General features: G+C 54.5%; 50 protein-coding genes (2 of these 50 cut by a window edge). 4 read left to right on the forward strand and 46 right to left on the reverse strand.

Features of this window, described 5'->3' with window-relative positions:
• From BLW59_RS04160 to BLW59_RS04215, 12 genes are all read right to left on the reverse strand, one after another.
• A protein-coding gene (locus BLW59_RS04160; RefSeq protein ID WP_074696456.1) for an ABC transporter ATP-binding protein crosses the window boundary here: on the reverse strand, positions 1-323 show its beginning. 466 nt of this gene lie to the left of the window's left edge; the window shows 323 of its 789 coding nt (coding positions 1-323); it begins with the start codon at positions 321-323; its stop codon lies off the left edge, out of view.
• On the reverse strand, positions 316-1,290 hold the full coding sequence (locus BLW59_RS04165) for a branched-chain amino acid ABC transporter permease (RefSeq protein WP_029541137.1): 975 nt from the start codon (positions 1,288-1,290) through the stop codon (positions 316-318). Before BLW59_RS04165 ends, BLW59_RS04160 begins: the two co-directional genes overlap by 8 nt.
• A gap of 30 nt (positions 1,291-1,320) precedes the next feature.
• On the reverse strand, positions 1,321-2,208 hold the full coding sequence (locus BLW59_RS04170; protein ID WP_029541138.1) for a branched-chain amino acid ABC transporter permease: 888 nt from the start codon (positions 2,206-2,208) through the stop codon (positions 1,321-1,323).
• A gap of 130 nt (positions 2,209-2,338) precedes the next feature.
• On the reverse strand, positions 2,339-3,514 hold the full coding sequence (locus BLW59_RS04175; protein WP_074696458.1) for an ABC transporter substrate-binding protein: 1,176 nt from the start codon (positions 3,512-3,514) through the stop codon (positions 2,339-2,341).
• 304 nt (positions 3,515-3,818) lie between these two features.
• Positions 3,819-4,352 carry a 2-oxoacid:acceptor oxidoreductase family protein gene (locus BLW59_RS04180; RefSeq protein ID WP_029541141.1) on the reverse strand — a complete coding sequence of 178 codons (534 nt, stop codon included), beginning with the start codon at positions 4,350-4,352 and terminating at the stop codon, positions 3,819-3,821.
• Positions 4,349-5,203, reverse strand: a complete 855-nt coding sequence (locus tag BLW59_RS04185) for a thiamine pyrophosphate-dependent enzyme (protein WP_413778176.1) — start codon at positions 5,201-5,203, stop codon at positions 4,349-4,351. The genes BLW59_RS04180 and BLW59_RS04185 overlap by 4 nt, the downstream gene beginning before the upstream one ends.
• Positions 5,200-6,351, reverse strand: coding sequence for a 2-oxoacid:acceptor oxidoreductase subunit alpha (locus BLW59_RS04190; protein ID WP_074696460.1), 1,152 nt, complete (start codon positions 6,349-6,351; stop codon positions 5,200-5,202). Before BLW59_RS04190 ends, BLW59_RS04185 begins: the two co-directional genes overlap by 4 nt.
• Positions 6,348-6,563, reverse strand: coding sequence for a 4Fe-4S dicluster domain-containing protein (locus BLW59_RS04195; RefSeq protein WP_029541144.1), 216 nt, complete (start codon positions 6,561-6,563; stop codon positions 6,348-6,350). The genes BLW59_RS04190 and BLW59_RS04195 overlap by 4 nt, the downstream gene beginning before the upstream one ends.
• A 205-nt stretch (positions 6,564-6,768) precedes the next feature.
• Entirely contained in the window at positions 6,769-8,616 is a 1,848-nt protein-coding gene (locus BLW59_RS04200) for a hypothetical protein (RefSeq protein WP_074696463.1), read from the reverse strand.
• Positions 8,617-8,627: 11 nt separating this feature from the next.
• Positions 8,628-9,065, reverse strand: coding sequence for an ATP-binding protein (locus BLW59_RS04205; RefSeq protein ID WP_051650060.1), 438 nt, complete (start codon positions 9,063-9,065; stop codon positions 8,628-8,630).
• Complete coding sequence (locus BLW59_RS04210) at positions 9,062-9,382, reverse strand: STAS domain-containing protein (protein WP_029541147.1); 321 nt, start codon at positions 9,380-9,382, stop codon at positions 9,062-9,064. The genes BLW59_RS04205 and BLW59_RS04210 overlap by 4 nt, the downstream gene beginning before the upstream one ends.
• Before the next feature lie 31 nt (positions 9,383-9,413).
• On the reverse strand, positions 9,414-11,576 hold the full coding sequence (locus BLW59_RS04215; protein ID WP_074696465.1) for a SpoIIE family protein phosphatase: 2,163 nt from the start codon (positions 11,574-11,576) through the stop codon (positions 9,414-9,416).
• A gap of 204 nt (positions 11,577-11,780) precedes the next feature.
• Between BLW59_RS04215 and BLW59_RS04220 the strand changes: the two genes are divergently transcribed.
• A complete protein-coding gene (locus tag BLW59_RS04220; RefSeq protein WP_074696467.1) occupies positions 11,781-12,965 on the forward strand; it encodes an iron-containing alcohol dehydrogenase in 1,185 nt (394 codons plus the stop codon).
• Between the two features lie 57 nt (positions 12,966-13,022).
• On the opposite strand, the gene BLW59_RS04225 is transcribed toward BLW59_RS04220, so the two are convergent.
• Positions 13,023-14,219 (reverse strand): hypothetical protein, encoded by a 1,197-nt coding sequence (locus BLW59_RS04225; RefSeq protein ID WP_074696469.1) that lies wholly within the window; start codon positions 14,217-14,219, stop codon positions 13,023-13,025.
• Positions 14,220-14,283: 64 nt separating this feature from the next.
• Entirely contained in the window at positions 14,284-16,197 is a 1,914-nt protein-coding gene (locus BLW59_RS04230; protein WP_074696471.1) for a fructose-1,6-bisphosphatase, read from the reverse strand.
• Positions 16,198-16,348: 151 nt separating this feature from the next.
• On the opposite strand from BLW59_RS04230, the gene BLW59_RS04235 reads away from it, so the two are divergent.
• A complete protein-coding gene (locus BLW59_RS04235; RefSeq protein ID WP_029541156.1) occupies positions 16,349-16,678 on the forward strand; it encodes a PTS lactose/cellobiose transporter subunit IIA in 330 nt (109 codons plus the stop codon).
• Between the two features lie 45 nt (positions 16,679-16,723).
• Here BLW59_RS04235 and BLW59_RS04240 read toward each other — a convergent pair whose 3' ends face one another.
• Positions 16,724-17,173 carry a metal-dependent hydrolase gene (locus BLW59_RS04240; protein WP_074696473.1) on the reverse strand — a complete coding sequence of 150 codons (450 nt, stop codon included), beginning with the start codon at positions 17,171-17,173 and terminating at the stop codon, positions 16,724-16,726.
• Between the two features lie 99 nt (positions 17,174-17,272).
• Positions 17,273-18,901, reverse strand: a complete 1,629-nt coding sequence (gene hcp, locus BLW59_RS04245) for a hydroxylamine reductase (protein WP_074696475.1) — start codon at positions 18,899-18,901, stop codon at positions 17,273-17,275.
• A gap of 183 nt (positions 18,902-19,084) precedes the next feature.
• Between hcp and BLW59_RS04250 the strand changes: the two genes are divergently transcribed.
• Positions 19,085-20,182 (forward strand): hypothetical protein, encoded by a 1,098-nt coding sequence (locus BLW59_RS04250; protein ID WP_074696477.1) that lies wholly within the window; start codon positions 19,085-19,087, stop codon positions 20,180-20,182.
• Between the two features lie 240 nt (positions 20,183-20,422).
• A complete protein-coding gene (locus BLW59_RS04255; RefSeq protein WP_081348382.1) occupies positions 20,423-20,908 on the forward strand; it encodes a PTS sugar transporter subunit IIA in 486 nt (161 codons plus the stop codon).
• A 55-nt stretch (positions 20,909-20,963) separates the two neighbouring features.
• Here the strand turns inward: BLW59_RS04255 and rnfB are convergent, their stop codons facing one another.
• From rnfB to BLW59_RS04405, 30 genes are all read right to left on the reverse strand, one after another.
• Positions 20,964-21,797: an RnfABCDGE type electron transport complex subunit B gene (gene rnfB, locus BLW59_RS04260; protein ID WP_074696482.1), complete on the reverse strand. Its 834-nt coding sequence runs from the start codon at positions 21,795-21,797 to the stop codon at positions 20,964-20,966.
• A gap of 233 nt (positions 21,798-22,030) precedes the next feature.
• Entirely contained in the window at positions 22,031-22,606 is a 576-nt protein-coding gene (locus BLW59_RS04265) for an electron transport complex protein RnfA (protein WP_029541166.1), read from the reverse strand.
• The gene (gene rsxE / locus BLW59_RS04270) at positions 22,606-23,265 is read right to left on the reverse strand and encodes an electron transport complex subunit RsxE (RefSeq protein ID WP_318258313.1); all 660 of its coding nucleotides are present in this window, start codon (positions 23,263-23,265) and stop codon (positions 22,606-22,608) included. Before rsxE ends, BLW59_RS04265 begins: the two co-directional genes overlap by 1 nt.
• A gap of 2 nt (positions 23,266-23,267) precedes the next feature.
• Complete coding sequence (locus tag BLW59_RS04275) at positions 23,268-23,819, reverse strand: RnfABCDGE type electron transport complex subunit G (protein WP_074696484.1); 552 nt, start codon at positions 23,817-23,819, stop codon at positions 23,268-23,270.
• The gene (locus BLW59_RS04280) at positions 23,819-24,883 is read right to left on the reverse strand and encodes an RnfABCDGE type electron transport complex subunit D (protein WP_074696486.1); all 1,065 of its coding nucleotides are present in this window, start codon (positions 24,881-24,883) and stop codon (positions 23,819-23,821) included. The genes BLW59_RS04275 and BLW59_RS04280 overlap by 1 nt, the downstream gene beginning before the upstream one ends.
• The gene (gene rsxC / locus BLW59_RS04285; protein WP_074696585.1) at positions 24,880-26,235 is read right to left on the reverse strand and encodes an electron transport complex subunit RsxC; all 1,356 of its coding nucleotides are present in this window, start codon (positions 26,233-26,235) and stop codon (positions 24,880-24,882) included. Before rsxC ends, BLW59_RS04280 begins: the two co-directional genes overlap by 4 nt.
• Positions 26,236-26,441: 206 nt before the next feature.
• Positions 26,442-26,858, reverse strand: coding sequence for a SoxR reducing system RseC family protein (locus BLW59_RS04290; protein WP_074696488.1), 417 nt, complete (start codon positions 26,856-26,858; stop codon positions 26,442-26,444).
• A 166-nt stretch (positions 26,859-27,024) separates the two neighbouring features.
• Positions 27,025-27,387: a GtrA family protein gene (locus BLW59_RS04295; protein WP_074696587.1), complete on the reverse strand. Its 363-nt coding sequence runs from the start codon at positions 27,385-27,387 to the stop codon at positions 27,025-27,027.
• An 89-nt stretch (positions 27,388-27,476) separates the two neighbouring features.
• A complete protein-coding gene (locus BLW59_RS04300) occupies positions 27,477-28,454 on the reverse strand; it encodes a glycosyltransferase family 2 protein (RefSeq protein ID WP_074696490.1) in 978 nt (325 codons plus the stop codon).
• A gap of 52 nt (positions 28,455-28,506) precedes the next feature.
• Entirely contained in the window at positions 28,507-29,805 is a 1,299-nt protein-coding gene (gene mtaB, locus BLW59_RS04305) for a tRNA (N(6)-L-threonylcarbamoyladenosine(37)-C(2))-methylthiotransferase MtaB (RefSeq protein WP_081348375.1), read from the reverse strand.
• Between the two features lie 247 nt (positions 29,806-30,052).
• The gene (locus tag BLW59_RS04310; protein WP_074696494.1) at positions 30,053-30,790 is read right to left on the reverse strand and encodes a 16S rRNA (uracil(1498)-N(3))-methyltransferase; all 738 of its coding nucleotides are present in this window, start codon (positions 30,788-30,790) and stop codon (positions 30,053-30,055) included.
• On the reverse strand, positions 30,787-31,731 hold the full coding sequence (gene prmA, locus BLW59_RS04315; protein WP_029541179.1) for a 50S ribosomal protein L11 methyltransferase: 945 nt from the start codon (positions 31,729-31,731) through the stop codon (positions 30,787-30,789). The genes BLW59_RS04310 and prmA overlap by 4 nt, the downstream gene beginning before the upstream one ends.
• A gap of 52 nt (positions 31,732-31,783) precedes the next feature.
• Complete coding sequence (dnaJ, locus tag BLW59_RS04320; protein WP_074696496.1) at positions 31,784-32,950, reverse strand: molecular chaperone DnaJ; 1,167 nt, start codon at positions 32,948-32,950, stop codon at positions 31,784-31,786.
• A gap of 220 nt (positions 32,951-33,170) precedes the next feature.
• Positions 33,171-35,033: a molecular chaperone DnaK gene (dnaK, locus tag BLW59_RS04325; protein ID WP_029541185.1), complete on the reverse strand. Its 1,863-nt coding sequence runs from the start codon at positions 35,031-35,033 to the stop codon at positions 33,171-33,173.
• 43 nt (positions 35,034-35,076) lie between these two features.
• Complete coding sequence (gene grpE, locus BLW59_RS04330) at positions 35,077-35,709, reverse strand: nucleotide exchange factor GrpE (protein WP_318258314.1); 633 nt, start codon at positions 35,707-35,709, stop codon at positions 35,077-35,079.
• Positions 35,710-35,741: 32 nt separating this feature from the next.
• Complete coding sequence (gene hrcA, locus BLW59_RS04335; RefSeq protein WP_139283541.1) at positions 35,742-36,776, reverse strand: heat-inducible transcriptional repressor HrcA; 1,035 nt, start codon at positions 36,774-36,776, stop codon at positions 35,742-35,744.
• 217 nt (positions 36,777-36,993) lie between these two features.
• On the reverse strand, positions 36,994-38,031 hold the full coding sequence (locus BLW59_RS04340) for a CDC27 family protein (protein WP_074696500.1): 1,038 nt from the start codon (positions 38,029-38,031) through the stop codon (positions 36,994-36,996).
• A gap of 106 nt (positions 38,032-38,137) precedes the next feature.
• Complete coding sequence (locus tag BLW59_RS04345) at positions 38,138-41,542, reverse strand: hypothetical protein (protein ID WP_074696502.1); 3,405 nt, start codon at positions 41,540-41,542, stop codon at positions 38,138-38,140.
• Positions 41,543-41,589: 47 nt separating this feature from the next.
• Complete coding sequence (locus tag BLW59_RS04350) at positions 41,590-42,804, reverse strand: autotransporter strand-loop-strand O-heptosyltransferase (RefSeq protein ID WP_074696504.1); 1,215 nt, start codon at positions 42,802-42,804, stop codon at positions 41,590-41,592.
• 44 nt (positions 42,805-42,848) lie between these two features.
• Positions 42,849-44,024, reverse strand: coding sequence for a DUF5672 family protein (locus BLW59_RS04355; RefSeq protein WP_074696506.1), 1,176 nt, complete (start codon positions 44,022-44,024; stop codon positions 42,849-42,851).
• A gap of 30 nt (positions 44,025-44,054) precedes the next feature.
• Positions 44,055-45,305 carry a flagellin lysine-N-methylase gene (gene fliB / locus BLW59_RS04360; protein ID WP_139283542.1) on the reverse strand — a complete coding sequence of 417 codons (1,251 nt, stop codon included), beginning with the start codon at positions 45,303-45,305 and terminating at the stop codon, positions 44,055-44,057.
• 12 nt (positions 45,306-45,317) lie between these two features.
• A complete protein-coding gene (aepY, locus tag BLW59_RS04365; RefSeq protein WP_074696510.1) occupies positions 45,318-46,454 on the reverse strand; it encodes a phosphonopyruvate decarboxylase in 1,137 nt (378 codons plus the stop codon).
• A complete protein-coding gene (locus tag BLW59_RS04370) occupies positions 46,444-47,577 on the reverse strand; it encodes a phosphonoacetaldehyde reductase (protein ID WP_074696512.1) in 1,134 nt (377 codons plus the stop codon). Before BLW59_RS04370 ends, aepY begins: the two co-directional genes overlap by 11 nt.
• A gap of 9 nt (positions 47,578-47,586) precedes the next feature.
• Positions 47,587-48,897 carry a phosphoenolpyruvate mutase gene (aepX, locus tag BLW59_RS17945; RefSeq protein ID WP_074696514.1) on the reverse strand — a complete coding sequence of 437 codons (1,311 nt, stop codon included), beginning with the start codon at positions 48,895-48,897 and terminating at the stop codon, positions 47,587-47,589.
• Positions 48,882-49,607, reverse strand: a complete 726-nt coding sequence (locus BLW59_RS17950; protein WP_074696516.1) for an NTP transferase domain-containing protein — start codon at positions 49,605-49,607, stop codon at positions 48,882-48,884. Before BLW59_RS17950 ends, aepX begins: the two co-directional genes overlap by 16 nt.
• A gap of 18 nt (positions 49,608-49,625) precedes the next feature.
• Positions 49,626-51,746 (reverse strand): sulfatase-like hydrolase/transferase, encoded by a 2,121-nt coding sequence (locus BLW59_RS04385; protein WP_074696518.1) that lies wholly within the window; start codon positions 51,744-51,746, stop codon positions 49,626-49,628.
• A gap of 55 nt (positions 51,747-51,801) precedes the next feature.
• Positions 51,802-53,838, reverse strand: a complete 2,037-nt coding sequence (locus BLW59_RS04390; RefSeq protein WP_081348377.1) for a sulfatase-like hydrolase/transferase — start codon at positions 53,836-53,838, stop codon at positions 51,802-51,804.
• 42 nt (positions 53,839-53,880) lie between these two features.
• Entirely contained in the window at positions 53,881-55,125 is a 1,245-nt protein-coding gene (locus tag BLW59_RS04395) for an autotransporter strand-loop-strand O-heptosyltransferase (protein WP_074696520.1), read from the reverse strand.
• A gap of 25 nt (positions 55,126-55,150) precedes the next feature.
• The gene (locus BLW59_RS04400) at positions 55,151-57,223 is read right to left on the reverse strand and encodes a sulfatase-like hydrolase/transferase (RefSeq protein WP_074696522.1); all 2,073 of its coding nucleotides are present in this window, start codon (positions 57,221-57,223) and stop codon (positions 55,151-55,153) included.
• A 94-nt stretch (positions 57,224-57,317) separates the two neighbouring features.
• Positions 57,318-57,671: the end of a glycosyltransferase family 2 protein gene (locus tag BLW59_RS04405; RefSeq protein ID WP_074696524.1), read on the reverse strand. Its footprint extends 1,389 nt past the window's final position; 354 of the gene's 1,743 nt are visible here — the last part of the coding sequence; its start codon lies beyond the right edge, outside the window; the stop codon is at positions 57,318-57,320.

A 57,671-nucleotide genomic window follows, 5' to 3' on the forward strand; every position in this document is an offset into this window, starting at 1 on the left:
TTCACGTTGTCCAGCACCGTCAGCTCAGAGAAAAGGCGGATATTCTGGAAGGTGCGGGCAATGCCCCGCTGGGTGATCTGATAGGGCTTCAAGCCCACAATGCTCTTGCCCCCGAAGGTAATCTCACCCGTAGTAGGCTGATATACTCCCGTAAAGAGGTTGAAAGCCGTGGTCTTGCCTGCGCCATTGGGACCTATCAGCCCCACCAGCTCTCCCTTGTTGATATAGAAATTGAAATCAGAAACTGCTTTCAGTCCTCCGAAAACCTCGGACACATCCTTGGCCTCCAGCAGGACCTTGCTCTCCTTCTTTTCCTCAGCCATCTGTCCTGCCTCCTTCCTGCTTTTCCTTGGGCCGTCCGAAAATCCTGTTCAAAGGCCGCATGCTGGTGATCTCCATGTAGCCAAACAGGCCCTGGGGACGGTAGAACATGAGGAAAATCAAAGCCAGGGCATAGATGATCATGCGGAACTCAGGCCAGCTGGCCAGAGCCGCCGACAGGAAAGTCACCACGAAAGCCCCGGCAATGCTGCCCGTAATGGAGCCCATGCCCCCCATGACCACCATGATGAGGTAGTTGAAGGAAGCCATGAAGGTGAAGGAATTGGGGCTGATGAGGTAGAAGCAGTGGGCGAAAAGTCCCCCGGCGATGCCTGCAAAGCCCGCGCCGATGGAGAAAGCCAGCACCTTGTACTTGGTGGTGTTGATGCCCATGGACTCAGCCGCAATCTCGTTTTCGCGGATAGCCAGGCAGGCCCGGCCATGGGTGGAGTTGACAAAGTTCTTGATGAAGAACAGGGCAATCACCGTGAGCCAGAAGACCCAGGCGAAATTCGTATGATGAGGAATGCCCTTGAAGCCTGCAGCGCCCCCCACATACTCGATATTCATGATGACAATGCGGATGATTTCCCCCAAGCCCAGAGTGGCGATAGCCAGATAGTCGCCGTTCAGGCGCAGAGTAGGTATGCCAATGAGGAACCCCAGGAAAGCCGCCGCCAGGCCACCTGCCAGCAGGGCCACCACGAAAGGAGCGTGGAAATTGGTAGTGAGCACCACACCCACATAGGCACCCACCGCCATGAAGCCGGCATGGCCCAGAGAGAACTGCCCGGTATAGCCGTTGATGAGATTGAGGCTCACCGCCATGATGATATTGATGCCGATGATCAGCACATTGAGCTGCCAGAAGGAGCTCAGCACCTTGCCGGAGATCAGCCCCTGCAGCAGGGCGAAGAGCACAATGGCAAAGCCCAGGAGGACAGCATCATTTTTTCTCAAGTATTTCATGCCTTTGAACTTATCCATGCTGCCACCTCCTCAGACCTTTTCCTTGGTATTCTTGCCGAAGATGCCCGTAGGACGCACCAGCAGCACGATAATCAGGATGGCGAAAGCCGCCGCATCACGGAAGGTGGAGGAAATAAAGCCTGAAACGAAGGCTTCCACCACTCCCAGGATAATGCCGCCCACCACCGCGCCAGGCAGGATGCCGATGCCTCCAAGCACCGCTGCCACGAAGGCCTTGAGGCCGGGCATGATGCCCATCAGCGGGTCAATGGAGTTGTAATAGATGCCCACCAATACGCCAGCCACCGCTGCCAGAGCGGAGCCGATGCCAAAGGTGATGGAAATGATGCGGTCGGAGTTGATGCCCATGAGCTGGGCCGTTTCCGTATCAAAGGAAGCCGCCCGCATGGCCTTGCCCGTATTGGTGAATTTGACGATATAGGTGAGTATCACCATGAGTACGAAAGTGATGCCCAGAATCAGCATCTGCTGGCCATTGATGACCAGTCCGCCGATATTGATGGCCACGCTGTCCATCACCGCAGGGAAGGTGCGAGGAGTAGGAGAGACAAAATACATGCTGGCGTACTCCAGGAAGAAAGACACGCCAATGGCCGTGATGAGCACCGACAGGCGTGGAGCATGGCGGAGAGGCTTGTAAGCCAGCTTTTCCACCAGCATGCCCAAAAGAGCCGTAGTCACCAGGGATACCAGCAGGGCAGGCACAATGGAGAGCCCTGCCTGGGTAATAGCGAAGAAACCGATATAGGCGCCCACCATGTAGATATCACCGTGGGCGAAGTTGATGAGCTTGATGATACCATAGATCATGGTATAGCCCAGCGCTATCAGCGCATAGATGCTGCCCAGCGAAATGCCGTTGACCAGCTGCTGCAGGACTTGCTGCCCCATTTCCATAACAAAAACCTCCATGCGGCTCCCTTCCATTCCTTGGTAAAGAGCCGTCATACTATAAAAGGGGCCGCCACCAGCGGCCCCTTTGCCTTGCTATCAGGGCCCAAACATGGGCCTTCTTATGCAGATAGGATTACTCCGGCATGATCTTAGCCACCATCACGCGGCCGCCGTCCTTGTTCTGGAGGATAACTGCCTGCTTGATGGGGTTGTGGGTCTTGGGATCCATGGTGATGATGCCCGTGCCCACCTGCAAATCCTTGGTCTCCTCAATGGCCTGGCGAATCTTCTCGGAATCATCGCTGCCGGCACGCTTGATGGCATCTGCCAGGAGCTTGCCTGCGTCATAGCCCAGAGCTGCAAACACATTGGGAGCATGGCCGTATTTCTTCTCGAAAGCCTCCAGGAAGCCCTTCACGGACTCATCCTTGTCGGAGTAGTGGGTGCTGAAGTAGGTGTTGTTCAGAGCGTCCACACCGGCGATATCTGCCACCTTGGAATCATCCCAGCCGTCAGTGCCCAGGATGGGAGAAGTGATGCCCAGCTCGCGGGCCTGCTTCACAATCTTGCCAACCTCTTCATAGTAAGCGGGAACGAAGACCACATCAGCATTAGCCGTCTTGATGCTGGTCAGCGTAGCCTTGAAATCCTGATCCTTGGCCAGGAAAGCTTCTTCCATCAGCACCTTGCCGCCAGCCTTCTCGAATTCCTCCTTGAAGACCTTGCCCAGGCTCTTGGAGTAGTCGGAGCTGTTGTCCACATAGATGACTGCCGTCTTGGCCTTCAGGTTCTCAGAAGCGAACTTGGCCATGACCGTGCCCTGCTGGGGGTCGATGAAGCAGCTGCGGAAGATGAAGGGCTTCACCTGTCCGTTTTCCACGGTAACATCCGGGCTGGTAGCATCAGGGGCGATAACGGGAACCTTGTTGTCCGTAGCCACCTGGGACTCGGCGATGACGTTAGCCGTCACAGCCGGGCCAACCAGCACCTTTACACCATCATCAGAGATGAGCTTGGTAGCTGCATTCACAGCCTCGGCAGCCTCAGACTTGTTATCTGCGGAAATCACCTTCAGCTTCTTGCCGTTGACACCGCCTGCCGCATTGATTTCATCAATAGCCAGGTTCAGGCCGTCCAGGGTAGCCTGGCCGTAATTGGCCACGTTGCCCGTCATCTCGAAGTTGGCGCCAATCTTGATCTCGTCGCTGCTGGCAGCATTATCTCCGCCGCAGCCTGCCAGCACCCCGCCCATAAGCATGGTGCCTGCCAGTAAAGACATGAGCTTTGCTGTCTTCTTGGAAAAATACATATAAATCCCTCCCTAACGTATCCTCTCGTTCCTGTCTCCCAACAGTGGAACTGTAACGATGTTACATATTATATAACACCTTTACATCTTTTGCAAATACTTTGTCCTTGTAAAAAAGAATCATGTATACAAAAGACATCATTTGCACCGTAATCCCACTTTTATGCAAATTTCCCTGAGGAGACTTTACCTTATGAAAGTAAGTATTCTCCCCCACCCACGGAAATCCTTCCCACGGGGACAAAAAATGTATTGCTGCAAAAGACAAAACCGCCTGCACTAAGGCAAGCGGTCAGTCAATTTTTCATGCTAATTTATCCGCAGCATCCCAGCCCACCTGCAGGGCGTGCATGTTCTGCTCTACGGTGTGTTTGGGCACTCTGTGGGCCACTGACTCCTTGATGGTGTCAAAGGAGACAATGTCCGTGAGGCGCACCAGGGCTCCCAAAGCTACGATATTGGCGAAGAGAGGCTTTCCCACTTCCTCCACCGCCAACTTGGTGATGGGAATGCGGACAGTCTTGGGGAAGTCAGGGGGATTGGGCACCAGCTGCTCGTCCAGCACCAGAAGGCCCCCGGGAACGATGTCCTCATAGTATTTGTCAGCGGCCTTCTGGGTCATGGCCAGCACCAGGTCCGGGTGGATGACATGGGGGTGATAGATGGTCTCCGTGTCTATGATGACCTCGGACTTGGAGGCACCGCCTCTGGCCTCAGGGCCGTAGGACTGGGACTGGGCTGCTTCCTTGCCCTCGGCTACCGCAGCTTCCGCCAAAATGATGGCGGCGGTGATGACACCCTGGCCGCCGGAGCCGGATAATCTAAGCTGTTTCCTCATTTCCCTGCACCTCCTGCCCTCTCAATGACCTGATCGTAAGCCGCATCGTAATCCAACTCGCTGCCGGAGCTCTCGTAAAGCAGGCCGATGGGGAACTTGCCCTGACCAATGGCCTCGCCCTTCTTGACATCCTCCAGCTTGTCCCAGGCAGCCTTCATGACTGAGTGGTCACGCATCCACTTCAACATATCCGCCGGACTCTTGAACTTGTTGCGGCGTCCGAAAGCCGTGGGGCACTGCACCATAGCTTCAATGAAAGAGAAGCCCTTGTTGTCAAAGCCCTTGGCAATCATATCCGTCAAATGCTGCACATGGAAGGCGGTGGAGCGGGCCACATAAGTGGCACCGGCAGCCTCAGCCAGGGCGCAGGCATCGAAAGTCCTGTCCACGGAACCGTACGGTGCAGTGGTGGCCTTGCCTCCCATAGGCGTCATGGGGGAAGCCTGGCCTCCCGTCATGCCGTAAATATTGTTGTTGAACAGCACCACCGTCAGGTCCACGTTCCTGCGGCAACCGTGGATGAAGTGATTGCCGCCGATGGCTGTGCAGTCCCCGTCACCGGTGATGACCACCACATTCAGCTCCGGGCGGGCAAGCTTGATGCCCGTGGCAAAGGGGATAGCCCTGCCGTGAGCCGTGTGGATGGTGTCAAAATCCATATAGCCGGAAGCTCTGGAGGAGCATCCGATACCCGACACAATCACCGTATTGTCCTGGGTCAGGCCCTTTTTCTCAATGGCCTGGACAATGGCCTTCATGACAATGCCATTGCCGCAGCCGGGGCACCAAAGGTGCGGAAGGCGGTTCTGGCGGAAATATTTCTCATAGCTTCTCTCAAGCTCTGCCATCATGCTCTGCCCCCTTCCACATCGCTGACCATCTTCTCAATCTCAGCCTCAATCTCCACCGGCTCAAAGGACTTCATATTGTACTTGCCGCAGAGCAACACCGGGCACTGGCCCTTGGCAGCCCGGCGCACCTCGTGCACCACCTGGCCGTAGTTCAGTTCGGCCACCAGGATGCCCTTGACCTTCCCTGCCAGTTCCTCAATGATTTTGTCAGCAAAGGGCCAGATGGTAATGAGGCGGACCAGCCCCACCTTCATGCCCTGCTCACGCATATTCTTCACAGACTCATAAGCCGTGCGGGCAGTGCCGCCGAAAGCCACCACTGCATATTCCGTATCCTCCATGAAATAGCTTTCCGTATGGATGATTTCCTCAGCCACCCTGTCAATCTTTTCATGGAGCCGCTTGATGGCCTTTTCCGTCACCGTGGGGCTGCCTACAGGGAAGCCCGTATCGTCATGAATGAGGCCAGTCACATGGATGTGATAGCCCTCGCCGAAGTTGGCCACATTGGGTACCAGGTCCTCATCCGGCTCGAAGGGCTGATAGCCCTCGGCACGGGTCTTCTTGGGGCTCCTGCGGGGATAAACCTCCACCTTCTCCGGCAGTTCCACCCTTTCTCTGAGGTGGCCCACCATCTCATCCATCAGCAGGATGACGGGAGTGCGGAAGCGCTCGGCGTAGTTCACCGCCTGCACAGTCAGGTCAAAGGTCTCCCGCACACTCCAGGGGCACAGGGAAATCATGGGATGGTCTCCGTGGGTGCCCCAGCGCACCTGCATCACATCCCCCTGGGAAGGCGCCGTAGGCTGGCCCGTGGAGGGACCCACCCGCTGCACATCCACCAGCACGCAGGGAATCTCCGCGCAGGCGGCATAACCGATTAGTTCCTGCTTCAAGGAAAAGCCCGGGCCACTGGTGGCATCCATGACCTTGTCACCAGCCATGGCAGCTCCCAGGATGGCACCCATGGAAGCAATCTCGTCCTCCATCTGCACGAACTTGCCGCCGTGCTGGGGCAGCAGCTTGGCCATGGCCTCAGCAATTTCCGTAGACGGGGTAATGGGATAACCCGCGAAGAATCTGACCCCTGCCGCAATAGCACCTTCAGCGCAGGCCTCGTTGCCCTGCATCAATCTTGCCTTAGTCATGCCCTCGCCCCCTTTACCTCTGCAAGTTTATCCACAAAAATTGCATAATCCGGGCAACGCAGCTCGCACTGGCCGCAGCCTATGCAGGCCTCCCCGTTCACTACCTGTATCTTGCCCAGCTCGCTGACCTCCAGCACCTGCTTGGGGCAGAACTCGGCGCAAATGCCGCAGCCCTTGCACCTGGCCTCTTTCACCGTAATCTCAGATTGCATGGCCATCCCTCCCAAAAACACACATTTACACATCGCAGTATAATATTTTTGTATACAAGCTATAATCCATCAGCAATATGCTTTACATAATAACAGATATCTGTATAAAAATCCAGTAGTTTTGTTTATTTTTGTGCAACAAAAGAGAAAGCATAGCCGTGATGCACGGCCATGCCTGTCTTTCTTGTCATAATAAAACATATTTTTAACTACTAACCCAACGGCGCTGATATTTTTCCATTTCTCCCAAGACATGCAAGGTAATGTGCTTGCGGAAAGAATTACTCCCCAGGGCCAGATCCATTAACTGAGGCAGCGGTACGATAAGAATCCTGGCCTTTTCGCTAAGCACCTCTCCCATGACGCTGGACTTGCACCGCTCCATCATCACTGTCTCATTAAGGATTTTCCCTTCTTTGGCTACATCCAGCATGCTATACCAGCCAGAGCCGGGATCCATAAGTCTGGCCACCCTGCCTTCCAAAAGGAAGAACATCTGACCATAATCATGGTTCATCATGATCTGGTCATTCTCAAAATACGTACGCAATTTCGCAGCCCTGGCCACCTGATAGAGCTTCTCTTCCAAAATACCCTGAAAAAATGGCAGTTCCTTGAGATAAGCCATGATATTCCGCTCCGAAAGAGACTCGGGACTCTCTTCCCTGCTTTCCAGCCGTATTCTGAGGCCCTGCCCAAAGGAAGCAACCTGCCTGTCCATTTGCAGCAGCATGGTGTGCAGGGTCACGATGTAGCGCCTGCAAAGCTCCCCCAACCCCTTCTCGCTTATGCTGTAGCGGTTGTAGAGAATCGAAAGAGAAATGCTGCCTTCCACATACTGGAAATAAATGCCCAATGGAAGTCCCTGAGCATCCCATGACTGCTCATAAACCTGAGTACCAGCGAAAGTGCCCTCTGCACTGGCATAATCTACCCCCATCCCTGTGAAAGCATGGAAATTCAGGAAGTGGTCAAAAAGACCTCGCCGCTCCCCCAGCAGTGTTTCCAGCCCGTTGCGCTCAAAACAGCTGAAGGGACTGGAGAGAGAAAGCTGCTTGGCAAGCCTTGAAGCCGCACTGTCTAACGTCTCCTTGGGAGGGCATTTCAGACGCACGGGTATCATACCCAGGTTGCCTCCCGCCCCCTTTTTCCCTTCGTTGGAAAGCAGCAGAAAATAAGTGTCCCCGGTGTGATTCTCATACTGCAGAAAAAGACCCCAGGCCATATACAAAAGCCCCATCATGCGGTAGATATCTCCCCCGGTACTCTTCAACAGATGCGCCGTTTCAGAAGGGATTACCACCCGATAGGCACTCTGGGAAAAGCTATCCGTATCGGGCTTGAATCCCGGCAGGACAGGCTTCATGGGCAGATTGTCCAGCACTTTTTGCCAGTATCCCATAATTGTCCCGGTAAGTTCTTTGTTTTCCTGCCGCAAAGCTGCTGGCGTAAACTGGTTCCTGTTTTCACGATACTCATAGCCCTGGGATTCCACAATGATCTTCGCCATATCCAAATGGCTCATGACCAATCCCAACCCCGTCACTACCACTGCAAATTCATTTGACGAGGTTCTAACCACCATAAAGCGCACCAACGGTTCCCGGGTCAACGAGAACGGTCTGCGCCTTTCTGCCTCAGACAGTTTCATCAAGGCAGCATCCAATTCCTCACTGCCCAAGCCCTGTTGGGCAATATTGCGGTAGATAATCTCAGGCTGTACTCGTCGCAACTTGAAGATCAATTTTACCCACTTGCCCTGCAACTCGCAGTAATTGCACCTGAGATTCTTGTCAGTTTCAAAAGCAGAAAAGACTACCCGATTGAAATGAAGAGGTGAAATATTTCCCTGCACCTTGTAGATGCGCTGCAAGGAAAAATATGGGGAAATAAAGCCCCTGGGATCAAAGAAAGTCTTCTCCTCATCATCCAGCTGCTCCACCGCTTCAATATCTGCCGCCAGCACAGTGGTACCAATGCCGCATGCTTTGCGAAGTGCCTCCTTCTCTTCCTTCGACATGCCCTCGGTGGCTGTTTCAAAAGGATTTTTCATAGAGCATCCTCCTATATAGCCAAGGCGAATCTCAAGGTCAGATGATTGCAGTACAGCCCCTCTTCCAGTCCGTAATGATAGCAGATATCTGCAAAAACCCGGCGCATAAAGGCGATGCCCAGTCCCCCTATCTCCGTTTCCTCCAAAGATTGGGGCCTGTTTTCCAGCGCATCTTCCTTGAGCAAGGGATTGAATGGCTTGCCACTGTCCTTTATTTCCAGCACCAACTCTTCATTTTCCTGATAAACTTTCAGCCAGACCTTCCCCTCTTCACCCGGTTCGTAGGCATAAGAAATGACATTTATCACGGCTTCCTCAAAACCCAGCTGCAACTTAAGCTGCCGCTTCATGGGCATTTCTGCTTCCTCGGCACAGGACAGCACATAAGCGAGCATTTCCTCGTAACTTGACTGCCTAGCGGGGAAATCTTTCCATTCTTCCCTATTCACGGCAGTGCCTCCAAATCCTCATACTGTTCAAAGAAAGCATCTATACCGGACTCCTCCAGTATCTCTCCCACCATGCCGCCAACCCCCACCAGGGCAGCCTTGCCTCCCGCAGCCTTGGCCTTTTTCATGATCATCAAAAGCACCCTGAGCCCTGCACTGCTTATGTACTGAAGCTCCGAAAGCTCAAGAGCCATCTGCACACCATCGCCCAGCTTGCCCATGGCCACCTGCTCCAACTCCGGCGCCGTCTGGGTATCAAGGCGATCCGTAAGAGCCAGTACCAGCCAGTTATTCTGCTTCTTTTCAGTGATGTTCATAGCAATTTCTCCTTATAGTATACATGTACATCTATTGAATATCAGGTATATCATTTTCTGCCACTCTGCCAAAGCGCAGAGCAAGCATGGTGATATCGTCAAACTGCTCAGTCCCGTCGGCAAAGGCATCAAGCCGCTCCTTCACTTTCACACAGAGAGGAGCCACCTCCAAGCCCCTGCCCTCCTGCAGGATTTCCTCCAGCCTTGCCTCCCCGAAGAACTCTCCTGCTTCATTGTTGCTCTCGGACACTCCGTCCGTGTAAAGGTAAATGATATCACCGGGACTGAGGGTAATATGACGGGAAGTGTAAGGCACATCCTCCACACTCCCCAGCATGATGCCGGATTTCTTCTTCACCCATTCCCCTCCGACCTCCGGGTGCAGGATATAGGGAGCTGTATGGCCGCAATTCACATAATCAAGTTCTCCAGTGTTGATGTCCAGAATACCCAGCCACACAGTCACGAACATGCCGCGCTCATTGCCCTGGCATAGAGTGTCATTGGCATCCCGGGCAATCTCGTTCACAGAAATTCCTGTTTCTGCCAGCGCCTTGATTACAGCCCTGGCCCTCATCATGAACATGGCGGCAGGTATTCCCTTGCCGGACACATCAGCTACGACAAAAGCCAGCTTGTCCGTACCCACAAAGTAAAAATCATAAAAATCCCCCCCCACTTCCTTGGCAGTATCCATGGAAGCGTAGATATCAAATTCCTTGCGCTGGGGAAAGGGCGGAAAGATGGAGGGCAGGGACGAATATTGTATTTCCCTGGCAAATTCCAGTTCCCTGTCAATGCGGGCCGCCGCCTCGTCAATATAATGCTTGAGAGTGGCCACTGTATTGTTGATGTCGTCGGACAGGGAAGTGAATTCCTCGCTGCTGCGCACATCCACCACCACATCCAGCTGCCCGGCAGTAATGCGGCTCAGAGACTTGTTGATGCTGTGAATCTTGTCCACAATCAGCCGCCGTATCAGGCAGTAGATGAGAATGAAGAGGGCGGAAAAAATCAGCACTATCACAAAGGTCATGAGATAGACAGAAAGGTTTCTGGAAAAATCCGCCTTTTCCACTGGCGCCACTGCCATGGTGCGGTACCTTCCCGCCTCCTGCCACATCACATAGGCCTCCTTGCCCCCTATTATGGCCAAGGATATTTCCCCTTCTTCCAGGCTCGGCCAGTCAATCTGGGTATTTCCCTCCGTAATCTCCTCTTCTGCTCCCACTGCCGTGCTCTTCAGCCTGCCCGCCTGGTCAAAGACCAGCAGATAGCCGCTGTCTCCCACGTGCCAGTTCTCAGTGATGCTGCCTATCAGCAGCCCGGGATCCTCCTGAGAGCCGTCGAAGAATTTTCCTTCAGGGTCATCCTCTCCCCCTTTGGCCTTGAGCATTTCATTGCGCCCGGCCACGGAGATGATTTCCCGCTTCAGATCCTCCAGATTCTGACGGAAAGTTTCCTCCATGGTGCCATGGTAAATACGGGTTTGCAGCGCATAGGTAAAGGAAAAAGCACAGCCAAAAGCCACCACGATGCAAACCAAAAGCCACTTTTGAAAGGTCTCGGCAATATGAGGCACACCCTCCCGCCGGATGATCTTTTCTTTGCCCAGGATTCCCACCACCAGCAAGGCCAGCATGACCGAGCAGGCATTGGCGGTGACCATAGGTCCGGTGCAGAGCTGGATGAAATGGAAGCCTGTCCTGGCATCATCCATATTGGTGAAGAAGATCAGGGTCATATGAACGATTTCCGCCACGCCTCCTACTGCCAGGCCGTATACCCAGCCAGGCTTCTTGTCCTCAAACATATAGCGTCTGAGTCCCGCCGCAAAGAAACCAGCGAACATTGTCCCCAAAGTACAGGCCAGCTGAGTGTAGAACCCCGCCCCCCACCAGGCCGCCAGATATCTTTCTATGCCGCCGATAAGCCCGGCCATAATGCCGGCGGGCGCACCGAAAATAAGACCGGCACAAATAGGAGCCGCATCCCGGACATTGACCCGCAAACCGTCCATAGGCACTCCAAACTCCGTGCCAAAAACCGCTGCCAGGCCAAAGCAAAATCCTGCCAGCAACTGCTTCTTCCTTGGACTCCATTGGGAAAGCGGCTTGCTATATGCCCAATAAAGCACGGCTGACAGAAGCACCGGCAGCAAGGCCACCAAGGCCAGAGGCAGATATTTAGCCATCGTAAAATCTCCTATCCCCAAAACATATTCTCTGCCGCTCCTCTTTATATTCTACAAAGCACATCAAATTCCTTTTGAAATATCCATCCCTTTTTCTTTCCCCTGGCAGGACATAAAGGCTTTTGTCTAGAATTTCAAAAAGGAATTTGTTTTATGCTATGATTAAACAAATACCTTTTCTAGCCAACATGGAGGTAACAGCACATGCAATCTTTCAACTTCAAATGCCCCACAGAAATCGTCTTCGGCAAAGGCGCTGAAGAACATATTGCAGAAAAAATCAAAGCCTATGGCAAGAGCCGGGTCTTCATCGTCTATGGCGGCGGCAGCGTCATCGAGACAGGCCTGCTGCCCCGCATTGAGAGCCAGCTGACGGCAGCCGGCCTCTCCCTTCAGGTACGGGGCGGCGTGAAGCCCAATCCCCGGCTGGCCTGGGTGCGCGGTGCTATCAATGACGCCATGATTTTCAAGGCCGACTTCATCCTGGCTGTAGGCGGCGGCAGCGTCATAGACTCCGCCAAAGCCGTGGCTCATGGCGTAGCCAACCCGGGTGTGGATATCTGGGACTTCTGGAGTGGCAAGGTAAAGCTGGAAAAAACCACCGCCATAGGGGCCGTGCTGACCCTGGCTGCCGCCGGCAGCGAGACCAGCGACTCCGCGGTGCTCACCAATGAAGAAACAGGCAAGAAGTCCGGCCTCAACACCGACCTCAACAGGCCCACGCTGGCTTTCATGAACCCGGAGCTGGCCTTCACCGCCCCCAAGCGTCAGGTCTTCTGCGGCATCGCCGACATCCTCATGCACACCATGGAGCGCTATTTCACCACGGACCCTGCCCCCAACGACATGACCGACCTTATCGCCGAGGGTCTCATGAAGAACGTCATCAAACATTCCCGCACCCTGCTGCATGGCCCGAAAAACTACGATGCCATGAGCGAGATCATGTGGTGCGGCAGCCTCTCCCACAACAATCTCACCGGCCTGGGCCGTGCCAAGGACTTCGCCTGCCACAAGCTGGGCCACGAACTCTCCGGAAGATTCGACGTCACCCACGGCGCCAGCCTCACCACCGTCTGGGGCAGCTGGGCAGGCTATGTCTGGCAGGACAACCCGGAGCGCTTCGCCAAGTTCGCAGAAAAAGTCTGGGATATCACTGAGGGAAGTACTGAGGAAAAAGCCCGGAAGGGCATCGAAGCCACCATCGCCTACTTCAAGGAAATCGACATGCCTGTGAATTTCACTGAATTGGGTATCGGCGTGCAGAACAAGGAAATGATTGAGTACCTGGCCGATATGGTCACTGCAAACGGTACCAAGACCGTAGCAACCTTCCATCCCATTGACAAGGAAACGGCTATGGAAATCTATAATCAGGCCAACCATTGAACAACATAAAATGCACAAAAGCAAAATTAGACGGGAAGCATGCGCCTCCCGTCTTTTTCATTCATCTTCGTCCTTCACGAGCTTCCCATCTGAGTCAGCCAGGCCGTGGATGCTTTCGCCCACTTCCATGGAATTCCACCAGTCGGCATCCTCCACTGTGTAGGTCTTTTCCTCGTCCTTCACCACGCCTGTCACCGTCAGTGTTTCCGTCTGCCCTGCTACACGTTCCTCGCCTATGCCATACGGCCCGGAGGCTTTGGCCAGCTCGTAATCGCCCCAATAGGGCTTCTTGTCATCTCCCTGGGTATCCACCGTGCGGGTGCTCTTCCAGCGCTCTATCACGTAGTAATACTTGGTCTGATAGACCGGCACATCCACATAGACCGGCTTTTTCCTCTTTTCCTTCTTGGTGACGGTCTTGTAGACCGGCTTCTTGGTCTTTTCTATCTCGAATTTGCCATTGCCTAAATCTTTCTTGTGGGTGATGGTCTCATAGTGGTCTACTACCTTCTCGGAAACATTCTCATAGTATTCCTCGTAGTGGTCAAGTACATGGTCGTGGTGGTGGATTTCCCGCTGCTTATCCCGCAGCCTCCCGCCCTCCGGCAGGCTCCAGTCGGATTCGTTCACCGTGACCTTCTGCTCAATCTGGATGCTGCGCTGCCAATGCAGGCTCTTGACTTCAATATCCACCTCATCGGGCAGCACAAGGGCAGCGATGACGGAAATCAGCAGGAATATCCCCACTCCTGCCAGCACCTTCTGCCAGGTCTTCCACTTCTTGCCATCACTCTGCGGAGGCTGGGGAGATGTGAAGCCATGGGCTTCATTGTGCTCCCTCTGCTTTTTTTCCCGGTCTTCCCGCTCCCGCTGGTAGTTCTGCTTCGCCCTTTCCTCCTCGGAAATCTGGCCGGAATCGTCAACACCATCGGCATTGGCATCAACCACCAGCTGGGAAGTCTCAGTATCCCTCATCTGGCTGTAGTCCCTGGTGCCGCGCTCTGCTCCGCAGGAGAGGCATTTGGCGGCTCCGTCAGGATTGTAGGAAGAACAGTACTCGCAGAACCAGTCAGGATTATCCGAAGTGTCATCATCCTTCAGGGCATATTCTTCCCCATACTCCTTCAGGTAGAACTGCACATCCTCCCCCCGCGGCTTGCCGCAGTTGGGGCACTCCCTGTACCTCCCCCTGATGCCCTTGGCTCCGCAGGCAGAGCAATCCCAGTAGCCCTCTACCTTGTATTTTTCTCCCATATTCCTTCACCTCTTGTTCATCTCGCAGAAACCCATTGCTGCTGCCATAGAATCTGGCAAAAAACTATTCCCTTGGCTTCAGCACCCCGTTCTGATAGGCCAGCAGCAAATTGTAGAGGTCCGTAATCTCGTCCTGTATAGCCCTGCCCCTGTCCGTCTCACCTACGGTGGTTCGCATGGTTTGCAGTTCCACAGTCTCTGACACGGACTCTATATCCTGATTCTCCCTGAGGGCTGCCCTGACGTCGGCTATCTTCTGATGAGCCAGCAGGCGCAGGCCCCTGGAGTTGGAAATCAGGGTGAAGCCTGAGATGCCGGTTTTCTTGTGATAGGCCTTGCAGAAGCCGCCGTCGATGATGATGGCCTTGCCGTGAGCCTTCACAGGGCTTTCCCCCTTCTTGACCTTCACGGGCACATGGCCGTTGACGATGTGGCCTCTCACGGGGTCCAGTCCGAACTCCTGCAAGACCCTTTCGCAGGCGCTCTGGTCGTTGAGGAAATGGAAATAGGGGTCAGAGGGCTCCTTCCAGGTGCTCTCGTCTGCCACCAGCACCCGCTCGAAGGTCTTCATTTCCCTGCCTGACAGGGGAGAGATGCGGCCGCACCAGAGGAAGTACATGAAGTCCAGGGCGCTTTCCGTACGGTGGAGATACGCCTCCCTGGCCTTGGCCTCGCAGAAATTGAACCAGCTGCGGCCCTTGTAGTCCTTGCCTTCAAAGTGTATAGTGCGGAAGCTGCCGTCCTCCTCCATGGGCACGCAGCCGTGGAACAGCAGATTGCCGTTGTAACAGGTGTAGATGCTGCCCTTCTGGTAAAGATAGTCCAGATGCTTTTTCAGCACAGCGCTTTCCGTGAAGTAGGATTTCAAATCTGCCATGATGGCGGCTTCTTTTTCCGTCAGCTGATAGGGATCTTCCGCATTTTCATCAATAGTGGGAAAATAGGCGCTGGCCAGCTCATAGCGCTTCCCGTCTCCCAGCACTGCATAGCAGGAGCGGAAATCGATCTTGTCCAGCAGCAGCCTGTCATTCATCTGGAAATCCGGGTTGCGGCGTATCATCTGGCCTTCCAGCTTCAACATCATGATGGCCGCCGCCTTCTCCCCTGCCTTGATGGGATTGGAATCGGGATAGATGCGACTCCCAAAGGTAGTGAGGGGCCTCAGGCTGATGCCGTAGCCCCGCTCCAGCACGTCTGTGTTGTTGTAGCGCAGGGAGTTGCGCACCACGGCGGCAATGCAGATCTCGCTGCCCATGGCCGCCCCCATCCAGAGCACATCGTGGTTGCCCCACTGGATATCTACAGAAGGGTGCTCCATCAGGAGGTTCAGTATTGCATCGGGCCGATTGCCCCGGTCAAAGAAATCCCCCACAATGTGCAGCCTGTCCACCGCCAGCCGCTTGATGAGCACCGTGAAAGCCACGATGAAGTCCGCCCCACTGTCAATCTGCACAATGGTATCCAGCAGGCGCTTGTGGTAGATGAACTGGGCATTATCCGCTTCGGGACGGGTGTTCATGAGCTCCACGATGACCCCTTCGTACCTTTTGGGAATGAAGCCTGCCACCTTGGAGGCTGGATACTTGTAGCTCATCAGTTTGGCCAGTTCCAGCAGGCGTGACAGATTCTCCCGATACCAGGCAGGGGTGTTCTCCCGCCGCTCTGTCACCTGCTCGATTTTCTCCCGGGGGTAGTAGATAAGGGTGCAGAACTCCGCCTTCTCCGCCTCCGTCAGCCGCACACCAAAGACGTACTCCACCTTTTCCCGTATGACCCCGGAACAGTTGTTCAGGATGTGGAAAAAGGAAGAATACTCCCCGTGCAGATCGCTCATGAAATGCTCAATGCCCTTGGGCAGCTGCAGCTGGGACTGCAGGTAGATAAGCTTCTCATAAACCACTTCCTTGGTGGGATATTTTTCCGACAGCAGGCGCATTACCTTGCTGGGACGGCTGCCTTGTTTCTGTGCGCTGGTCATGACCATGTCCTCCCTTGTGTGCTTTTTCAAGTATTATTCTACCATATAATAGATAATATTGTGAAATTTATTGAAATAAAGTGTTCTCCGTGCTATAGTAATAGCGAACAAAAGAAAATTCATGCAAATTGTGCAAAGGAGAGAAATTGCCATGGAAGATCTGGAACTCTTGGCCTTCAAAATCATCTCAGGCGTGGGCAGCGCCCGCAGCTTCTACATCGAGGCCATAGCCGCTGCCAAGGCTGGTGACTTCCAGCGGGCGGAGAACCTCATCAGGGAGGGAGAGAAGAGTTTCGTGGAAGGCCATCATTCCCATCTGAAACTGCTGGAAGCAGAGGGAAAGGGAGAGAACGTGGTGTCCCTCCTGGTGCTCCATGCCGAAGACCAGCTCATGAGCGCCGAGGCTTACAAGACCATCGCCAAGGACTTCATTGACACCTATATGCGCATCGAGAAGCTGGAAAAACAATTAGAAAAATAAAAGCCAATCCCCCGCAGGACACACTACAGTCCCACGGGGGATTTTTCATCCCAAAACTATCTTTATGCCGTAAGCGCCTATAATCAGTATCAAAGCCACTATATACTCCCGGATGGAGCCAACCTTGAACAGCTTGACACCTATCTTCTGTGTGGGCGTGATAAACGGCACCTTGCCGCAGATGGCATCTTCGGCAATATGCAGCAATGCTCCCACTGCCATGAAGAAGATAATCTCCCCCAAGATGCCAAGGCTGAGTCCCAGGTACTCCTCTCCCCTGAGGGCTGCTCCCCCTATCAGCAGGTAAAGCATGGGCCAGTGGGACCAGCCACGATGAGCGCAGCGAAAGCCAAAAAGGCTGCGGCGCTGGAAAGGGTTGCCCTCCACCTTGTCCGGCACAATGGCCCCTGCCATGCTGTAAATTGCCGCCATAGGGTCCTCCGTAGCCGCATAAACAATAACTCCCGTCACCACTTCATGGGTCAGCCATTTCATGAGTCTTTCTCCTTTTAGACAAACAGAACATACTATCTATAGTATAGCAAAAAAAGCGCCTGTTGTGGACATTTTTCCACAACAGACGCTTGTTCTCGATTAGCCAATCATCTTCTTGATATCTTCTTCAACCATCGTAATGCCGTCGATGCCGAAGTTTTCTACCAGCACCTTGGCCACATTAGGAGACAGGAAGGCGGGCAGGGTGGGGCCCAGGTGGATGTTCTTCACCCCCAAATGCAGGAGTGCCAGCAACACGATCACGGCCTTCTGCTCATACCAGGAGATATTGTAGGCAATGGGCAGCTCGTTGATATCTGCCAGGCCAAAGGCCTCCTTCAGCTTCAGGGCAATGAGGGCCAGAGAATAGGAATCATTGCACTGGCCTGCATCCAGCACCCGGGGAATGCCGCCGATATCCCCCAGGCCCAGCTTGATATACTTGTACTTGGCGCAGCCTGCGGTGAGGATGATGGTGTCCTGGGGCAGAGCCTTGGCAAAGTCCTCATAGTAGCTGCGGGACTTCATGCGACCGTCGCAGCCTGCCATAACCACGAACTTCTTCACGGCGCCGGACTTCACTGCCTCTACCACCTTGTCCGCCAGGGCAAAGACCTGCTCATGGGCAAAGCCGCCCACAATCTCGCCCTTTTCCAGTTCTTGGGGGGCAGGACACTTCTTAGCCAATTCGATGACAGCGCTGAAATCCTTCTTGCCGTTCACTTCTTCGATGTGAGCGCAGCCGGGGAAGCCCACAGCCCCCGTGGTGAAGACTCTCTCCTTATAGCTCTCCTTAGGGGGCACAAGGCAGTTGGTGGTCATGAGGATGGGACCGCCGAAGGCCTCGAACTCCTCCTTCTGCTTCCACCAGGCATTGCCGTAGTTGCCGGCAAAGTGCTTGTACTGCTTGAACTTGGGATAGTAATGGGCAGGCAGCATCTCGCCGTGGGTGTAGACATCCACCCCCGTGCCCTCTGTCTGCTCCAACAGCATTTCCAGATCACGCAGGTCATGACCGGAAATAAGTATGGCGGGATTGCTCCTCACCCCTAAGTCCACCTTGGTGATTTCCGGGTGACCGTAGGCGCTGGTGTTGGCATTGTCCAGCAGAGCCATGCCCTTCACGCCCCACTCGCCAGACTCGAGAGCCAGCGCCGTGAGGGTCTCGCCGTCAAGGTTCTCCAAAAGCCTGGCCAGGGCAGACTGCTGGAAGGCATCAATAGTCTCATCTTCCTTTTCCAGCGCATTGGCATGCCAAAGGTACGCTGACAGGCCCTTCAGGCCATAGGTGATAAGCTCCTTCAGGCTGCGGATATCCTCGTTGGCCTCGGCGAGAATCCCCACGGCAGCAGCCTTGGCTTCAAACTCCTCCCGCCTGCCAGTCCAACGAGCCGCCTCAGGCAGGTTCTCCCTGCTTGCAAGTCTCTCCAGCAAGCCCGCCTTCACAGCCAGAGTTTCCTCAACACGGGCCGCAATGGCCTCCAGGTCAAAGTTGGCATTGGTGATGGTGGCAAAAAGGTTCAAAGTCACCAGATGATTAACTTCTTTAGCCACAGATTTGCCTTCCTCACGCATGCGCACAGCAACAGCAGAAATCCCCTTGGTCACATATATAAGCAAATCCTGCATAGCTGCCACTTCCGGCTTCTTGCCGCAGACACCCACCTGGGTGCAGCCTTTGCAACCCGCGGTTTCCTGGCACTGGAAGCAAAACATCTTATTTTCCATAGCAAAACTCTCCCTTGCATACTCGTCTCAAAAGATCTATGGGTATAATATAGCCTATTGGCATCCAAACATCTGTAACAAAAGTTACAGCGATGGAATTTTCGTAGTCAAAAAAGCAGAATGATGGTATGATAAAGTAGTTTTGACACCTAGGACGTGTTGATTAAAGGAGGGCTATCCTGAATGGATGACTATACCTGGCAGCGGAAGCTGCGTGAGCGCAAATCCAAAAGCTCCCGCTGGCAGCTGCTGCTTTTTCTGGTGCTGGCCGTATCTATCGGCACGGCAGCCTGGTATTTCGGCTTTTTCTACCGCAGCCCGGAGTATGCCCTGGAACAGGCAAAGCTGGCCTGGCAGGCAAAGGATGAGGAGAAATTCAAGCAATATGTGAATCTCAATCTCCTGACCTCCCGGGCCTATGATGACCTGACCGTAGATCTCTTCGCCTACGATGCCACCCTCAACGCCCAGAGCAAGGTGATGTTCGAGAAATTCTACATTCTCATCAAGCCCCAGCTCTCCCAGGGCACGGAAGAAACCATCCTGCGCCGTCTCACCTCGGGCAGCTGGACCCTGCCCGAAGGAGCGGACATTCTGAAAGGCCGCCAGCTGGGCATCGACTATGAGCGCTTCCTGGAACGCAGCCAGCTGCGCAACACCACTTTCCTGGAAATCACCAAAGTGGATCGCCACGGCAGCACAGCCCTGGCGGAAGTAAAGGTAAGGGAGGATTACACCCAGACGGATTTCACCATGGTGCTCTCCATGGAAAAAGCCGCCGATGGCCACTGGCAGGTAGCATATATCAAGAACTACAAGGAGTATCTTGACACCATTGCCCCCCTGCAGAACAAGGACATCGCCGACTACATAGAGTCCACTAAAGCCATCGTTTCTGACTGCAACGAAAAACTCCGTGACCATCAGATCAAGTTCCAATCCCTGACAGGCACCTCTGCCGGAAAGCTCTCGGACTACCAGAAGAAGAACCTGAAGAAGCTTCTGACCCAGGAGGTCATTCCCACCCTGCAGGACAGGCAGACCCAGCTTGACCAGGTTCCCGTGCCCAAAGGGGCACAATATCTGGCTGACCAGCGGAAGCTCTCCACCAAAACCACCATTGAAGCCTGGGAGCATTTCATCAAGGGACTGGAGAATGACGACCAGACTGAATTTGCCGCCGCTGAGACCTTGCACAAACAGGAGCTGGCCATTGACCTCAGGGTGGACGAAATCATACACCACACCGCCCTCAGCAAGAATATCCCCAACCTGCCGTAATTTTTGCTTCCCCTTCCAGGGGAGGCTTTTTATTTTACAGCTTTTGGTTTTGTCAAGGACTTTATTTTATTTGGTAAACGTTTCCTTCGAGCTCTCCAATCTTGACAAAAAAATGCAAAGGTTTAAAATATAGTCAAGGGGACATGTACAAAATTTTCAGAATTTTAGCAAAGGCAGGTGAAATGCTTCTGTCGGTGCAGTGGATGTACCCATGCACTCATACACATGAAGCAGCAAGGCATGACTAAGCAGGAAAAGGATTTACAAGCACTACACCTCTTGGCTCCCATTTCCGGACAGACGGTGCAACTCGAAAGTGTCCCGGATCCGGTTTTCTCCGAGAAGCTTACAGGAGACGGCCTGGCTATCCTGGCAGACGGTGACACGGTACTGGCTCCCTGTGACGGGGAGATCACCCTCTTCTTCGACACCAAGCACGCTTTCGCCATCACTACTCCCGACGGGGTGCAGGTCCTGGTACACGTAGGCCTGGACACCATCATCATGAACGGGGACGGCCTCACGGCCCTGAAGCACAGCGGCGAGAAAGTCACCGCCGGCACCCCCATTCTGAAACTGGACAGGGCCCTTCTGGAGAAGAACAAGATCAACATGATTTGTCCCGTGCTGATCGTGAATTATGAACGAGTCAAAAAAATCACTCCCAGAGTGGCAGGAGAAGCTGTCATTGCAGGAGAGGATACCGTACTTCAGTATGCTGTGTAATTGCATATAAAAAGAAAGTCTCGAAGCATGAAGCCGCTTCGAGACTTTCTTTTTATCAGGCTGATTTTTCCTGCAAGGCAGGTACTTTCACCAGGCTCTGTATAGCCTTGGTAGGACATTTCCCCAAACACGTTGGTTCCGGGCAGCCTATGCACTTCTCTGCATCCACCACGGCCAGGAAGTTTTCCACCTTGATAGCGCCACGGCTACAGTTCCTCATGCAGAGGCCGCAGCCTATGCAGGCATGCTGGCAGTTTTTCTTGGCTGCAGGTCCCTTGTCATGGGAGCTGCAGGTGACTTCCACAGGAGCGCCGAAGGTCTTCAGGGCCATGAGCCCCTGGGGGCAGGTCTCCACGCACTTGCCGCAGCCTGTGCAGATTTCCTTGTCCACTACCGGCAGGCCCTCCTCCCCCATGGAAAGGGCACCGAAGGGGCAGGCCTTGACGCAGTTGCCAAAGCCCAGGCAGCCGAACTTGCAGCCCTTGGGGCCGCCTCCCACCAATTTAGCAGCAGCGCAGTCAGGCACGCCTTCATAGCGTGCAGCCATAACCGCTGCCGTGAGAGTGCCACGGCACTTGAGGTAAGCGTAATGAGGCTCCGCCGCTTCAGCTTTCTTGCCGGTGAGCTCCGCTACCTTGGCCGCCACGGCAGCCTTGCCGGGCACGCAGAGGTTCGGCGGCACCTCCGGGTCCTCCACCACCGCCTCAGCATATTTGGCACAGCCTGCAAAACCGCAGGCACCGCACTGGCCTTTGGGGAGGATGTCCTCCACTTCTGCAATGAGGGGATTTGACTCCATGGCAAATTTCTTGTCTGCCAGAGCCAACACCAGCCCAAAGAAGGTGCCCACCCCCACCAGCACCACGATTATATATATAGCAGTTTCCATAAGAAACCTCCTAGACGTTAAGGTAGCCTGGCGGCAAGTGTTCGGTCAACGCTACGCAGAGATTTTTTGCTAAAAATATTTTTTGCCTTTAATAATCCTTCATGCTCCGAACAACGCCCTTCGGTTGAACGTATTCTCCGCATAAAGGAATTTAGAATGCAAAAAATATTTTCTTAACGCAAAAAATCTAAAGCTCCGCTTATGACCGAACACTCGCCGCAAGTCACGTTGCCTCATAACATGCCAGAAAAGCCGAGGAACGCCAATGACAGCATTCCTGCTAAGATAAACGCAATGCCGATTCCCTGCAAGGGCTTGGGCACATCGGCGTAAACCAGCTTCTCGCGCAGGGAAGCCATCAGGGCAATTGCCAACGCAAAGCCCAACCCTGACCCGATGGCAAACACGATGCTCTTGAGCAGGCTGTAGCTGTTCTCCACATTCAGCAGGGGCACGGCCAGCACTATGCAGTTGGTGGCAATCAGCAACAGGTAGATGCCCCACATATTGTAAAGGGCAGGTGCCTGCTTTTTAATGACCAATTCCAGCAGCTGCACGAAACTGGCTGTGAGCACCACGAAGACGATGGTGGTCAGGAAGGTGACTCCCAAGGGCTCCAGCACGAAGAAGTACACAATCCAGGCCAAAATGGAACTCATGGTCATGACGGAGGTCACCGCCATGCCCATGCCCACAGAAGCGGAAAAGCTCTTGGATATGCCGAAGAAAATGCACAGTCCCAGAAACTTCGTCAGCACGAAGTTGTTGATGATCACCGCTCCGATAAAAAGCGTCAAATACTCAGCCATCAGCCTTCAGCCCCCTCTCTGGCTTCCCTGCGCCGCGCCTCCTGGGCCTCGATCTTCTCCCTGTGGGCGTTCCATGTCTTGGTGGCAGCCACCAGATAGCCAATGAGTATAAAGGCCCCCGGCGGCAGAATCATCATCAGCATGGGCTCATAGCCGGACCCCATGACCTGATAGCCCAAGAGCGTCCCAGAGCCAATCAGCTCGCGGATGGCAGAGATGATGAGCATGGCCAGCGTGAAGCCGCAGCCCATGCCGAAACCATCAGCAAAGGAGCGTATGGGGCCATTCTTGGAAGCAAAGACCTCAGCCCGGGCCAGGATGATGGCGAACACCACCACCAGGGCCAGATAGATGCCCATGGCCTTGTAAAGCACCGGGAAATACGCCTGCAATACCAGCTGGGCCACCGTAACGATGGTGGCGATGGAGGTGATATAGACAGGCACACGCACCTTGGGATTCACCAGGTGCCGCACCAGTGACACCACCACGTTGTTGGAGGTGATGACGAAGGTCACCGTCAGGCCCATGGTCAGGCCGTTGATAACCGTGGTGGTCACCGCCAGCGCCGGACACAGGGACAAAGCCAGGATGAAAATAGGGTTTTCCGCCAGCAGGCCCTTGCTGTAGATGGGCCAGAGTTCTTTCAGCTTGTCCATGTTCACCTGCCCCCTTTCCCTAAGGCCACGGCCTTCTCTGCTGCCTCACGGACGCCCTTGGTGACGGCCCGGGAGGAAATGGTAGCTCCCGTCATGGCCTGGACGTTTTCCTTGTTGGACGGGTCTTTGGTAACCTCCAAAAGCTCCGCCCCCTTGCCTGCAAACTGATTGCGGAAGGCGAGTTTCTGGGCGTTGTCTCCCAGGCCCGGGGTCTCGTTGTGCTCCAGGATATTGAAGTCCATCACCTTTCCCTCGGTGTCCACCGCCACCAGCAGCTTGATCTTGCCGCCGTAGCCCTTGGACTCGGAGGGAATGATATAGGCCACTGTCCTGCCGCCCTTTTCTGCTGCAAAACAGCCCTCTTCCCCGGGGATTTCTTTGAAGGCATCAGCCTCAGCCACCAGGGAGCGCATGGACTCCTGCTTCATCTCCTCTGCTTTTTGGGCCGCCACGGGAGCCGTCACATAGTAGACAGCGCCGATGACCAGGCCGGACACGAAACAGGCCAGAGCCAGGTTGGAGGCAATCTTGAAGATGGAATGTTCATCAGCCATCAGTTTGCGCCTCCCTTCGGTGCTCCAAAGATGCGGGGCTTCACATAGCGGTCAATAAGAGGCGTCACCGCATTCATCAGCAGCAATGAATAGCAGACCCCCTCCGGGTAGCCTCCTGCCAGACGGATCAATACCGTCAATGCCCCCGCCCCCACGGCGAAGATCATCTGCCCCGTGATGGTCATGGGAATAGTCACCATATCCGTAGCCATGAAGAAAGCTCCCAGCATCAGTCCCCCTGCCATCACATGGAACAGCGGGTCGCCGGTGCCAAAGCCCGCAGGACCGAAAAGCCAGGTGAGCACCCCCACGGTGGCAATCATGCCCAGAGGCACCACCCAGTTGATATAGCCTTTATAGATAAGGTAAAGTCCCCCAAGAACCAGCAGGATGGTGCTGGTCTCCCCCAGACTGCCGTTGCGGGTACCAAGAAGCAGGCTCTTGTACATCTCCCCCTGACCTCCGAAGGTGGCCACCAAAGCATCATAGCCCTGCAGCTTCAGGATGTTCAGCGGGGTAGCGCCTGTCACGGCATCCACAGCCCCGGCTGACAGGTCCTGCATCTTCGTCCAGGTGGTCATGGCCACGGGCCAGGATACCATGAGAGCCGCACGGCCGATATGGGCAGGGTTGAAGATATTGAACCCCAGACCTCCCATGGACTGCTTGGCCACCACGATAGCCAGAATGGAGCCGATGGCCACCATATAGGGCGGCAGCACCGGGGACATGGACATGGCCAACAGCAGACCTGTAATGCAGGCGCTGCCATCAAAAGCCGTGATATTCTGCCCCATGGCCCGCTGCCATACATACTCGGCACCGATGGCCGCCATAATGCCAACTACCATATTGATAAGTGCGGGAATCCCAAACCAATAAATAGCAAAGAGAGCCGCAGGCAGCAAAGCCAGGTTGACCTGCCACATGATATGGGGAATGGTTTCCCCGTCGCGGATATGGGGAGAGGAAGAAATCGTGAATTTCAGTTCCTCCTTAGCCTCCGGCTGCTTGGGCGGGGCCGCCTTCACAGCGGCTGTTTCCTTGATTTCTGCTTCGCTCATTTCACCGCCTCCTTTTTCTCCCTGGCCTCGGCCTTGGCTTTGGCCCGGGCTGCCTCAGCCCTGACCTCATTCTTGGCCAGGCGGATGTACTGGACGATATTGCGCTTGGCTGGGCAGATATAAGTGCAGCAGCCGCATTCCACACAGTTCATAAGGCCATAGTCGTCTCGGCACTTGCCATAATCGCCTCTTTGGGAAAGTATGCTCAGCATGCTGGGCACCAGTCCCATGGGGCAGGCCTTGACGCAGCGGCCACAGCGGATGCAGTTCATCTCCGGGCCGTGTTCCGTGATTTTCCTTGTCAGGGCCAAGATGCCAGAGGAACCCTTCATCACCGGCACTTCCAAGGACTGCTGGGCCATGCCCATCATGGGACCGCCCGCCAGGATCTTGTCCGGCGTTTCCCTGAAGCCACCGGCATGATCAAGGCAGGCCTGATAGCTGGTGCCAATACGTACCCTGAGATTCTTCGGCTCTGCCACCGCATCACCTGACACGGTTGTCACACGCTCAATAAGAGGAATCCCTTGCTCCACTGCGTCCGCAATGGCCGCCACGGTACCCACATTCTGCACCACGGCGCCTGCGTCCATGGGCAGGCCTCCCATGGGCACTTCCCTGCCCGTGAGGGCGTAAATCAGCATTTTCTCCGCACCCTGGGGGTAGCGGGTAGGCAGGGCCACTACCTCGATCTCCGTGTCCTCTGCCGCCTTGTCCAGAGCCTTCACCGCCTCAGGCTTGTTGTCCTCCACGCCGATGATGCTCTTCTTCGTCCCAAGAGCCTTGGCGAGAATCTGCACCCCTGTGACAATCTTCTGGGCATCCTCCAGCATCAGCCGGTAATCCGCCGTCAGATATGGCTCACACTCCGCGCCATTGATGACCAGGACATCCACCGGCTTCTGGGGCTTCAGCTTGATATGGGCGGGAAAAGTCGCACCGCCCATGCCTACGATGCCCGCCTGCTGGATAGCCGTAAGGATTTCCTCCTTGCTCATGGCCTCCCAGTTGCGGCTGAGGGGCAGCCCCTCAGCCCATTCGTCTCTGCCGTCCACAGCAATGACAATGGCCGGACACATCCCGCGCCCGGAATGAGGCCTGTCCTCAATCTTAGCCACCTTGCCGGAAGTGGGAGCATGGATATCCGCATGCATGAAGGCCTCGCTGGTGGCAATAAGCTGCCCCTTGAGCACCGTGTCCCCCACCTTCACCGTGGGCTTGCATGGTGCCCCGATATGCTGGCTCAGAGGCACCACCAGTTCCTTTGGCAAGGGCATGGCTTCAATAGCCTTGTCCTTGGCCAAATCCTTCCCATCCCGGGGGTGAATGCCTCCCAAGAATCTTTTCAGCATGAACATCACCTCGTTAATCTCCCCAATTTTCATAGCTCCAGTAAGTGAGGGGCACAGGCATAGCATAAGCGGAACGTTCGGGATTTTTCCAAGAATCTTAGTGAATCAAGCCCACTAGGGCGCAGATGAACTTAGATTCCTTGGTAAAATACCGAGTGGAGCGTTGCTATGCCTGTGCCCCGAACGCCTAGCCACATATAACCAATCTAAGAAATAATTTCCGTAATCACCGGCTGTTCGTTCTGGCGGGCGGAGGCACGCTTATCATACCACTTCACTATGCCAGACCCCAGGCAGAACCCCAGGAAAGCCAGCCCCATGGGGTATAAATCTTCAGCCTCCCCGCCATACCCCAGCTGCCAGCCAATGAGGCCCCCCAATCCTGCCAATATCAGCGGCAGCAGGAAGACCACAAAGGCCCCCTTGAGCATCTGCTGTTCCTGCATGGAAAACTTGACCCGCTGCCCTATGACAGCTCCCAGCCCATTCACCGCCTCCACCGTCATCTGACGGCTTCCGGCACAGGCTCCGCAGGCGCTGCAATCCTCATGCCTCCCCACCTTCACCGTGGCGGTGCCATCTTCAGGATTCACCCCAATAACCAAACCTTCCTCCTCCTTCATCTGCCACACCACCTCAGATTTTCAGAAATTTCATTTATGATACTTATTTACATTAACAACTTTTGTATTCGCCATAAATACAGATAATCCTTTTGTAATTGTAGAAAAACACAAAAATTCCCCCGAGCCGTACAAGTCTCAACTTGCAAAGCCCGGGGGAATCATTTTACCCAATCTTCAGCGCATATCTCTTGAGCACGAAGTTCCAAACGGTGACAATCACTGCCGCCAAAAGCTTGGCAGCCATATAGTATATCCCCAGCATATCCACAAATGTATACATACAAAGCTGGTTGATGCCCAGCCCCGCCACGCTGGAGCCGAAGAAGATGGAAGCCGCCTTGAAACTCTGCTTCCTATTGCCGCCCTCAAAAACCCAGACACGGCAAAGCCAGTAGTTCACCAGCACTGAAATGACGAAGGCAATGGCGGAGGAATACAGGTAATGAAGCCCTGCCCACTCTGTCAGAACATATAAACATGCCAGTTCAAGCAGCAGGCACCCACCTCCTGCTACCACAAAACGCATAATCTCTGCCAAGCGTTTACTATTACCCACAAAAGCACTCCCTATCAGCTTCCTGAAATCATATCACAAAACAAAGCCCTTAGTCAGCATCAATCCCGCACCTTTCTCTGCTCAACAACCATTTCTCCATTGTAATCTTTAACCAGATAAAGTGGACGAAATTTGCTTTCATTGAATATCCGTCCCAAATATTCGCCGATAATGCCCAAGAAAAGCAACTGGACCCCGCCCATGAACAAAATCACTGAAAGCAGCGATGGGTAGCCGGGCACACTGCCACCGAACAACAATGTACGAATAATTATATAGGCCATGTACAATATGGCTACAAAAGCCAGCATGCACCCTACAAAGGAAGCCATTCTAAGCGGGGCTATAGTAAAGCTGGTGATGCCCTCGATAGCAAGATTGGTAAGTTTCCAGTAATTCCACTTGGTCTCCCCTGCAGCTCTGGCGTCACGGTCAAAGAGAATCTCCTTCTTATTGAAGCCAATCCAGCTGAAAAGCCCTTTTGTATAACGCTGGGACTCTCTCATCATGCGCAGGGCATTGAGGCACTGCTTGTCCAGCAAACGAAAATCTCCCACATCAGGTTGCACGGGGATGTTGGATAGCTTCTGCAAGATGCGATAGAAGGTATGGGAAGACCACTTTTTGAAGAAGGTCTCCCCTTCCCGACTGCGACGCTTGGCACTGATGTCATCATAGCCCTGCTCCCAATAGGAAATCATCTCCGGAATCATTTCCGGCGGGTCCTGCAGGTCCGCGTCCATGATAACCGCTGCATCACCTTTCAAATAGTCAATCCCCGCAATCATGGCTATCTCTTTGCCAAAATTACGGGAAAGATCTACATAGGAAACACGCTTATCCTTGCCACGAAGTTCCTTCAGTATCTCCATAGTGCGGTCATGGCTGCCGTCATTGACGAAGATTAGTTCAAAATCATAAGCTGCTATCCCGTCAATCACCGCCGAAGTGCGTTCATAGAACTCTTGCAGTACCGCTTCTTCATTGTAGCAGGGCACTAATATAGATACTGTCTGAGACAGCTTACGCTCACCCATTCTGGCTGTCAATCCCTTCTGCATAAATCCAACAATTCACATAAGGATTCTATCACATTTTCACTTTTCCCAAAACACCATCTTTATATTCCTCCACCAGCTCTACCTGATAAATCTCCCCACAAGTCACTTCATCCTCAGTATAGACTCGGATATAGTTATCCGTCAGGCCGTCAGTGATGCCGTCGGTGTTGGTCTCGAACAGCACCCGCATGGTCCTGCCCAGGAAGGAGCGATAGAACTCACGGGATTTCTTTTCAGCCAGAGCCTGCATGCGGTGGACGCGGTCTTTTTTGACCGGTTCGGGAATCTGGTCCTTGCGGGCAGCGGCGGGGGTGCCTTCCCTTCTTGAGTATGGGAAAACATGCATACGGGAGAAGTTCATTTTTTCTACAAACTTCAGCCCCTCAGCAAATTCTTCTTCTGTTTCCCCCGGAAAACCTACGATGATATCCGTAGAAACTGCTACCCCGGGCAGTTCCTGCTCCACCTGCTCAATGAGGCGGGCGAATTCGCGCGTGTCGTAGCGGCGGTTCATGTCGTGCAATACCTTGTCGGAGCCTGCCTGCAGGGGCAGGTGCAGATGGGCGCAGAAGCGGTCGTCGCTGCGAATCAGCTCAAAGAGTTCTGGAGAGAGCTCTATGGATTCCAGGGAGCCCAGGCGCAGGCGCTTCAGCCCCTGCACCTGCAGCACCTCCCGGCAGGCATCGGTGAGGGTGACATTGCCCTCCAAATCGCTGCCGTACTTGCCCAGATGGATGCCTGTCAGCACGATTTCCAGGAAACCTGCCGCCACCAGCTTTTCCGCTTCCCTGCGGATGGCAGAGAGCTGACGTGACTTCACGGGACCGCGGGCATAAGGGATAATGCAGTAGGAGCAGAAATTCTGGCAGCCGTCCTCGATTTTTAGGAAGGCCCGTGTGCGGCGGGGCATATCGTAAAGGGGGATGTCCTCGAAGGAGTCCGTATGCATCACATCACCCACGCCGTCCAAGGGCTTGCCATCTTCACGGGCAGCGCGCTCCACGTATTCTACGATGCGGGAGCGCTCTTTGGTGCCCAGGACTACCCGAACACCTTCCAACAGTTTTACTTCTTCGGGCTTCACCTGAGAGTAGCAGCCGCAAACGGCGATGATGGCATCGGGGTTCTCACGGCCTGCCCGACGGATGATCTGACGGGATTTCTTTTCGCCCAGGTTAGTGACAGCGCAGGTGTTGACTACGTAGACGTCGGCTTTTTCGCTGAAGGGGACGATTTCGTAGCCCTTGGCTTTGAAGAGGCCCTCCATGGTTTCTGTCTCAAATTGATTTACTTTGCAACCGAGAGTCATAAAGGCTGCTTTTGGCAAGATAATTCTTCCTTTCTTTTTTACGTTACGTCTGTTCATTTTCTTTGGCGCAAAGAAAACGAACCAAACTTCGTGCGACACACCGTGTCGCACTGCGCCCTCACACGAAATCTAAGCGATTACAAGTCCTTCGGACTTGAAATAGCCAAGATTTCGTAGCGAAAGAAAACGCGGCCTTGCATTTCATCCATGAAATCCAACGGCCGCGTAACGCCCATCCATGGGCTGAAGTATGTGTTGTCTTTGGTTAGCCCAAATCTCCTAGTTCGTATTGAATTACAGACAGAGATGCTATCGCTGCAGTTTCTGCCCGAAGAATTCTAGGACCTAAAGTCACACTTTGGCCGCCGGCCTCTTCTATGGCCTTGGCCTCATCAAGAGTAAAACCGCCCTCGGGGCCAATCAGAACTGAGGCATTTTTCGCCTTGGAGGCTTGCAGGGCTTCTTTGATGGTCTTCTGCTCCTCGTTTTCATAGCAGAAGTATAATGGGTTGTCTTCACCGAATCCTGACTTTGCTAGGAATTCCTTGATGCCCATAATAGGCTCAACCTGCAGCAGCTTTGTCCTGCCGCATTGTTTGGCGGCTTCGTCGGCTATTTTCTGCCAGCGTTCCTGGCGCTGTTTTGCTTTCTTGCCATCATACTGGGCCACGCAGTTGCGGCTGGCTATGGGCTGGATTTTGTTTGCTCCCAGCTCCACGGCTTTCTGCACTATCCAGTCCATCTTGTCAGACTTCAGCAGGCACTGGACCAGGGTCAGTTCCAAGGGAGATTCCGTATTGCCCTCCAGCCGTTCCTTCAAGGCCAGCTCCACACTCTCGGCGGTAAAGGCAGTCATTTCCATCAGGGCCACGCTGCCTTCATCGTCAACTACCGTCACCTGCTGACCTGCCTTGGCCCGCATGACGTGCATGAGGTGGTGGGCATCCTGGCCAGTGATGATGATTTTCTCAGCCAGGATGCCTTTATAAAAGAGCCGCCTCATGCTGCTTCACCTTTGCGGACGATGGTAATAGCTGTCCAGCCCTTTTCCTCCACCACTTTTGCCACCACAAAGCCATGCTCCAGGGCCGCTTCCGTCACTTCAGCCAGCCTTTCCGTGATAATGCCGGAAGCCAACAGCCTGCCGCCCTCAGCCAGATGCTCGTCCAGTTCCTCAAAGAGGCGGATGACCAGGTCGGCAATGAGGTTGGCAATGATGATATCTGCCTTGCCCTCGAAGGATTTCAGCAGGTCGCTCTGGCCCGTCCTGATACGGCTTTCCACCCCATTGGCACGGATATTTTCCCCGGCAATCCTGACGGCGGTGTTGTCATAGTCCATGGCTGTGATGTCCGTGGCTCCCAGCTTAGCAGCGGTGATGGCAAGGATGCCGGAACCAGTGCCCACGTCGAAGACGCGCTGGCCGCCCTTGATAAGTCCCTCCAGCTCTCTGATGCACATGGAGGTGGTGGGATGGGTGCCGGTGCCAAAGGCGGCGCCGGGGTCAAGGCTCACCACGATGTCATCAGGAGCTGCCTCGTATTCCTCCCAGGCAGGGCGCACCACCACCAGCGCTCCCACTTTTTCCGTGTGGAAGTAAGCTTTCCAGTTGTCCTCCCAGTCCTCATCACGTACACTCTGGCTGGTAATGTCACAGGGGCCTGCAGCAGGTGTGGCTGCCTGCATGGCCCTGACCTTCTCTTCCAGTTCCGCCATGCGTTCAGCCAGTTCTTCGTCCACGGGCAGGTAAGCTTTCACCGTCACCACTTCTGTCTGCTCAGACCTGGGAATATCAGTATAGTCCCAGCCCCCGGCCTGTATGTAATCGTTCACCAAAGCCGGGTCTTCGATAACCACCCCGGAGGCGCCGATATCGTGGAAAATCTCCGCCACTACGTCCGTTGCCTCGTGGGAGGTACGGATGCTGACCTCGGACCACTCCATGAAAATGCTCCTTCCTAAAAAAACGGCTCCCCAGTCGGGGGAGCCAACATTATCAGTTAAACAAATCCTTCAGCTTCTCCTTGAAGCTCTTCTGCTCCGGGTTCACCTTGTCCCCGCCCTGCTCGGCAAATTCCTTCAGCAGTTCTTTCTGCTTGTCGGAAAGATTCTGGGGAGTGAGGACCTTGATGCGCACATGCTGATCACCGCGGCCCGTACCACGCAGGAAGGGGATGCCGCGATTCTTCATGCGCAACACTTTGCCGCTCTGGATGCCGGCGGGAATCTTGAGGTCCACAGGACCGTCCAGAGTAGGCACCTGCACCGTATCACCCAAAGCCGCCTGCACGAAGCTGATGGGCACCTCCACAATGACATCTGAGCCCTGACGGTTGAAGAACTTGTGGGGCTTGATGAAGATGTAGAGATAGAGGTCGCCGTATCCGCCACCGCGCACGCCAGCCTCGCCCTGGCCGGAGAGGCGCACTCTGGAGCCCTGGTCCACACCAGCGGGCACCTTGCCCTTGACGGTGCGCTGTTTCTTGATATGGCCTGTGCCGCCGCAGGCATGGCACTTCTTCTTGATGATCTTGCCCGTGCCGCCGCAGCGTCCGCAGGTGCGGCTGCTCATCATGCGGCCCAGGGGGGTATTGTGCACCACCTGCTGCTGGCCTGTGCCATGGCAGTCTGGACAAGTCTCAGGAGAGGTACCGGCAGCAGCGCCGGTGCCGTGGCACTCACTGCACTCCTCGGTGCGGGGCACGGAAATCTCCACTTCCTTGCCGAAGGCCGCCTCTTCAAAGGTAAGCTCCAGGTCATAGCGCAGATCTGCCCCACGCTCCGGACCGGGCTGGCGTGAACGCCTGCCGCCGCCTCCGAAGAAAGCATCGAAGATATCTTCAAAACCACTGCCGCCGCCAGAAAAACCACCGCCGCCAAAGCCGCCGAAACCACCAAAGCCACCGAAACCGCCGGCACCAGCGCCGCCGCCCTCGAAGGCTGAATGACCGAACTGGTCATAGGCAGATTTCTTCTGGGGGTCCTTCAGCACATCATAGGCCTCGTTGACCTCCTTCATTTTCTCCTCGGCGGCCTTGGGATCATCCTGATTCAGGTCCGGATGATATTTGCGGGCCATCTTTTTATAGGCTTTCTTGATCTCAGCCTCAGAGGCGCCTTTCTGAATGCCCAGCACCTCATAATAATCGCGTTTCTCGCTCACGTTGCACCATCCTTACATATAGCTTGAGCCAATCTATATAATATATGCTGATGCCGTATCTGGCAAGTAGAAAAGGAAGCTATGAGTCGCATTTCGACTTCGAATCGCCCCTTCCACCGCCTTCGGCGGTCCCCCTTCCCCGCTTCGCAGGGCAGGCAAGATAAAGAGAAATGGAGGTGGGAACCACCTCCATACCTCATTTATCTGAATATCAGACTATTTACTTCTTGTCACTCTCGGTGAACTCAGCGTCCACTACATCATCATCAGCCTTGGCCTGCTGCTGGGCACCGGCTGCGCCTGCAGCACCTGCATCAGCGCCGGGAGCACCCTGAGCGCCTGCGGCCTGAGCCTGCTGGTAAGCGGCAGCGGAGAGCTCATAGAGGGGCTTCTGGAGCTCCTCAGTAGCCTTCTTGATGGCCTCAGTGTCGGTGCCCTTCAGAGCTTCCTTCACCTTCTCGCAGGCTGCCTGGACTTCCTTCACCTTGCCCTGATCGGCCTTGTCGCCCAGATCCTTGATGGTCTTCTCAGCCTGATAAACCATCTGCTCAGCGGTGTTCTTGGTGTCCACAGCCTCTTTCTGCTTCTTATCCTCAGCTGCGTGAGCCTCAGCTTCCTTCACCATGCGGTCGATGTCTTCCTTGCTCATGCCGCCATCGGACTGGATGGTGATTTTCTGCTCCTTGCCCGTGCCCAGATCCTTGGCGGATACATGCACAATGCCGTTGGCATCGATATCGAAGGAAACCTCGATGCGGGGCACGCCGCGGGGTGCGGGAGGAATATCGGAGAGCTCAAAGCGTCCCAGGGTCTTGTTGCCTGCAGCCATCTCACGCTCGCCCTGGAGCACATGGATGTCAACAGAGGGCTGGTTGTCAGCAGCGGTGGAGAACACCTGGCTCTTGTGGGTCGGGATGGTGGTGTTGCGCTCGATAAGCTTGGTGCAGACACCGCCCAGAGTCTCGATACCCAGGGACAGCGGAGTGACATCCAGCAGGAGCACGTCCTTGACCTCACCTACCAGCACGCCGCCCTGGATAGCAGCACCCACGGACACGCACTCATCCGGGTTCACACCCTTGGAAGGCTCCTTGTTCAGGATCTTGCGGATAGCATCCTGCACAGCGGGGATACGGGAAGAACCGCCCACCAGGATGATCTTGTTGATGTCGCTGCCGGAGAGGTCAGCATCTGCCATAGCCTTGTGAGTAGGCTCCATGGTGCGCTCTACCAGGTCGCGGGTCAGTTCATCGAACTTGGCACGGGAAAGGGTCAGGTCCAGATGCTTCGGGCCGGAGGCATCTGCCGTGATGAAGGGCAGGTTGATGTTGGTCTGGGTCATGCTGGAAAGCTCGATCTTGGCCTTCTCAGCAGCCTCAATGAGGCGCTGGGCGCTCATCTTGTCCTGAGAAAGGTCGATGCCGTTCTCTTTCTTGAACTCCTCAACCATCCAGTCCATGACAGCCTTGTCGAAGTCATCGCCGCCCAGGTGGGTATCACCGTTGGTAGCCAGAACCTCGAAGGTGCCGCCGGAGAGCTCCAGGATGGACACATCGAAGGTACCGCCGCCCAGGTCGAAGACCAGCACAGTCTCGTCCTCATCCTTGTCCAGGCCGTAAGCCAGAGCAGCTGCAGTCGGCTCGTTGATGATGCGGAGGACCTCCAGACCTGCGATGCGGCCTGCGTCCTTGGTAGCCTGGCGCTGGCTGTCGTTGAAGTAAGCCGGCACCGTGATGACAGCCTGGGTTACGGTCTCGCCCAGATAAGCCTCGGCATCAGCCTTCAGCTTCTGGAGCACCATAGCGGAAATCTCCTGAGGAGTGTAATCCTTGCCATCAATGCTGACCTTGTAGTCGCTCTCGCCCATGTGGCGCTTGATGGAAGCAATGGTGCGGTCCGGATTGGACACAGCCTGGCGCTTGGCCAGCTGGCCCACCAGACGCTGGCCGTCCTTGGTGAAGCCCACCACAGACGGGGTGATGCGGCTGCCCTCGGGGTTCGTGATAACAGTAGGCTCGCCGCCTTCCATGACGGAGACGACGGAGTTCGTAGTACCTAAGTCAATACCAATAACCTTTGACATGATAATCCTCCTATATGTGTAAACTAAATCATTAACAAAATATTTAGCTGTTCGCTACAACCTGCACCATGCTGGGGCGAATCACGCGGCCTTTCACCATGTAGCCCTTCTGGAGCTCTTGGGCAATGGTCTCATCCTCCAGCTCCGGGTTCTCCACCCGCATAACTGCCTGGTGGAAGTTGGGGTCGAATTTAGCACCCTCCACCTCAATATGCTCAAGGCCGTTCTTCACCAGGACTTCCCCAAACTGCTTGAAGATCATCTCCACGCCCTGCTTGAAGGAATCAATGTCCTTGGCCTCAGCAGCCATGGCCCGCTCGAAGTTATCCAGAAGAGGAAGCATATCCTTCAGGATGCCCTGAGTCACCACTGCAGAAAGCTCTTCCTTTTCCCTGGCGGTGCGGCGGCGGAAATTCTCGAAATCAGCCTGCAGGCGAAGAGCACGCTCTTCCTTTTCCTGCACAGCCGCCTGCAGCTTTTCAAGCTCAGCCTTGGCAATAGCAACCTCTTCCTGAGGTTCTGCCTGAGCTTCAGCCTCGGCATTTTCTTCGGCAGTAGGAGCCTCTTCAGCTTCTCCCTCCGCCTCCTTGCCTACAGCACGCTTGATTTCCTCCTGCATGTCCGCCAGCTTCTGCTCATCTTTTTTCTTTAATTCATCTTTGATAAATGATGGCAATTCACTCACCCCTTATGGTCATCTGTACCGCTTCACCAGTTGTACTTTCTGATGACCTCGGTAAGATTGTCATTCATATATTCCAGCAGGCTCATGGCCTTGGCGTACTCCATGCGGGTAGGTCCCAGCACCGCGATAGTGCCCAGAAGCTCCCCGTTCAGATGATACGTAGCCGTGATGATGCTGCTGTCCTTCATGTGGGAATCCTCATTTTCCTGGCCGATGGTGACCTCCAGGCCGTCTCCCATGTGGGCGTGGAGGATATCCTTGATAAGTTCCTCCTCCTCAAGCATCATCAAAGTGTGCTTGACCTTCTCCACATCGTGGAACTCCGGCTGGGTCAGCATCTGGGTAGTGCCTCCCAGATAAAGCCTTTCCTGCTTGCCGGAGTCCAGCGCCCGATTCACCACTTCAAGGGCAGATTCGTACAAGCCCTCGTCCCCAATCTCATCCCGGATAGGCAGCAGCCTGTCAGGAGAGATGGCAGAAAGAGACTTGCCCGCCAGATTCTTGTTGATGACGGCAGCCATGCGCTGGAAATCTTCGAAAGTAGCGCCATCCGGCATATCCACGATCTTATTCTCCACAAAGCCTGCATCCGTCATCAGCACCGTAATGACCCGCCTGTCATCCAGGGGCAGGAACTGCAGCACCCGGAACCTGGCCTGGGTCAGCTGAGGTGCCAGCACCAAGGAGACGTTCTTCGTCACCTTGGAAATAATCCTGGCAGTCTCCTGGAACACCTCGTCAATGCGACGAACCCTTGCCTGATACCAGTCGTTGATGAGTTTCTTTTCCTCATCGCTGACCGGCTTCGGCGGAATCAGCCCATTCACATAGAAGCGGTATCCCTTGGATGAGGGCACCCGCCCCGAAGACGTGTGCAGATGCTCCAGGTAACCCAGCATCTCCAAATCCGCCATCTCATTGCGGATGGTGGCGGGGCTAACCCCCAAATCATGCTTGCGGGCAAGGGTACGGGAACCAACCGGTTCAGCCGATTCGATGTAATCATCAATAATGGCCTTCAGCACTTTTTGCTTGCGTGCATCCAGTTCCATTGGCACCCCTCACCTCCCCGCCGGGTCCTGTTAGCACTCTCATTAAATGAGTGCTAAATTGAATCTAATAAGAATATACACCGCATAAAACAAAAAGTCAATAGAAAAATCAAAAAGTCAAAAACAAAAAACCTCGTTGAAAGACCATGGTTCCAATTTTGCCGACAGCAAAATCTTCCCCTCAATCTTTCAACGAGGCAGACAATATCATTTATAGAATCACTCAGCGCAACGCCGCTAGCAGCACGAAATCCGTCTGGGGCATTTTCGAGGCATAAACCAGTGCCTGCTCCTGCTGCCCCTGTTCATGGGCCAGCATGGCCAGGTTGCGCAGGGTCTCCGCATCCAAGGGATCAATGCCTGCGGCTGCATCCAGGAAAGCCTGGGCTGACACATAATCGCGTTTAAAGAAATACGCACCTGCAAAGGTATTGTACAGACGCACTTTCACCGCCAAGCCCACCGGCCTTCCGGCAATATCCTCCAGTTTTGCCCTGATTTCTGCACTGCTCTGGGCAGGTGTCGGCTGCACTTGCTCTGTCTCCGACACCTCCGGAACCACCTGCTCTGGTCGTGTCTGCTGCACAGGCGGCACTGCCTCATCCTGCTCCGGCAGTGATGAATGCAGCCTGCTCTTCAATTTCTGCAATGCCGCCAAAGCACTTCCTCCGGACTGCTCTGCCGGGGCAGTATCAGGCATGAAATTCGCGGTAGCTTCCGGTTGAGGCGGCGCAGGTTGCACCGGCGCAGACACGTCAATCCTCCCTGTCAGTTCTTCCTTCAGGAAAGCGGAAATGGCAGGATAATCCTTCTCTATATGCTCAGGATCTTCGCGGCCATAGTATTCCAGTATATCCGCCAGTTCTTCCTGCTGCTCCTGGGTAAGAAGGCTGCGACTGATGGAGAGCATATTATCCAGTACGGCCAGCGCCTTTTCCGTCTGATCCTCCAGAATGCACAAACGGCTCAGGAGTATCTGGGCCGCCACATGCCCAGGAGCCATCCCCAAGGTATTATCAACCCATTTGATAGCTCTTTCATAGTCCCCCACCATGAAATAGCAATAGGATGCCAGGTAAAAATCATTCGCTTCATAGGACTTGCCCTCGACGAGTTCCACCAGCGTGGTCAGCGCCTCCGCGTACTGCTCCGCCTCGACCTGCTGCTCCATCTTCTCTCGCAGTGCCCCAGCCCGCACAGCCTTCTCTGCCTGCGACCTGGCTTCCTGCTTCTTATGTATCTTCTTGCTGCTCCTGCTCATAGGGACCTCCTCCTCGAAAATTTTAAGAGTTAACTACATTAACTGTTGCTTTTTCTCCCTTACATTCGCCCCCTAAAGCAAAATTCCTGCCTGAAACGCCATGCTCTCATCTCCGGACAGCCAGCTCACCTGCCAGCTTCCGGAAACCTGCCTCCAGTTCCCGTATGTAATTCTGCGTATCCATCAAAGAAGATGACAAGAGCATTGGCCGCAGATTCTTGTGCAGTGCGTCCAACAAGCCCGTATCCCTGGCTAAAGCCAAGGCTTTTGCTTCATATGCCTCCGCATCAGCACAAGCAAGTTCTCCCAGCCCGGCATTTTGCAAAATGGAGAGACCGAAGCGCGAACCCCGCCGCTCCCCGTAAAGAGAGATTACCGGCACCCCCATGTAGAGAGCATCACAGGTGGTGCCGCCCCCCGTATAGGGATAGGTGTCCAGGGCAATATCCACCTCCAGGTAGCGCGTCATATAATCGGAGCTGTCAGCCTCCAGCTCCACCCTCCCCAAGGGCAGTCCCAGTCGGCACAGACGCTCCTGCACCAATAGCACAGTCTCATCGTCCCTAAAAGAACGGTTTTTGAGCAGCAGGCGTGACCGTGGCACTTTAAGCAGCAGCTCTCGCCACAATTGCAGCATCTCATCCGTAATCTTGCAGTACTGATTAAAACACCCAAAGGTGATATATCCCTTGGCAAGGCAGGGTGCTCCTCCCGGTTCCGGCACATCGCTGCGCCCCGTATAGCAGAACTGACTCGTCAGATACAGAGGCTGCTCCACCAGCTCAGGCTCCCGCTCAGGCGGATCGGCCCACCTATCTGACAGGAAAGCAACCACCTGCGTCAGGCCGGTGGTTGCCATATAGCCAAGTCCCGATACCTGCACAGGTGCAGGACGGAAAGCCAGCACAGGCAAACCGCTGCCTGCGCTGTGTCCTGCCAGGTCTACAAGGACATCAATGCCGTCCGCACGAATCTGCGCCGCAATATCCTGCAACTCCTGCCCGTGCATATCACGGAATACTGCAGCAAAATGCTCCACCTGCTCCGTGTACCAATCATGGATCTCTCCCAGGCTGTAGGCGTAAACCTCCCATTTTTTCCTGTCATGCCCTGCCAAGAGCTGATAGTAGAAGTAAAACATTACATGCTGGCGGAAATCAGGCGAAATCAGCCCCACCCGCAGCGGGTCTGCCTGCCCTTGGGCCAGACGCGACTCAGGCCATTCCTTGTACTGTTTTATGCCCAGTTCATCCACCAAGGCTGCGTAACCCCTATGAGCTGCCAGCAGGCTCTCCCGTTCCCAGGGCAGGGCATGCCGGGCCAGCAAGGACGAGCTATACAGCCCCAAACGATCTGATATGGTTGTCGCACAGGCCGCTGCTGTGCGGTAGCCCGCCACTGCCTCCTCCGTCAAGCCCAGTTCCACTGCCAGCTGGCTGCCCTTGGCCAGCACATCGGCACGAAAAGCATTGGCCTCAGCAGAGGTCCCCTCTTCTCTATCCAGGCAAGCACGAGCCTGGCTCATCGCCTTATAGGCTGATAAATAATGACTGCGTTCGTTTTCTGCCAAAGCACATAACCGCCAGCATTCCGCATCATGTTCCACATCGTGCCTGGCAGCCTGCCGCAAGTGCCAGGCCGCCCTTCCCCAGTCTCCCAGCTTGTAATAAGCAATGCCTGCCAGCCGCCAGGCATCAGCGGCAGCTGCCTTATCCGCCTTCAACCGCGCTGCCAGCCGCGCTGTCTCCGCCCAATCCTCCTTTTGATAGGCCTCATCCAGCTTATGCAGCCATTCTCCGCGCCGTGCCGCCAGTTCCTGCTCTGACAAAACCTCCCGCTCATAATCCAGATAGATTTTCTGCCATATGAGCTCCAGCTCGCCAAGATAGGCCGCCGAGTCCATCAGCGGCGATACGCGCATGCGGCGGCGCAATGTCAAATGCAACAAGTCAAGCTTTTCCGCCTCACCTGCCAACGCCACCGCCTTCCCCACATACTCCTCCGCAGTGGCCGCGCATCCCTCAGCAAAGCCCACATTCATCAGCAGGCTATAGCCGAAGCGGGCATTATGCCGTTCACCCACCAGCGTCACCACCGGCACCCCCATATAGAGGGCATCGCAGGTAGTGCCGCCCCCGGGATAGGGCCAGGTATCCAGCGCTATATCTATCTCCCGGTAATCCTCAAGATAATGGGGCGATAGGGAATGAGCATCCACACGGGCAAGGTCAATACCTGCCGCCTGCAGGCGTTTCTCCATCTCCTGCCGCCCGTAGTCATTGCCAAAAATCTCCGCCCGGAGCCATAGGCGGCTATCCGGCACCCGGCGCAGGATTTCTGCCCAAAGGCCCAGGATTCTGTCCGAAAGCTTGGCAGCATTGTTCAGACTGCCGAAAGTGACATAACCCTTCCTGAGACAAGGCGCCCCGGACACCGGCCCCGGCCTGTCATGCCACATATAGCAGAAATGGCTGCGTGGCAAGCGTAGCAAGCGTTCCGTGAAATACCTGTCATTTCCCCCTTCTGCCACCACGGGATCTATATAGGAATCAGCCAAAAAATAGTCCACTGCCTCAAGGCCAGTGGTATCAAAATAGCCGATACCTGAGACCTGCACGGGCGCAGGCTTATGCGCCATCGCCGGCAAAAGCGTTTCAGCTGTATGACCAGCCAGATCCACAAGAATATCTATCTGATCCTTATATACAAGCCCGGCTACCTCCTGAATACTCAACCCTTTAACGTTATGCCATACAGTAACTGCCGCCTTGAACTCCGCACTGGCTGCATCCTCATCGCAGTTCGTATAACAATAGACCTCAACGGATTGCCTGTCGTAATCTTTCAGCATCCCATAACAAAAAAAAGCCACTACATGAAAACAAAGATCGGGAGACAGATAACCCAGCCTCAGTTTCTTATGCCAATAAGGCTTTGCATGGCTATACCGTGGAAAATCAGACAACAGCTGCCCATACCCCTGTGCCGCTGCCAGCATGAATTCCTGTGGCTTGGCCTGATAATGCAGGTTGAACAAATAATTGCTATACTCGGATAACTTGCCCGTCGTCATCGTCTTGAAACGACCAGACTCCCGGTAATGCTCCGCCGCCTGCTCCGCCCTACCGAGCTTGCGGCAAAGGGTCGCGTAAATGCTGTGAGTCGCCCCCCGGTACCAGTCCGGCATATCCATCTGCAAGGCCTCCAGGAAGCACTGCTCTGCCCCGCCCCAGTCATCATTCATCATTTTAGCGCGGCCCAGCAGGAACAGGCCAACACCATCCCTGCCGAAGAGCTGCCCATACTTCCGGGCCGCTTCCAAAGCCTTCTCCGCCTCTCCTCCATCAATATATGCCGCCAGCATAGCCCACCAGATATTTTTATCACGAGTGCCGCTAGTCTGCAGAGCATCTGCCAACTCCACCGCCTCCAGCAGACGTATGGCCTCCATCAGTTGCTTCAGCTTCTCATAGGCCCTATATATTTCTTTGTAGCCGGAAATCTTCTGCATTTGCCCTGCCCTCCAGTATTCCATAATGTTTTTCTCATCCTATTACCTTATCTGTCCCGCCGCAAACGCTCGATTGCCTCAATGACCTGTGCTGCCGTAATGCTCTTGGAGCATTCCAGTTCACGCTCAGTACCGCCATAGATTGGGCAGAGCCTCGCGTCCCAAGGTATGCGCGAGTCATTATAGCAGCCCCGACACACATGGGGATTGCTGACCCTGTAGGGCGTATAGAATTCCGTATAGGCAAGGGTGAGGCCGCTTACCAGCACCACCGGACATCCGGCTGCATGAGCCAGCCAACCCAGGCCGCTGGAAACGCAGATGAACATATCCGCATAGGCCAGCATCTCGAACCGCTCCGCCAAGGGTCGGTTCCCCGTATAATCCTCCGCTCCTGACGGCTTCTCCACATGATAGCCGCCATCGTCCACGCAGAAGTCCCTGTCCAGACACAAAACCCGATAGCCTAGCCCCCTCAAATGAGCCACCACTTCATCCCAGCCGCCGGGCCGCAGCCAGCACTTGCTCACCCCGGAAGCCTGCACCGCAATACAGGCATAAGGTGCCTCCAGCCCCAACGGCCTCGGCCCTGAAGGTGCCCACTTATCCAGTTCCGGCAAGCCATGCAAGCCAAGGATCTCCCGGGCATATTCCTGCCAGGGGGCAGCCAGCCCGTCCATAGGAGCAGAGAAGCGCTCCTCCGCATAGGTGCCCAGATGGTACACCGCATAGGTGTCCTCCGGGATTCCCTCAACTATTTCCAGCTCCGGATAGCAGCGCCCAGCCAGCTTCGCCAGGGCAGGACCTGGCCGTACCGCCACCCGGCACTCCGGATGCTCCCGGGCAAAGGCACGAGCCACTGAAAGCATCTGCACCGCCTCCCCTAAAGGGGGCGGCTGTTCCGGCAGCTTGCCATCTATGTATAAGCAAACCTTCTGTCCCTCATAGTCCAGCAGATGCCGGAATACCTGCTGTCCCTCCAGCCAGACTTCCACCAGCCAGGGCACGTAAAATTGCTCCAAAGACTGTAGCTGTACATTCGCAATATCCCCGTCAAAATACACTTGGCCGGACACGCCGTCACTGATGCGCACATGCCAGTCTCCCGCAGGTACTTCCAGCCGCAGGCCGGCATTGAAATCCAGCCGCAATCCCGGTATGCCCGTTTCCCCTGCTACCGCCCCCGCCAGTACGCCATCATTGTAAGCGATAGCCTTGTCCTTTTTGGTTGGTTCTTCCCTGCCGCACGAAAAAAACACCATGCTGCCCCCTATCTGAAAACAATCACTTAGTTTTACCCAATTTCCTATCCACGCTTCATTCCCCCTGACATAATCGCCCGCAAAATCCTGCCTTGAGCCTCCTTGAAGCAATGATAAAAGGAAACATAATCCCTGCCATAAATCAGCCCCACTGACTTGCAGCTTTGGACTATCTCCTCCGAGCGCCAGCTGACCAGCAGATTGTCCTCCGCCCTGATGCCCGCCCCACACTCGCGCCGAAAGTCACGCAGGAATCCGGCTCCGTCCTCATAATCATAAAACACATTCTTGAAAGTGTTCTCGCCGCATTCCTGCCGCAGTTTGTCACACAGGGACAAAGAATCCTTCCCCACAACCCAGCACTTTACAGCCCCTGCATCCAAGGCTTCCGGCAAGCAACCGCTGACTGCCCACCCCTTCGCCACATGCAGCAAAAGCCGTTTGACTGTCTGCTGCTGCCAGTACAGCACCTCATCATCCTTGTCATGCTCCTGCATGTCATCATAACGAGCCGACAGGTCAAGACCGCAGGCCGCCATGGCCTGCAGGTAAAAGTCCCTGCTGAAGCGGGGCCAGCCATGGCAGCCAAAAGGCAGCTGGTTGCCATTTTTCCTGTAGCAGCGCTCCGCCAACGTATCTATGGAAAAGGCATAAGCAATCCTCAGGGGAGCCAGGCGGAACGCCCTGTCCTCATGCCCCGCTATGCCCCAGAAGGTGTCCTCCCCCCAGCCCTCATACCGCGGATTTCCCTGGCATTTGGCCAGTAGGCGTAGGCAAGCCTCTATCCTGCGCAAAGACAATCCTCCGTTGCCCACATGATAGATTTTATATTTTCCCGGCCTTACTTTCTGAAGGCTGTTCTGCAACTGCCAGGGGCCGCCTATGTAGTCATAGCCCAGTGAACAGAATTCCTGCAAAAGATCAACAAAAACGAAAGCATCCAGTTGATAGATCAGCATATACTCAAAATCCTGGAAATGAGCATAAAACTGCTGTGACAGCAACAACCTGGAATAAGCTGCGACGCTGGTGAAGAACTCCCTCGAAAATGCCATAACCGGGTGTCCCTGCATGACCGCCTCCGGCAGAGCCAGTCCCTCAGGCGACACGAAAACAATGGGATAATGGGGCAAGACTGCATAAAGCCTTGCCAGGCTGATTTTCTCATACCATGTCAATTCCGTCCTGTAAACCGGTACGACAATTACGACCTTCTGCATGCACTCTCACCCTTAACGCTGTAAATAGCCTTATCTGCCACTACCATCCAGTAGCAACCGCATCACATCAAGGAACCCATGCTCCCCATCTTTTATCATCTGTAGCAGATTCTTTCTGTCATTATGATTATGAATGACCTTCTGATCGACATATCTGAGCAGCTCTATCATATCATCTTCACAGGCCTCATCTTTGCGCCTGTCAAACAGCGCCAGGGCAAAGAACTCGGCCAACTTGCATACAGTTACAAAAAATTCATACGCAACGGTAGCATTTTCGTGTACACCATAAGGATATAACATAGTAAAATAGTGGTTCAAAAAATAATTCGTCAAAATATAGCCGTATTCCTCATATATTTTGTCGCAATATGCTCCACGTATACGCACATAGCGCTCTGCCACATCACTCAGAACCACCTTTTCCGACTGGATTCCGTAAGCATTCATGACATTATCCAGATATGGCTGCACAGACATGTGCTCAGGGTGCCTGTTTTCCTCGCCATAGAAAAGTTCCAGTACCGTCATCATATTACGAATATATGCCTTAACATCTCCCGGACAGAGCCGCATTACCTGTTCTGCTTCCCCATCCAACTCACCATATAAATACGGCTGTCCACAACTCTCTATCTCCCCTGCCCTGTCCGACTGTGCCAACTCATCTGCCCTGTCCAGGAAAAATCCCAGCAAGACAAACCTTAGATCAGGTCGCTCCTCAGTACACCGCTGCAAGATTCCCAGCGCAGGACCCTGCATGGACAAAAGCGCAGGCTGCAGTAACTTGCCTGCACTGAAACAGGACCCAGACATGCGGGACAAATCCCGTTCTACCTGTTCAAACCGCAACGGTTCACGGTTCAGCAAGCAGCAGCGAGCTGCAACAGGACAGCTCAGCGTCAAGGTTTCTTCTGCCAGGTTTTCTGCCAATTGCACAAATAACCGCGGATATGTGCGGCATGTTTTTGACAGATATTCCTCGCCACAAGCACGCTGTATTCTGCAGAAATCATCAGGCTGCAAAAAAGGACAAGAGCCTGTATGATCCAGCTTGATGAAATGCTGCAAACGGCCCTCATATTCCTTAGTAACCAAATACTGCTTGAGCCTGGCACGCAGATTCTTCAGCTTCACCTTCTTATATTTTTGGTAGGTATCTTCATCTATGACTATAGTCCATTTGCGGCAACATTCCGCGCCACAAGCTTGCCCATCACACTTGAACCTGCCCGCATATTCAGGTCGAATGCAGGCAACCAGCCCTGCTTTGTCCTTCATGTTCATACCGCCTCATTCTCTTTCGAAAGACATTCCAGCGACAGCCGCCATCATTGTCTGCTTATTCTCCTGAGGTGTGCTTGTCGGGCGGCCCAGGTCTGCACGGGCGCCTATGGCTGCTTCTGCCTCGATGAAGGCGCACTGGCCGGCGGCCATAGCCTCCCTGAACGCCGATTCCACTTCCTCCAGGGTGCGTGCCTTGGCCACCCAAGGATAGCCGCAGGCTCTGGCTATGCCGCACAAGTCAGTGCTGCCTGCCACGGTGGGCTGTCCCCCCACCGACTCATGTGCCTGATTATTGATGACTATGTGCAGGAGATTCGCGGGGCGCTTTGCACCGATTACAGCCATCGCCCCCAGATGCATCAAAGCTGCACCATCCCCATCAAGACAGATGAACTGCCGCTCAGGCCGCTGAAGAGCCATGCCCAATGCCAACGAAGATGCATGGCCCATGGAGCCCACAGTCAGAAAATCATGCCCGTGGCCCTCGCCCCTGGCTTCACGTATTTCAAAGAGCTCGCGGCTGGCCTTGCCCGTGGTGGAGACAATGAAGGCTTCTCCTGCTGCCGCTGCCAGCCGACCTATGATTTCTTCGCGGCGCGCAGCGAAAGAATTACCAAACTTAGGCTTTCCCCCATAAGACAGCGCCCCCTTGCGCACAACAAAAGCAACCTGACGCCCTGCTGACAGTTCCCTGCGGAATGCTGACATCTGCACCTGCACTTCTTCCAAAGTTGTGTCCTTATCCAGCACGAAACTTTGCACTCCCAGCAATTCCAGCAAAGGCAGGGTAATCTGCCCCTGGAACACGTGCTGAGGCTCATCATGCACCCCCGGCTCACCGCGCCAGCCCACCAGGAAAATGCAGGGCAGGCCGTAGACCTGCTCATGGAGCAGTGAGGCCACCGGATTCACTATATTGCCCTCGCCGCTGTTCTGCAAATAAACCACAGGCACCTTGCCCGTGGCCAGATGATAGCCAGCTGCCAAAGCCACGCAGTTGCCCTCATTGGCACCGATAATATGATGCTGCGGCTCCAGCCCATAAGTGTCCATCAGGTAATTGCATACCGCTTTCAGCTGCGAATCCGGCACTCCCGCATAGAAATCTGCGTCCAGGCAGGACAGGAATTCCTCAACCTTCATGCTCTTTCCCCCTTTGCAGGATCTGCCGATACAGCCCCAGAAAATCCTCCCTTGTCAGCTCTATGGGATGATTCTTCAGCCTGACGGGATTCACCGAAAGTGCCAGTTCCCGCAGTTCCTGCTCGCTGACCTCCATTTCCGGCCACAGCCCCCACTCCTTCAACAGATGCGCAAAACTGACCGCCGCAGCCATCGGCGACCTTTCCCCCAAAGCCGCAGACAGCTGCCGAAAGACCTCCGCCAGATAAGATGCACCCCGCACATCCCGGCAATCATCCAGATGCCCAAGCATATAAGGCCAGAGCACCGCCACGCAGAGCGCTGCAGATTGTCCGTGGGGCCAGCCGTACTTGCTGGTCAGCTTATAGCACATTGCATGCCCGGCTGTAGTCTGGGTGATGTTAATGGCCTTGCCGGCCAGATACGCAGCCTGCTGCATACCTGCATTGCCCTGGGGTTCATTAGCCAAGCAGCCCGCACGGGCAGCCTGCCAAAGCGCCAATGCTTCCCTGGCATATCCCCAGCTTTCCTCCGTGGAATTCACCGACCAGGCCGCCTCCACTGCATGACAGAAAGCATCCAGCATGGGAGCAAGACGCTGACGGCGCGTCAGGCTGTCCAGCACGGAAGGTTCCAGCCACACCAGCTGCGGCACCAGGCTGCCATCCGTCACCGACTGTTTCTCGCCCTCCCGGTATACCACCGCATAGCGGGTGGCCTCGCTGCCCGTGCCTGCCGTTGTCGGCACTGCCAGCAACGGCAGGCTATTAGGCTGCTGCGGGCGGGATAGCCATTCCCCCTCGAATTTCTCCGCCTCATAAAGCTTAATGCACTTAGCCACATCCATGGCGCTGCCACCGCCCACGGCCAGAATGCCATCACAGCCCTCCTGCCGAAACAGGCGTACACCGCTCTCTACGGACTCCGCCAGAGGATTCGGCTGAAAGCCGCTGAATCTCACCCAACCTGTCCCGGCCTCTGCGGATATCTCCTCCAGCCTTGCACGGATGCTCAGCTTGTCGAAAGACCCGCCGCAGACCAGCAACAGACGCCTGATGCCCAGTTCCCGCCAGGCGGCTGCAAAGGCAGCTTCCTCTGCCATGCCCCGGAAAACCTGCTGCATAAGCTCACCTCAAATCTCATCCGGTATCAAAGTCAGTATTTCCTTGATAGACATGCACATCTCATCCACTTCCAGGGAACGGTGATGCTCCAGAATCAGCTCGGCGGTCTTCTGCATGGCGGGGAAGCCGCTGCGGATCAAATGGTTGGCATAAATCACGATATTGATGCCATGACTGCCCAGTTCCTCCTCCGTCACCTGATTATAGGAGGTAGGGACGACCACCAGCGGCGTTGTCCTGTCCTCTGCGCGGAAGGCATCGCAAAACTCGTAAATCTCCGTTGGCTCCTTCCTGCGGGAATGGATCATGATGCCATCCGCCCCTGCTGCCACATAAGCCCGCGCCCGTGCCAGTGCATCCTCCATGCCTTTTTCCAGAATCAGGCTCTCGATACGGGCAATGATCATGAAATCCTGCGTCTTCTGCGCCCGCTTGCCGGCCCTAATTTTCGCGGCAAAATGCTCCGGCTCATCCTGAGTCTGCTTCACCGAGGTGCCGAACAGGGAATTCTTTTTCAGCCCCTTCTTATCCTCAATGATAATAGCTGACACACCCAGGCGTTCCAGCGTGCGTACGTTATAGACAAAATGCTCGGTGAGCCCGCCAGTATCCCCGTCCAGTATGATAGGCTTCGTGGTCACCTCCATGATGTCATCTATGGTGCGCAGACGCGAGGACATATCCACCAGCTCGATATCCGGCTTGCCCTTGTCCGTGGAATCACAGAGGCTCGATACCCACATGGCATCGAACTGCTTTGCTGCCCCCTCATGGTAAACTGTTGTCTTTTCCACAATCAGTCCCGTGAGGCCGCTGTGGGCTTCCATGGCTGTCACGACATTTTTCAGGCCCAGCAGTTTCTTCAGCCGCCCGCGCCGTATATCCGGTATGGACAGCCTGTCACGGGACGCCTCTTCCATCAACTTATAGGCTTCCCTGTCTGCGTAAGGATATTCCACCAGACTGCCTCCATAGGACTGCAGTTCCCGCATTGTCTCCTCCCGCACGCTCTGCTGCAGACCTTGCTGCCAGTCATCACCATGCACGACGATGTCCGGGCGGTATTTCCTGAGATTCGGCACATAGCTCAGGGTATCCTGGGGCACCACCTCGGATATGCCCTTGATGCTGCCGATAATGGCAGCCCGCTCCGCATAATCCAGCAGCGGATAGCGCTTATAGCTGACCACAGCCTCATCCGTCAACACTCCCGCGATAACCCTGCCCAGCTTTGCTGCCAGTTCAATCAGGCGCAGATGCCCGCTATGAATGACATCTGTGCTGAAGGCCATGTAAACCGTCTTTACCTGTCCATCCATAACTCCCGCTCCTTCCTGACCTCCGTCAAATCCTCCAAAGTATCTATTTCCCGACAGAACATATCCCTGATATCGCAAGCATACAGCTCACAACGCCCCGCTATCTCGTTAAACGCAATCTCGGCATAGCAGTTTTTCTGCCCTGTCTGCACAAAGCGATGTATGGACTCCTGCCATACCTGCCAATCAGCGGCCCGCAACTTGTATAGAGGCTGTGCCGCCACAGCGCTCTCAAAGAATTCAATACCTATTTTCCCGATACGTCCCTCATCATCCAGCACTGCCTTGAAATCCTTCTCCGGCAGTGCCGCCGTGCTGCTGACCGCCATCACACTGCGCTGCTGAGCCAGCACCTTACGCAGCACTTCCCGGGCAAAGACCAGATCCCCGTGCATCAGCAGCAGATCAGTATCCCGCAGGGCATCCCCGGCCAACTCCATCGACCAGATATAATTGGTGGACATATAAGCCGGATTAGGTACGAAGGCATAGGACAAGCCCAAGCCTTGCGCCCGTACATATTCCTCCAGCGCCTCCGCAAAAGGCCCCGTGGTTATAACCACTTCCCGTAATCCCGCCTGTGACAGCAGGCGCAGCTGGCGGCCCAGTATAGTCTCCCCATTTTCCAGCTCTGTCAGAGCCTTCGGCTGATGTTCCGTCAGCCCCCCCAGCCGCGTCCCCCGTCCACTGTTAAGTATCAAAGCCTTCATTTTATGCTCCCCTTCATATCACTGCAGATCTTCCTGCAGCATTGGCCATTGGATACCCATATTATCAAAGGAAGCCGTATGCTCACGCACGATTTCCAGCATCCTGCCACGCTCCGCCTCTGTTACCCCGCCCGGCCTGCCATCACGCCTGCCGGCCCACAAATGGGCTCCCGTAAGATCCACAGTGCCATCCTTGTACATCTCCGTCTTTGACTCCAAATCCATTTGGCAGTTTTCCATACGCAGCCGCATCTTATATGTCTGCTTAGGGAACATTGTATTGCTGATGCAGTATTCCCGCTTGCTGCCGCCGAAGGCTGCCGGCAAGTTGCCGTCCAGCCCTTCTGGCAAGGCAAAACCACAAAGTTTCGACATTATGGGATATATATCCAGCGTGCTTGTCAGTTCATCGTCAACGAACCCCAGACTGGGCACCCCCGCCCCGCGCAGCATCAGCGCCGCACCTGTCTGCTTGTCGCCCATGATATAAGGCACTTTGTCATAAATTGACACGCCATGGTCAGAGCACAACTCCACCACATACTCATCTTCCGCGAAATGACGCTGCAAATAAGCGAACAACACGCCCAAGCTCCGATCCAGATTGCGTATACCTGCGCGATTCGCAGCCATATAAAAAGGAGTACATTGCAGGCGCACACTTGCTTGCCGTTCCTCCATACCTCCCAGCCTGTCCTCCATATCCATATGAGTCTGCGCTGTCCAGGCAATCTGATAATCCCGCACATCCCAGGGATGAGCATCCATGATATGTAAAAAAATGAACTGATCACATTCGTCAAAAGCCTCAATCTGCTGGATAGTGCGCTCTACTCCCTCAGCTGCCGGCAGACAGTAAGGGTTGACCAACAGCTGCTCATAACCCCTGGTCACCCCATTGAATATGCCATTGCCAACTCCCTGTACATTCACGCAATGATAGCCCAGCCTGCCCATTTGCTCTGCCAGCGTAACATGCTCCGGAGCTAGGGCCACTGCCGCCTGCTCATTGAATATTTGGCTGCGATGCGGGTACAAGCCTGTCTCAATAGTGGCCAAAGAAGGATATGTATATTCACAAACAGAAAAATTTTGATTAAAGATTACACCCTGCCGAAAATATTCCAATATATTCGGCACATTCCTGTAGCCATCTTCCCTGACCTGTACCCAACTCAGGGCATCGACAATGATGTGCAGGACAAGTTTATGCCGTGCAGGGCTATGACCCAGACGTATAGTTCGTCCAACAGCCATCTCAGTCTTCGATGAGATGCTTGCGGACTTATCAAGCCGAAAAAAGCTGTAGGAATGCTTGCCCAGCCAAGTGGATTTCCCCGGCTTGCCAGTTCCACTGCTGAAAGTGATTTCCTGCTTATCCACCGTACCGGCCATAGGAACAATCCATGTTTCTCCCTCAGGCAAAATGAAATCAACAGTTTTTTTAGGAACTGCCCTGAACAACTCGAATACAGTGTCACCTGCGGAGTAGTTGACGAATTCTAAATTATCCTTTACAGCAGCCACTGCACCGCCCCTGTCATTCAGGCTGCCCTGGCAGCCGCTGTACACACAGGGCCAGTAAGCATCCTCGGCCGTGCCTTGCATTGCATATAATGGCTCTCCCAGAAAAATGCTCATCTTATGCTGCAGCTGTCTCTCAGACAGATAAACCCTGCGGGAAGCAATAGGCGCATACTCGCTAAACCCCAAGGCGATAGACAAACGCGCCATATATTCGTCTTTGTCCAGCAAGGCACGCTGCAGTTCCAGAGGCAAATGATAGAATTTGTGGCAAAGTCCCTGATACCAGACAGCTTGCATATATTTGCCGAAATGCTTATAGCATGTAATAAGCAGCTTCCAAATGATACCATTGACCCGACGCACCCCTTGCGCTTTTTCAGCTTCTGCCAGAGCCACCTCATAACTGCCGTGAGCCAGTGCATACCAAGCGTAAAACACAGAAAAACGCTCTGTCTGGGGTGCAGACTTCCCATATTCTACAGCCAGTTCCAAATATTCATCATCAAATTCATGCCTGCCCGCCTTGGCCAGCAAGCTAACAAATAAATCTCCTCTGGCATCATACCCTTGTTCATAAATTCCCTGCCAGACTGATGCTTCCGCCCTGTACATAAAACCCTCCTTTGCTTAGAGAACGACGACACCCCTTGCGTACTTTCGTTCAATATCACAACGCAAAAGGATGCGCAAAGCTAGCTGTATGTTCCATTGACTGAGCCAGGAACCGCTGCTCCACGACCGGCTCCTGAACACGCATATGACGGCTATCCCGCGTGTACAGTTCTGTACTATACTCACTCATATCAATTGTTCCATCCATACGCGTTTCAGCCTTTGTTTCCAGGCGGAACTCATAGTTTTTGTCCCGCAGGCATAGCTTATAAGTCTGGCCGGGGAAGATGGATTGACTAAGCACGGTTTGGCGTCCCGGCCCGCCCAGTGCCCTGGGCAGGCAGCCATCCAGCTGTCCCCGGGGGGCCTCGAAACCTATCGTACGCATCAGTATCGGATAGATGTCCAAAACGCTGGCCAGTTCCTGCACCCGGCCCAGTTGCGGCACACCCGCACCACGCAACATCAGCGCCGTGCCGCACTGGGTTTCGCTGAAATAATACGGTTCCTGCTCATAGACGGCTACACCATGATCGGAAAATGCTTGCACGACATATTCATCCTCATCATAATGGCTGTGCAGGTAATCAAAAACCAGCTGCAGCATCTCATCCATACGTCGGATATTATAAAGATTGTTCACACGCTGGTCATAAGTGCCTGCTTCCCTGACAGAAGCTTCCTGTATCTTAGGCTTGTTGAACATATCCATAACAGGTACATGAGTCTGCGTCCATAGTTCCTTCGGCTGAAATATACCTGTCACATGGGGATCAGAAATATGCATGACCACATACTGGTCACATTCCTCAAATGCTTCCAGCTGATCCAGCAGACGCTTGACCCCCTCGTAAGCGCGCCATTCTATATAAGGATAACCAATTAACCTGTCCATGCCGCGGGTGGCTCCATCATAGACACCGCGCATATCGCTCATCACCGTGCTGCAGTAATAGCCCAACTCGTGCATTTGCTCAGATATAGTCTTGATTTCATGATTCAACCGCGTAAATGCATTATCATTGAAAATCTGGCAGCGCTCCGTATGCATGCCTGTCTCAATATTAGCCAACGAAGGATAGGTGTACTCGCTCTCGGAATAAGCATTATCAAAAATGAGGCCCTTCTGAAAAAATTCCATCAAATGCGGTACCTGTGCATAACCCTCTTTCTTCATCTGCCCCCAGCTTAAACTATCCAGGAACAAGCTCAGCACCAGCTTATGTCGCTTCGGGCTGTGTCGCAGGACAATAGGTGCCCCTATGACCATTTCCTCATCAGAAATTATTTCCGTATCCTGTTCCAGACGCAAAAATCTGAATTCCTGTTCATACAACTCATAATTTGCTTGCCATTTGTCATTACGCAGCTGTGCCTCCTGAGTTGCCCTGCGACCTGCCACCGGCACTACGCAAGGTTCGTTATCCGGCAAGCATATTTTTGTCTTTTTTGTCAGCTTTGCCTTCATGATATCAAAACTAAAATTAGCATAACTATAGACACTACGTACATCATGCTCCTGGAATATCCGCGGCAATAGCACAGCCGTATTGGCAAAGCTGATTGTGTTATAGACGCCACAATAATATTTGTATTCTGCCTCATCCAACTGTCCCGGCAGGAATTCCCCACAGGCGCTTTTCAAATGCCAGGTTTCATTTTCCCTGCCCCCACGTGGATAAAAGTAGAACGGTGCCTCGTGAGGAATAACAGGCCCAGCCAGGTATGCTGACCTTTCTTCATCATCCGCAAAATCAGGCGTCTGCGCACTCATATCTATGAAACGCCTGCACAGCCCCTGGAAAAGCTTCAACCTCAAATGATGTGCCGGCTCCAATTTTTCGTAGATTTCTACCAGCAACAGCCAGATAAACTCATTGATATGCCTGTGCCTAAATGCTTCTTCCGCAAATAGACGAGCCTGCTCCCATTCGCCCAAGGATTTAGCGAAGCATGCTGCAAAAACAGGCACCAGTGCAGGATCCTGCGTCACCTGCTCCAGCTCTCCCAGTCGCTGCAAATATGCATCATCAAAATTATCTGCCCTTACTTTATCAAGCAATTCTTGGAAAATTTTCTCTTCTTTATCCATGTTACCTTCCTCCTATATCACGTCACTCCCTTAATATACACATTACAATGACCTTTCCTCAGACCGCACTAAGCCTCTGTCACGCCGCAGGCGCTCCACAGCCTCGATAACCTGAGCAGGTGTGATTTCCTTTGAGCATTCCAGCTCACGCGGCGTGCCCCAGTGGCGGGGGCAAGGGCACTCCGGATCATTCCAGCGCACACGCAGGTCATTGTAGCAGCCGTGGCATACGAAAGGGTTACTGACGCGATAAGGCGTAAAGAATTCCGTCTGCGGCAGGGTCAGGCCGCTTATCAGCACCACCGGGCAGCCAGCAGCCTGGGCCAGCCACGACAGACCGCTGGGCAGGCCTATGAACAGCTCCGCCTGGGCCAGCATCTCGAAGCGCTCCCTCAGCGGCCTATTTCCCGTGAAATCCTCGGCGCCTGAGGGCCTTCTGATCTCCTGGCCATCACTCTGCACGAATTCTTCCTTATCCAGGCACAGTACCCGATAACCCAGGCCCCGAAGATAAGCGACCACCTCATCCCAGCCGCCGGGATACAGCCAACATTTGCGCCCTCCCGAGGCCTGCACCGCAATGCAGGCATAACGACCACGCACCTGCGGCACGAGCTGTCTCGGCAATTGCCAGCGCTCAAGCCCCGGAGGCTGTCTCAGCCCCATCAGGCCGCAGACGTAGACCTCCCAGGGCACAGCCCTCAAATCACAGGGAGCAGAATAAGGCTCCCCCTGGTACATGCCTAAATGATAGGTGGCATAACAGTCATCCGGTATGTCCTCAACTATGTCCATCTCCGGAAAGCACAGCCCGGCCAGCTCGGCCAGAGCAGTTCCTGTCCGCACCGCCAGGTGTCCTCCCTGCTCCCGAGAAAAGGCTCGCGCGCAGGAAACCATCAGGACAGCCTCCCCAAGGGGAGGAAGTTTGCCCGGAGCATGACCATCGATATAAAGGCATACTTTTTGACCGCTGCAGTCCAGCCTGTGCAAAAACGCTAACTGCCCATCCCGCCACACTGATATTTGCCAGGGAACATAATACTGCTCAAAGGACTGCAGCCTGTCCCCGGAAAGTTCGCCCTCAAAAAAGACCTGCCCGGAAATGCCATCCTCGACACGAATATGCCAGTTGCCCTTCGGCACATCCAGGCGCAAGCCCGCATTGAAATCCAGGCGCAGTCCCTCTATGCCCGTCTCCCCCTTGACAGGCCCCGCCTGTGCTTCATTGGCCAGCACCAGTGCCATGTCCTTACGCACAGGCAGTTCCTTGCCGCATGAAAAAAACATTCCCCTTCCCCCTCATGCCAACCTGTCAGTCCATATGCTCATCCAGCCCGTGGCAAAACGATTTCATGTGCCGGACAGCGCGGCACATGAAGAACTCCTGCAAAGCAGGATCATATATCTCTTCATGCTTCGCATCCCGCGTATAGATATGCGTCTCAAATGCGCTCATATCCACGGTACCATCCTCCCTCGTAGGTTCTACCGTCTCCAGCCTGAACTCATGAGTCTGTGTCCTGATACATAGCTTATATGTCTGCCCCGGAAAGAGAGAATTGCTGGCAACATATTCCCTGACCCTGCCACCCAGGGCCGCCGGCAACTGCCCGTCCCAGTATGGCTCTGGCTCAAAGCCAGCCAGTCTGGCCAGACTGGGCATGATATCCAGCGCACTGGTCAATTCCTCCACATCGCCCAGGGGTGGCACACCCGCTCCCCGCAGCATAAAGGCCGAGCCGGCCTGCTCCTCGCTCAGCAGATAGGGAGGTTCTGAGTATATGGATGCTCCATGATCAGAGTACAGGCAGACAAGATATTCCTCAGGCCGGTAATGCTCCTCCAGGTACCTGAACAGCGTACCAAGATGCCGATCCATCATCTCTATTGACGCTCCGTTGCTGGCCAGGCTCATGGGATTGCTCGGCAGGAACACCGATGCATCCTCAGTCTGCTCCAGACTTTCATACCAGGGCACACGCGCTTCTGCCTGGACAGCCGGCGGAACGCTAGCATTATAGGGATGCGAATCCGTCACATGCAGGAACACAAAAGCATCTGTCTCACCAAACGCCTCCAGAAAGCGCATGGTTCTGTCCACCCCTTCATAGGCACAGGGATAGACCCCCTGGATGATTTTGCGGTCAAAGCCGCGTAAAGCTCCGTTGTATATGCCGTTCGGCTCCCCAATGGTCGTGACACAGTAATAGCCCAGCCCTTTCATCTTCTCAGATAAGGTTGCAATCCCGGGCCGCACTCTCGCCCAGCGCTTATTATGGAAAATCTGCCCATGGTGTAGATGCTGGCTTGTTTGAATGGCCGCCAAGGCAGGGTAAGTGTACTCAGCCACTGCATAGTGATTGCCGAAAGTCACCCCGGAAGCAAAGAATCTGCGAATATTGGGCACCCTGCGGAAATTCTCCTTCTGCATCTGCTTCCAGCTCAGCCCATCTGTCAGGATGTTCAGCACCAGCCGCAACCGTCCCTCATCATGCCGCATAAGGATAGGCTCCCCGATAGCCATGGGGCTGGCAGAACGGACGGTCAACGGCTCGCTGAACCTGTAGAAATCGAACTCATAGCGCAGCAGCCTCACCTCTCCCCCATGCTTTCCATCGCTGAAATCCGCCGCCTGACAGCTCTCCGTTCCCGCTAACGGGAGTACCGCCGCTCCCCCCGATGGCGGGGAGAGCCTTATCTCCGTCCCCAGTTGCACCTTCATGATATCAAAGAAGTAATCTGTATACCCCATCGTGTCCACGGCCACCAGCTCGCTGAGGTCAGCCTGGACGCTCCTCGCCTCGCGCCAGCCGTGAGGATTATAGATACCGCACCATTCTCGATAACCCGAACTCCGCTGCCCAAGAAAATCGCTGTCCAGGAATTGCCCCACCAAGTGTCCACCGTATTGATCATTATCGGAGAAAATTGAGCGGTATTTGACCTGAAAAGGAGCCGTCATGGATTTCATCTCCTGCAGCAGCCGGAGCCTGTCCTGCTGCTCAGGCAGTTCCGGCGGCTCCTCGTCGGGCCTGGCAGCCAGAGCCAAAGCCTGGAAGAAATACGCCTCCCGTTTCTCGCCCAACTCTGCCAGTAGTTTTGCCAAAAGTTGCCAGATCAGGGGCTGCTGACCGCGTCTTTCATAGGCCTCCCGAGCTTGTGCCAAAGCCAACTTCATTTCGCCTCGTTCGCGCAGGCAGCGTGCCAGCCAATAATGTCCTTCCGCCGTATCCGGATTTAGTCTCTCATACAGCTCCAAGTTCTCCAGAAAAGCCTTGCCATAATCTCCCGCCCTGTCCAGGAGCTGAAGCTGTCGGAATACCTCTGCGGCCCTGTCCAGCCATTGCCGGGAGTCAGTTGCCTCACTACCTTCATGCGTCCTCATACCTTACCGCCCACCTGCCAATCACTTCGCTCAAATTTCTGCATTCTTCACCATAGTAATCAATGAAATCTTGTTCATACCCCCTTACATCATCTCACGCATCCGCATAAGCCGCCCACAGGCCCGGCTCCGCCTCTGCCTTAAGAACAGGCAGCAGGTCTGCCCTGTGCTGCTGGAACCGCATAACATCCTGCCCATGCTCCACCTCCGAAATAATATGTCCGGCCAGAGCCGCATCCAGCAGATAAAAAATGCCCAGTTCATGCAGGATGCGCTCATCCGCCGTCCAATGTCTGGGCTCCTCCCTGACAAAATCACGTTGCACCAGCGCCGTCTGATGATCAGTGGACAGGCACAGCTGCCACATTGCCGCCGGCAGCAGCAGTCCGTCTAGGAAAGCTCCCTGCAGGAAATCGCATTCCTCAAGCAGGCTGCGGCGGAAAAGGAT

The sequence above is a fragment of the Selenomonas sp. KH1T6 genome (genome assembly GCF_900108415.1).
Classification (GTDB): Bacteria; Bacillota; Negativicutes; order Selenomonadales; family Selenomonadaceae; genus Selenomonas_B; species Selenomonas_B ruminantium_A.

Coding starts and splice junctions, on each gene's coding strand:
- BLW59_RS04195 (WP_029541144.1), bottom strand. CDS start 6,563: ATGCAATCTGAGATTACGGTGAAAGAGGCCAGGTGCAAGGGCTGCGGC.
- BLW59_RS04280 (WP_074696486.1), bottom strand. CDS start 24,883: ATGAGCGAAGCAGAAATCAAGGAAACAGCCGCTGTGAAGGCGGCCCCG.
- BLW59_RS04275 (WP_074696484.1), bottom strand. CDS start 23,819: ATGGCTGATGAACATTCCATCTTCAAGATTGCCTCCAACCTGGCTCTG.
- BLW59_RS04370 (WP_074696512.1), bottom strand. CDS start 47,577: ATGCAGCAGGTTTTCCGGGGCATGGCAGAGGAAGCTGCCTTTGCAGCC.
- BLW59_RS04220 (WP_074696467.1), top strand. CDS start 11,781: ATGCAATCTTTCAACTTCAAATGCCCCACAGAAATCGTCTTCGGCAAA.
- BLW59_RS04240 (WP_074696473.1), bottom strand. CDS start 17,173: ATGAAATGGCTGACCCATGAAGTGGTGACGGGAGTTATTGTTTATGCG.
- BLW59_RS17950 (WP_074696516.1), bottom strand. CDS start 49,607: ATGAAGGCTTTGATACTTAACAGTGGACGGGGGACGCGGCTGGGGGGG.
- prmA (WP_029541179.1), bottom strand. CDS start 31,731: ATGGAGTGGTCCGAGGTCAGCATCCGTACCTCCCACGAGGCAACGGAC.
- BLW59_RS04185 (WP_413778176.1), bottom strand. CDS start 5,203: ATGATGGCAGAGCTTGAGAGAAGCTATGAGAAATATTTCCGCCAGAAC.
- BLW59_RS04290 (WP_074696488.1), bottom strand. CDS start 26,858: ATGAAGGAGGAGGAAGGTTTGGTTATTGGGGTGAATCCTGAAGATGGC.
- BLW59_RS04400 (WP_074696522.1), bottom strand. CDS start 57,223: ATGAGGACGCATGAAGGTAGTGAGGCAACTGACTCCCGGCAATGGCTG.
- BLW59_RS04200 (WP_074696463.1), bottom strand. CDS start 8,616: ATGAAAAATCCTTTTGAAACAGCCACCGAGGGCATGTCGAAGGAAGAG.
- aepX (WP_074696514.1), bottom strand. CDS start 48,897: ATGGATGGACAGGTAAAGACGGTTTACATGGCCTTCAGCACAGATGTC.
- rsxE (WP_318258313.1), bottom strand. CDS start 23,265: ATGGACAAGCTGAAAGAACTCTGGCCCATCTACAGCAAGGGCCTGCTG.
- BLW59_RS04215 (WP_074696465.1), bottom strand. CDS start 11,576: ATGGCTAAATATCTGCCTCTGGCCTTGGTGGCCTTGCTGCCGGTGCTT.
- rsxC (WP_074696585.1), bottom strand. CDS start 26,235: ATGCTGAAAAGATTCTTGGGAGGCATTCACCCCCGGGATGGGAAGGAT.
- BLW59_RS04230 (WP_074696471.1), bottom strand. CDS start 16,197: ATGACCAGCGCACAGAAACAAGGCAGCCGTCCCAGCAAGGTAATGCGC.
- BLW59_RS04350 (WP_074696504.1), bottom strand. CDS start 42,804: ATGGTGTTTTTTTCGTGCGGCAGGGAAGAACCAACCAAAAAGGACAAG.
- BLW59_RS04310 (WP_074696494.1), bottom strand. CDS start 30,790: ATGAGGCGGCTCTTTTATAAAGGCATCCTGGCTGAGAAAATCATCATC.
- BLW59_RS04210 (WP_029541147.1), bottom strand. CDS start 9,382: ATGAACATCACTGAAAAGAAGCAGAATAACTGGCTGGTACTGGCTCTT.
- BLW59_RS04355 (WP_074696506.1), bottom strand. CDS start 44,024: ATGCAGAAGGTCGTAATTGTCGTACCGGTTTACAGGACGGAATTGACA.
- BLW59_RS04225 (WP_074696469.1), bottom strand. CDS start 14,219: ATGGGAGAAAAATACAAGGTAGAGGGCTACTGGGATTGCTCTGCCTGC.
- BLW59_RS04165 (WP_029541137.1), bottom strand. CDS start 1,290: ATGAAATACTTGAGAAAAAATGATGCTGTCCTCCTGGGCTTTGCCATT.
- dnaK (WP_029541185.1), bottom strand. CDS start 35,033: ATGTCAAAGGTTATTGGTATTGACTTAGGTACTACGAACTCCGTCGTC.
- BLW59_RS04190 (WP_074696460.1), bottom strand. CDS start 6,351: ATGACTAAGGCAAGATTGATGCAGGGCAACGAGGCCTGCGCTGAAGGT.
- BLW59_RS04300 (WP_074696490.1), bottom strand. CDS start 28,454: ATGGGTGAGCGTAAGCTGTCTCAGACAGTATCTATATTAGTGCCCTGC.
- fliB (WP_139283542.1), bottom strand. CDS start 45,305: ATGAAGGACAAAGCAGGGCTGGTTGCCTGCATTCGACCTGAATATGCG.
- BLW59_RS04345 (WP_074696502.1), bottom strand. CDS start 41,542: ATGCAGAAGATTTCCGGCTACAAAGAAATATATAGGGCCTATGAGAAG.
- BLW59_RS04265 (WP_029541166.1), bottom strand. CDS start 22,606: ATGGCTGAGTATTTGACGCTTTTTATCGGAGCGGTGATCATCAACAAC.
- rnfB (WP_074696482.1), bottom strand. CDS start 21,797: ATGGAAACTGCTATATATATAATCGTGGTGCTGGTGGGGGTGGGCACC.
- aepY (WP_074696510.1), bottom strand. CDS start 46,454: ATGAAGGTTGAGGAATTCCTGTCCTGCCTGGACGCAGATTTCTATGCG.
- BLW59_RS04180 (WP_029541141.1), bottom strand. CDS start 4,352: ATGAGGAAACAGCTTAGATTATCCGGCTCCGGCGGCCAGGGTGTCATC.
- BLW59_RS04340 (WP_074696500.1), bottom strand. CDS start 38,031: ATGAGCAGGAGCAGCAAGAAGATACATAAGAAGCAGGAAGCCAGGTCG.
- BLW59_RS04295 (WP_074696587.1), bottom strand. CDS start 27,387: ATGCGTTTTGTGGTAGCAGGAGGTGGGTGCCTGCTGCTTGAACTGGCA.
- BLW59_RS04250 (WP_074696477.1), top strand. CDS start 19,085: ATGGATGACTATACCTGGCAGCGGAAGCTGCGTGAGCGCAAATCCAAA.
- BLW59_RS04235 (WP_029541156.1), top strand. CDS start 16,349: ATGGAAGATCTGGAACTCTTGGCCTTCAAAATCATCTCAGGCGTGGGC.
- BLW59_RS04170 (WP_029541138.1), bottom strand. CDS start 2,208: ATGGAAATGGGGCAGCAAGTCCTGCAGCAGCTGGTCAACGGCATTTCG.
- hcp (WP_074696475.1), bottom strand. CDS start 18,901: ATGGAAAATAAGATGTTTTGCTTCCAGTGCCAGGAAACCGCGGGTTGC.
- BLW59_RS04175 (WP_074696458.1), bottom strand. CDS start 3,514: ATGTATTTTTCCAAGAAGACAGCAAAGCTCATGTCTTTACTGGCAGGC.
- BLW59_RS04385 (WP_074696518.1), bottom strand. CDS start 51,746: ATGTACAGGGCGGAAGCATCAGTCTGGCAGGGAATTTATGAACAAGGG.
- BLW59_RS04390 (WP_081348377.1), bottom strand. CDS start 53,838: ATGGATAAAGAAGAGAAAATTTTCCAAGAATTGCTTGATAAAGTAAGG.
- BLW59_RS04255 (WP_081348382.1), top strand. CDS start 20,423: ATGACTAAGCAGGAAAAGGATTTACAAGCACTACACCTCTTGGCTCCC.
- BLW59_RS04395 (WP_074696520.1), bottom strand. CDS start 55,125: ATGTTTTTTTCATGCGGCAAGGAACTGCCTGTGCGTAAGGACATGGCA.